The organism is Nonomuraea sp. B12E4, assembly GCF_039871825.1.
In the GTDB taxonomy this organism is placed as follows: domain Bacteria; phylum Actinomycetota; class Actinomycetes; order Streptosporangiales; family Streptosporangiaceae; genus Nonomuraea.
This window is the reverse complement of sequence record NZ_JBDPME010000005.1, coordinates 397,310-454,579: the sequence shown is the minus strand read 5'-3', so window position 1 is coordinate 454,579 and position 57,270 is coordinate 397,310. Positions and strand designations below refer to the sequence as shown.

Genomic DNA, 57,270 nt, shown 5'->3' with positions numbered 1-57,270 from the left:
CAGATCGCGGGCGCCGCCGGACTTGATCCCGGCGGCGACTCCAGCGGCTCGGAAACCGAGCGGGGCGGTGACACTCATGCGGCCTCCTTCGCCGGCCGCATGGATGCCGGGCACCCCTGCTCGTCGGTGTGTTCGGTACGTTCTCTCACGGAGCAACTCCTGTCACGGGGAGACCCAGCTCTTCCGGCAGGCCGAGGGCGAGGTTCACGCTCTGGATCGCACCTCCGGCCGTGCCCTTGGTGAGGTTGTCGATGGCGATGACGGCGACCACGCGGCCCGCGCGCTCGTCGAGCGTCACCTGGAGGGCGGCGGTGTTGGCGCCGCAGGTCATGGAGGTGGCCGGCCAGGTGCCCTCGGGCAGCAGCTTGACGAACGGCTCGTCCTTCACCGCCACCTCGTAGGCGGCCCGCAGCGACTCCTCGGTGAGGCCGGGTGTGGCGGGGGCGGTGCAGGTGGCGAGGATGCCGCGGCTCATCGGGGCCAGCATCGGGGTGAAGGACACGCGCACCGGGCCGCCCGCGACGGCCGACAGGCCCTGCTCCATCTCGGGAGTGTGGCGGTGCACCCCGCCCACGCCGTAGGCGCTGACGGAGCCCATGACCTCGCTGGCGAGCAGGCTGGGCTTGAGCGAGCGGCCGGCGCCGCTGGTGCCGCTGGCGGCCGTCACGACCACGTCGGGCCCGGCCAGGCCGGCGGCGAACGCGGGCGACAGGGCCAGCAGGACCGAGGTGGGGTAGCAGCCGGGGACCGCGATGCGGGTGGCCCGGCGCAGGATTTCGCGCTGGCCGGGCAGCTCGGGCAGGCCGTAGGGCCAGGTGCCGGCGTGCTCGCCGCCGTAGAACTCCTGCCAGGCGGCCGGGTCGGCGAGGCGGTGGTCGGCGCCGCAGTCGACCACGACGGTCTCCTCGCCGAGCTGGGCGGCGACCGCGGCCGAGTGGCCGTGCGGCAGCGCCAGGAAGACCACGTCGTGGCCGGCGAGCGTCTCGGCGGTGGTGTCCTCGATGCGGCGGTCGGCCAACTGCGGGAGATGTGGCTGGTGGGCGATGAGGGGACTGCCCGCGCTGGAGGCCGCGGTCAGCGCGCCGACCTCGAACTCGGGGTGAGCGAGCAGCAGGCGGAGCAACTCCCCGCCCGCGTAGCCGCTGGCTCCCGCGACTGCTGCCCTCATCCCGCGACTCCCTGCATAGTCATGCATGCACCCTCATGGTTTTGCTCCACGGACAAGATAATGCACGCCAGGGGATGCTTGTGCAAGCTGGGGGAGGGCGGTCTGACCACATCGTGAGATCCCTTCCCCCGCTTTCCCGAAGACGAACATGGCCGCCGTCCCCGGTCCTCCGGGGGGCGGCGGCCCTGTTGTCGTCAGCGTGTCGTCAGCGCAGGAAGGCGGCGGCCACGCCGGCGTCCACCGGGACGTGCAGGCCGGTGGTGAGGGGCAGGTCGGAGCCGGTGAGGGCGAAGACGGCGGCCGCCACGTGCTCGGGCAGGACCTCGCGCTTGAGCAGGGTGCGCTGGGCGTAGAACTCGCCGAGCTTGTCCTCCTCGACCCCGTAGACGGCCGCGCGGTTGGCGCCCCAGCCGGAGGCGAAGATGCCCGAGCCGCGTACGACGCCGTCGGGGTTGATGCCGTTCACCCGGATGCCGTGCCCGCCCAGCTCGGCCGCCAGCAGCCGGACCTGGTGCGCCTGGTCGGCCTTGGCCGCGCCGTAGGCGACGTTGTTCGGGCCGGCGAATACGGAGTTCTTCGAGGCGATGTAGACGATGTCGCCGCCCATGCCCTGGTCGATCAGGACCCGGGCGGTCTCCCGGGAGACCAGGAACGAGCCCCTGGCCATGACGTCGTGCTGCAGGTCCCAGTCGGCCAGGCTGGTCTCCAGCAGCGAGCGCGACAGCGACAGGCCGGCGTTGTTGACGACGAGGTCCACGCCGCCGAACGCCAGCACGCCCGCGCGCACGGCCGTGGCGACCTGCTCCTCCGACGTGACGTCCACCCCGACCGCCACGGCGACGTCGGACACCCGGTGGGCGGCCGCGCCGATCTCGGCCGTCACCTTCTCGGCGGCGGCGAGGTCACGGTCGGCGACGACGACGCACGCGCCCTCGGCGGCCAGGCGGCGGGCGGTGGCCGCGCCGATGCCCGAGCCCCCGCCGGTGACCAGCGCGATCCGCGTGGCCAGCGGCTTGGGCCTGGGCAGGCGGCGCAGCTTGGCCTCCTCCAGCTCCCAGTACTCGATCCGGAACTTCTCCGACTCGGGAATCGGGGCGTAGCTGGAGACGGACTCGGCGCCGCGCATGACGTTGATCGCGTTGACGTAGAACTCGCCGGCCACCCGGGCGGTCTGCTTGTCCTTGCCGAAGGAGAACATGCCGACGCCCGGCACCAGCACGATCGCCGGGTCGGCGCCGCGCATGGGCGGTGAGCCGGGGGTGGCGTGCCGCTCGTAGTAGGCGGTGTAGCCGGCCCGGTAGGCGGCGTGCAGCTCGCGCAGCCGCTCGACAGCCCGCTCCAGCGGCGTGTCCGGCGGCAGGTCCAGCACGAGCGGCGCGACCTTGGTGCGCAGGAAGTGGTCAGGACAGGACGTGCCCAGGGCCGCCAGCCGCGGGTGCTCGGCGCGGGAGACGAAGTCCAGCACCTCGGGGCTGTCGGTGTAGTGGCCGACCACGCGCACGTCGGTGGCGGCCAGGCCGCGGATGTGCGGCATCAGGGCCGCCGCCCGCTCGTGCCGCTCGGCCTCGGGAAGGGTCTGGTGGACGACGGCGCCGAACGGGTCGGGGCGGCCGTGCTCGTTCAGGTATGTCTCCGCGGTGCGGATGATCTCCAGCGAGCGGGCCTCGCACTCCTCCGAGGTGGCGCCCCAGGCGGTGATGCCGTGGCCGCCGAGGACGCAGCCGATGGCCTGCGGGTTGGCGTCCTTGATGGCCGCGATGTCCAGGCCGAGCTGGAAGCCGGGCCGCCGCCACGGCACCCACACCACCCGGTCGCCGAACACCCGCCTGGTCAGCTCCTCGCCGTCGGCGGCGGTGGCCAGGGCGATCCCGGCGTCGGGGTGCAGGTGGTCGACGTGGGCGGCCGTCACCAGGCCGTGCATGGCGGTGTCGATCGACGGCGCCGCCCCGCCCTTGCCGTGCAGGCAGTAGTCGAACGCGGCGACCATCTCGTCCTCGCGGTCCACGCCCGGGTAGACGTTCACCAGCGAGCTCAGCCGGTCGAGGCGGAGCACGGCGAGCCCCGCCTGCTTGAGCGTGCCGAGGTCGCCGCCGGAGCCCTTGACCCAGAGCAGCTCGACCTCCTCGCCGGTCACCGGGTCGGGCGCGGCGCCCTTGGCCGAGGTGTTGCCGCCCGCGTAGTTGGTGTTGCGCGGGTCCGCGCCCAGGCGGTGCGAGCGCTCCAGCAGTTGTTCGATGACGTTGGTCTTCTCGTTGGGCATGGTGGTCTAGGCTCCCCAGCCGGCCTGTGCGCCGCCGACGCGCTCGGCGGCGATCTTCTCGAAATATCCTGACTTGGCGTACGCGGCCATCGGGTCGGGCGCCAGCCCCGACTCCTCCCGCAGCTCCGCCAGCAGCGGCCGCACGTCGGTGTTGTAGGCGTCCATGAACACCCCGTTCGCGCCCAGCACGTCACCCTCGGCCTGCGCGGCGGCCAGCGCCTCCCGGTCCACCAGCAGGGCCTTGGCCGTGGCCTCCTGGACGTTCATCACCGAACGGATCTGGCCCGGGATCTTCGGCTCGATGTTGTGGCACTGGTCCAGCATGAACGCCACCCCGGTCGCCGGGTCCAGCCCGCCGCCGCGTACCACCTCGAACATGATCCGGAACAGCTGGAACGGATCCGCCGCCCCCACCATCAGGTCGTCGTCGGCGTAGAAGCGCGAGTTGAAGTCGAACCCGCCCAGCTTCCCCTCGCGCAGCAGGAACGCCACGATGAACTCGATGTTGGTGCCCGGCGCGTGATGCCCGGTGTCCACCACCACCTGCGCCTTCGGGCCGAGCTTGACGCAGTGCGCGTAGGCGGTCCCCCAGTCCGGCACGTCGGTGGCGTAGAAGGCGGGCTCGAACAGCTTGTACTCCAGCAGGAACCGCTGCCCCTCGCCCAGCCGGTCGTAGACCTCCGCGAGGGACTCGGCCAGGCGGTCCTGGCGGGCCCTGATGTCGTCCTGGCCCGGGTAGTTGATGCCGTCGGAGAACCACAGCTTGAGCGTGCCGGAGCCGGTGGCGTCCATGATGTCCACGCATTCCAGCAGGTGGTCGGTGGCCTTGCGGCGCACCCGCGCGGACGGGTGGGTCACGCTGCCCAGCATGTAGTCGTCGTCCTGGAACACGTTGGAGTTGATCGCCCCGATGCCCACCCCCAGCTCGCGGGCGTGCCGGGCCAGGTCGGCGTAGTCGTCCACCTTGTCCCACGGGATGTGCAGCGCCACCGTGGGCGCCACCCCGGTGTGGGCGTGCACCTGCGCGGCGTCGGCCAGCTTCTCGTACGGGTCGCGCGGCACCCCCCGCTGCGCGAACACCTTGAACCGGGTGCCGCTGTTGCCGTACGCCCACGAGGGCGTCTCGATGTGCTGCGCCCGCAGCACGGCCTTGATGTCAGTCATTACTCCCCGATCAATCCAAGTGGAACACTTCGTCCAGCGCGCGCATGCCCTCGTCGGGGCGCCCGTCGAGATCCTCGAAGAACGGCGCCATCTCCGCCTGCCAGCGGGCGTTGACCTCGGTCCCGGCCATGGCCTTCTTGGCCGCCTCGAAGTCGTCGGTCTCCAGGTAGCCCACGAGCAGGCCGTCGTCTCTGAGGAAGAGCGAGTAGTTGTGCCAGCCGGCGCGCGTGAGCGCCTCGCGCATCTCCGGCCAGACCTCCCGGTGGCGTTCGCGGTACTCCGCCAGCCGCTCTGGGCGGACTTTCAGCAGGAAGCAGACGCGTTGCACTGGCACCCCTTTCAAAACGTTTTAATCCTCCGCCTGGAAACTACGATTCCTGGTGCTCGCTGTCAATGCGCCGGTCGCCCTCGCTGCCGCGCCTCCGCCGCGCCGACGTGGTGACACGTTTTAATGGATCCGCCCGATCGGGACGATCCGCGCGTCGCCGGCCGGGACGGCGACGGTCGCGCCACCGGGCAGGGTCACCACGGCGTCCTGCGCCGTGTGGTTGATCGCGAACAGGAACGAGCGGCCGTCGGCGTGCGAGCGGCGCACGACCTCGACCCCGGGCGCGGTCCGGGCGACGGGCTCGACGCCCGCCTCGGCGCACACCGTGGCCAGGACCTCGGCCAGGGCCGCCGCGTCGAGCCGGGTGGTCAGGTAGTGCGCGGCTCCCCCGCCCCACTCGTTGCGGGTCCAGGCGGGCTCGCCCGTGGCGTACGTGTCCAGGACCTTCGCGCCGGTCGAGCGCGCCGCCTCGCTCCAGACGCCGGCCGTCGCCCCGGAGGCCAGCCGGATCGGCCCGGCCAGCGGGAAGAACTCCTCGACGCTCACCCCGAGCAGGTCCCGCCAGGCTCCGGGATAGCCGCCCAGCCGCACCCGGTCGTGCTCGTCCACGATCCCGCTGTACGGCCCGACGAGCGCGACCCCGCCCCGCCGTACGAACTCGGTCAGGTTGGCCGCCCCCGCGTCGCTCACCAGGTAGAGCTGGGGCACCAGCACCAGCCGATACCCGGTCAGGTCGCCCTCCGGGTGGGCCACGTCGCAGGTGATCCCGGCCCGCCAGAGCGCGGCGTGCCAGCGCTTGGCCTCCTCCACCGGGTCCAGCTCGGAGGTGGGCTGGGCGGGGTGGTCCTGGGCCCACACGCTGGAGTGGTCGAGCAGGACGGCCACGTCGGCCGTGACCGTGCTGCCCGCCACGCCGGCCAGCCCGGCCAGCTCGGCCCCGAGCGCCACGACCTCGCGCCAGATCTTGGTGTCCACCCCGGCGTGCGGCAGCATCGCCGAGTGCCACTTCTCGGCGCCCGCCCGCGAGGCCCGCCACTGGAAGAACATGATCCCGTCCGCGCCCCTGGCCAGGTGGGCCAGGGAGTTGCGGCGCAGCTCCCCGGGGGCCTTGGCGAGGTTGCGCGGCTGCCAGTTGACCGCGCTGGTGGAGTGCTCCATCAGCAGCCAGGGACGGCCGCCGTTCAGCGAGCGCGCGTAGTCGGCGGCGAAGGCCAGGTCGACGTGGGGCTCGGCGCGGGCGCCGAGCAGGTAGTGGTCGGTCGAGACCACGTCCGTCTCGGCGGCGAAGGCCCAGCAGTCCATGTCCCAGTGCGCGCCCGCCATCAGGTTGGTGGTCGCGGGCACGTCCGGGGTGAGCCCCTTGAGCAGGTCACGCTCGGCGACGTAGAGCTCGACCAGCGCGTCCGAGCTGAACCGGCGGTAGTCGAGCTGCTGGCCGGGGTTGGTGAAGCTGGGGGTGGCGCGGGGCGGCAGGATCTGCGCCCAGGCGCTGTAGTGCTGGGACCAGAAGGCGGTGCCCCAGGCGTCGTTGAGCGCGTCGAGCGAGGGGTAGTGCGAGCGGAGCCAGGCGCGGAAGGCCGCCGCCGAGGTGTCGCAGTAGCAGCGGGCGTTGTGGCAGCCGTACTCGTTGTGCACGTGCCACATGGCCAGCGCGGGGTGGTCGCGGTAGCGGGCGGCCACCTGCTCGGTGATGCGCAGCGCCTTCTCTCGGTAGATCGGCGAGCTGGGGCAGAAGCCCTGCCTGCTGCCGTGCTGCAGGCGCCGCCCGTCGGCGTCCACCGGCAGCGCCTCGGGGTAGGCGTCGCCGAACCAGGGCGGGGGTGCGGCGGTCGGGGTGGCCAGGTTGGCCCGGATCCCGTTCGCGGCCAGCAGGTCCAGCACGCGGTCGAACCAGCCGAACTCGAACACGCCCTCGACCGGCTCCAGCAGCGACCAGGAGAAGATGCCGACGCTGACCCTGTTGACGCCGGCCCCGCGCATCAGCGCGACGTCCTCGGCCCAGGTCTCCTCGGGCCACTGCTCGGGGTTCCAGTCCGCGCCGTAGGCGATCACATCGGGCATGAAGCCTGCCTTTCTGAATGACGGGTGGGGCGCTCACCGCTCGCGCACGGGGGATTAAAACGTTCCGCTAACGGGGCGCGCAAGAGCCGGTCGACGTGTGCTCGCACAGCCGGGATTCCGGCCGCCACCGGTAGCGCGACTGGCGTACTGTTCGTTAGTACGTTTTAATTGGGCTCCATGGCCATGGTCAGCATCAAGGACGTCGCCGCGCACGCGGGCGTGTCCCCGGGCACGGTATCCAACGTACTGAACCGGCCCGGCAAAGTCGCCCCCGCCACCCGGGAGCGGGTGGAGGCGGCGATCAACGAGCTGGGGTTCGTGCGCCACGGCTCGGCCTCGACGCTGCGCGCCGGGCACAGCAGGACGATCGGCCTGAGCGTGATCGACATCGGCAACCCGTTCTTCACCGAGGTCGCCGCCGGGGTCGAGGACGTGGCCAGCGAGCTGGGCTACGCGGTGATCCTGGGCAACTCGGCGGGCTCGCAGGACAAGGAGGACCGCAACCTGCGGGTGCTGGCCGAGCACCGGGTGCGCGGCGTGCTGATCACCCCCTCCGGCGAGGACACGGCCAGGCTGGACCGGCTGCGCGAGCACGGCATCAGCGTGGTGCTGGTCGACCATCCGGCACATCGGCCCGACCAGTGCGCGGTGGCCGTGGACGACGTCGCGGGCGGCCGCGCGGCGGTGGCGCACCTGCTGGCCAGGGGCGCGCGCAGCGTCGCCTACGTGACGGGCCCGCTGTCGATCAGGCAGTGCGTGGAGCGCCGGCAGGGCGCGGAGGACGCCATGCGGGCCGCCGGGCTCGATCCCGGGGAGCTGAAGGTGGCCGAGGCGACCACGATGACGGCCCGCGCGGGCGAGAAGGCGGGCGGCGACCTGATCGCGGGCGGCCTGCCCGAGGCCGTGTTCTGCGCCAACGACCTGCTCGCCCTGGGCGTGCTGCGGGCGCTGCTGCGGGCCGGGGTGCGGGTCCCCGAGGACGTGGCGCTGATGGGCTACGACGACATCGACTTCGCCGCCGCCTCCACCATCTCGCTGAGCTCGATGCGCCAGCCCACCTACCAGCTCGGCCGCATCGCCACGGAGTTGCTACTGGACGAGTGCGACAATCCGGAGACGCACGCCCACCAGCACATCATGTTCCAGCCCGAGCTCGTCGCCAGGGAGTCCACGCAATGAGCCGCCGCTTCGCCGCCGTCGACCTCGGCGCCTCCAGTGGCCGGGTGATGCTGGCCGACCTGTCCGACGGGCTGCGGCTGACCGAGGCGCACCGCTTCCCCAACGGCCCGGTACGCGTCGCCGGCCGCCTCCACTGGGACATCCTGGGCCTCTACCGGGAGATCCTGACCGGCCTGCGGCAGGCCGGACCGGTCTCCTCCATCGGCGTGGACTCGTGGGCGGTGGACTACGGGCTGCTCGACGAGTCGGGCGCGCTGCTGGGCAACCCGGTGCACTACCGCGACGACCGGACGCGCGGGGTGGCCGAGCAGGTGGCCGAGACCGTGGGCGCGGCCGCTCTGTACGAGGTGTCCGGGTTGCAGGTGCTGCCGTTCAACACGATCTACCAGTTGCTGGCCGACCGGCTCGACCAGGCGGCGACGATGCTGCTGATCCCCGACCTGATCGGCTACTGGCTCACCGGCGAGGCCGGCGCGGAGGTGACCAACGCCTCGACCACGGGGCTGCTCGACGTGCGCACCAGGTCCTGGGCGTCACCGCTGATCAAGCAGCTCGGCCTGCCCGCGCGTCTGTTCCCCGAGCTGCGGCAACCCGGCGACGCGGTGGGCGGGCTGCGGCGGGACGTGGCGGCGGAGATCGGCTGGTCGGCGCCCGTCCGGGCGGTGGCCTCGCACGACACCGCCTCGGCCGTGGCCGCGATACCGGCGGCCGGAGAGGCGTTCGCCTACATCTCGTGCGGCACCTGGTCGCTGGCCGGGGTGGAGCTGCCCGGCCCGGTCGTGACGCCGGAGAGCCGCGCCGCGAACTTCACCAACGAGGCCGGCATCGACGGCACCGTCCGCTACCTGCGCAACGTGATGGGCCTGTGGCTGCTGCAGGAGTGCCAGCGCGCCTGGCCGGGCTCCGACCTGGGCGAGCTATTGGCGGCCGCGGCGGCCGAGCCGGCGTTCGCGGCCGTGGTCAACCCGGACGAGCCGCTGTTCCTGCCGCCGGGCGACATGCCGGCCAGGATCGCGGCCGAGTGCCGCCGCACGGGGCAGCGCCCGCCGGAGTCCCCGGCCGCCTACGTGCGCTGCGCCCTGGAGAGCCTGGCGCTCGGCCACCGGCTGGCGGTGCGCCAGGCGATGGAGCTGTCGGGCCGCGAGGTGGAGGCCGTGCACCTGGTGGGCGGCGGGTCGCGCAACGAGCTGCTGTGCCGGTTCACCGCCGACGCCTGCGGCCTGCCGGTGGTGGCGGGGCCGGCCGAGGCGACCACATTCGGCAACGTGCTCGTGCAGGCGCGGGCGGCGGGGCTGGTCTCCGGGCTGGAGGAGATGCGCGCGCTGGTGGCCTCCTCGCAACCGCTGCGCCGCTACGAGCCGTCGGGCGACGAGCGTGCTTGGGAGGAGGCCGCAGCCCGCCTTTTCTGACCCCTTCTGACCTGCGCTTTCCTGTTTCTCCCCGTGCCACGCGGGGCAGGAAGGCGACCAGGGGTATCGGGGGGCGTCATGGATTTCGGATGGCCGCTGCTGCGGCAGCTTGCGGGCAAGGATCGGACGGGGCGGGCGGCCGCGGTGAAGTCGGCAAGGACCGGGGCGTTGACCGCCCGTACGGCCACGGCCGACCGCGTCGTCAAGTCGGTGTGCCCGTACTGCGCGGTGGGCTGCGGCCAGAACGTCTACGTACGCGACGAGCGCGTCATCCAGATCGAGGGCGACCCCGACTCCCCCATCAGCAGGGGACGGCTGTGCCCGAAGGGCGCGGCCACCCTGCAGCTCACCACCGACTCGGGCCGGCAGCGCAAGGCGCTCCACCGGCCGCCGGGCGCCGCCGACTGGCAGGAGATCGACCTGGCCACCGCCATGGACATGGTGGCCGACCGGATCATCGCGACCAGACGCGAGACCTGGCAGTGGGAGCACGACGGCAGGCGCGTGGCCAGGACCCTCGGCATCGCCAGCCTCGGCGGCGCCACGCTGGACAACGAGGAGAACTACCTCATCAAGAAGCTGCTGACGGCGCTGGGCGTGGTGCAGATCGAGAACCAGGCCCGCGTCTGCCACAGCTCGACCGTGGTGGGCCTCGGCACGTCGTTCGGCCGCGGCGGGGCCACCACGTTCATGCAGGACCTGCAGCACTCCGACTGCGTGATCATCCAGGGCTCGAACTTCGCCGAGGCGCACCCGGTGGGCTTCCAGTGGGTGATGGAGGCCAAGGCGCGCGGCGCGGTGATCATCCACGTGGATCCGCGCTACACCCGTACGAGCGCGCTGGCCGACCTGCACGTGCCCATCCGGGCCGGCTCCGACGTGGCCTTCCTCGGCGCGATCATCAACCACGTACTGGAGAACGACCTGTACTTCCACGAGTACGTGGTCGCCTACACCAACGCGGCCACCATCCTGCGCGAGGACTACCGCGACGCCGAGGACGGGGACGGCCTCTTCTCCGGCTTCGACCCCGAGAGCCGGACCTACGACGGGGACACCTGGCAGTACGAGGGCATGGAGGTGACCGCGGCCAGCGGCGAGCGCGACGCGGACTTCGAGCGGCGGGCGAGCCGGGTGCCGCCGGGCCGCAGCGAGATGTCCGGCGCCGCCGGCGTCCCGATGGACGGCACGCCCGAGCGGGACGAGACGCTGCGCCACCCGCGCTGCGTCATGCAGGTGCTGCGCCGCCACTTCGCCCGCTACACGCCGGAGATGACCGAGCGGGTGTGCGGGGTGCCGCGGGAGCTGTTCGACCAGGTGTGCCGGCATCTGACGGAGAACTCGGGGCCGGACAAGACCGCCGAGTTCGTCTACGCGGTGGGCTGGACGCAGCACAGCGACGGCTCGCAGTTCATCCGGACGGCGAGCATCCTGCAACTGCTGCTGGGCAACATCGGCCGGCCGGGCGGCGGCATCCAGGCGCTGCGCGGGCACGCCAGCATCCAGGGCTCCAGCGACGTGCCGACGCTGTTCAACCTGCTGCCGGGCTACATCCCGATGCCGCACGCGCACGAGCACCTGGGGCTGCGCGACTTCCTGCGGGCCGACACGGCGCACAAGGGCTACTGGGCCAACATGCCCGGCTACCTGGTGAGCCTGCTCAAGGCGTGGTGGGGCGAGGCCGCGCAGCCGGACAACGACTTCCGCTTCGGCTACCTGCCCCGGTTGACGGGGTCGCACAGCACGTACGACACGGTGCTGGCGCAGCTCGACGGCGTCTGCAAGGGCTACATCCTGCTCGGCGAGAACCCGGCGGTCGGCTCGGCCAACACCAAAATGCAGCGCCTGGGCATGGCCGAGCTCGACTGGCTGGTGGTACGCGACCTCAACCTGATCGAGAGCGCCACCTGGTGGCGGGACGGCCCGGAGATCGAGACCGGCGAGCTGAAGACGGCCGGGATCGGCACGGAGGTGTTCTTCCTCCCCGCGGCCTCGCACACCGAGAAGAGCGGCAGCTTCACCAACACCAACCGGCTGCTGCAGTGGCACCACCAGGCGGTCGAGCCGGCCGAGGACGCGCGCAGCGACCTGTGGTTCATGTACCACCTCGGGCGGATCATCCGGGAGAAGCTGGCCGGCTCGCGGGATCCGATGGACGCGCCGGTGCTCGACCTCACCTGGGACTACCCGGTGAGCGGCGAGACGGCCGAGCCCGACGCGGAGGCGGTGCTGGCCGAGATCAACGGCCGGGACGCCGAGGGCCGGCCGCTGTCGGGATACCACGAGCTCAAAGACGACGGCTCGACGACCTGCGGCTGCTGGATCTACTCCGGCGTGTACGCCGGCGGCGTCAACCAGGCGGCCCGCCGCAAGCCGCACACCGAGCAGGACTGGATCGCCGCCGAATGGGCCTGGGCGTGGCCCGCCAACCGGCGGGTGCTCTACAACCGGGCCTCGGCCAGGCCGGACGGCCGCCCCTGGAGCGAGCGCAAGAAGCTGGTGTGGTGGGACGCGGACGCGGGCCGGTGGACCGGCTTCGACGTGCCCGACTTCGAGCTCGGCAAGAGCCCCGACTACCGGCCGCCGCCCACCGCGCGGGGCGTGGAGGCGCTGTCGGGCATCGACCCGTTCATCATGCAGGCCGACGGGAAGGGCTGGCTGTTCGCGCCCGCCGGGGTGGTGGACGGGCCGCTGCCCACGCACTACGAGCCGCAGGACTCGCCGGTGGCCAACCCGCTCTACGGGCACCAGCGCAACCCGGCGCGCAAGCTCTATCCGCACGAGGCCAACCGCTATCATCCGAGCGGCTCGGAGCCGGGCGCGACGGTCTACCCGTACGTGGTGACGACCTACCGGCTGACCGAGCACTTCACGGCGGGCGGCATGAGCCGGCGCACGCCCTACCTGGCCGAGCTGCAGCCGGAGATGTTCTGCGAGGTGTCGCCGGAGCTGGCCGCCGAACGCGGGCTGGTGCACGGCGACTGGGCGACGATCATCACCGCGCGCAACGCCATCGAGGCCAGGGTGATGGTCACCGACCGGATCCCCTCCCTGCGGCTCGACGGCAGGGTGCTGCACCAGATCGGGCTGCCGTTCCACTTCGGGCCCAACGGCCTGGCCCGGGGCGACGCGGCCAACGAACTGTCGTCGATCTCGCTGGACCCCAACTCCCACATCCAGGAGGTCAAGGCCCTGTCGGCCGACATCCGGCCGGGACGGCGCCCGCGCGGCCCGGCCCTGCCCGAGCTCGTCAGGTCCTACCGGCAACGGGCCGGCGTGACCGGCGGCACCGGAACGGAGGTGTGAGTGATGGCCTTCGACCTGGACGAGAAGCTCGCCGACGGGCGCGTGGGGTTCTTCACCGACACCAGCATCTGCATCGGCTGCAAGGCGTGCGAGGTGGCCTGCAAGGAGTGGAACGCCGTCCCGGAGGACGGCCTGGCCTTCACCGGCATGTCCTACGACAACACCGTGGGCCTGGGCGCCGACACCTGGCGGCACGTCGCCTTCGTCGAGCAGCGCCGGCCGCTCGGCCACCAGGAGCCCGGGGTCGGCGACATGGACTTCCGCTGGCTGATGGCCTCCGACGTGTGCAAGCACTGCACGCGGGCCGCCTGCCTGGACGTGTGCCCGACGGGGTCGCTCTTCCGCACCGAGTTCGGCACGGTCGTGGTCCAGGAGGACGTGTGCAACGGCTGCGGCTACTGCGTGCCGGCCTGCCCGTTCGGGGTGATCGGCACGCGGGAGAGCACCGGCACGGCCGCCAAGTGCACGATGTGCTACGACCGTCTGGGCGCCGGCGAGGAGCCCGCCTGCGCCAAGACCTGCCCGACGGACTCCATCCAGTTCGGCGATCTGGCGGAGCTGCGCGAGCGCGCCGAGCGCCGCCTGGAGCAGGTGCGCGCGGCCGGGCTGGGCTCGGCCCGCCTGTACGGCCACGACAGCGGCGACGGCGTGGGCGGCACCGGCGCGTTCTTCCTGCTGCTGGACGAGCCCGAGGTGTACGGCCTGCCGCCCGACCCCGTGGTGACCACGCGGGACCTGCCGTCGATGTGGCGGCACGTCGGGCTCGCGGCGCTCGGCCTGCTGGCGGGCGTGGCGGCGACGGCATGGAGGACACGCCCCGCGGGCGGAAGGGGACGATCATGAGCCAGACCGACGTGCGGCTGGACGGCTCGGCCGGGGTGCGGACCGATCGGGAGGCGACACCCGGCTCCGCCGGACACCGGCGGGAGCGGCCCCCGGCGCCGCAGGCCGCACAAGACTCCTACTACGGGCGGCCGGTGCTGAACGAGCCGACCTGGCAGGCGGCCGACATCGCCGGCTACCTGTTCCTCGGCGGCCTGGCCGGGGCCTCCTCCACGCTGGCGGCCGCCGCCGAGCTCACCGGCAGGCCGCGGCTGGCCCGGGCGGCCAAGGTCGGCGCCCTGTGCGCGCTGGGCGGCTCGCTCTACGCGCTGATCCACGACCTGGGGCGGCCGGAGCGGTTCGGGAACATGCTGCGGGTGTTCAAGGTGACCTCGCCCATGAGCGTCGGCACCTGGATCCTCACCGCGTACGGGCCGCAGGCCGGGTGCGCGGCGGCGGCCGACGTGTCCGGGCTGTTCCCCCGGCTGGGCCGGGCCGCGACGCTCGGGGCGGGGCTGGCCGGTCCGGCCGTCGCCACCTACACCGCGGCGCTGATCTGCGACACGGCCGTGCCCACCTGGCACGAGGGGTTCCGGGAGATGCCGTTCCTGTTCGCCGGATCGGCCGTGACCGCCGCGGGCGGGCTCGGCCTGCTGGCCGCGCCGCTCACCGAGGCGGGGCCGGCGCGCCGGGCGGCGCTGCTGGGCGCGGCCGTCGAGTGCGTGGCCGCCACCCGGATGGAGCGGCGGCTGGGGCCGCTGGCCGAGCCACTCAAGCGCAGCAGGCTGCTGCGCGTGGGCGAGGCGCTGTCGCTGGTCGGCGCGCTGGCCGGGGTCACCGCCGGGTCGCGCAGCCGGATCGCGGCCGTGGCGGCGGGCGCGGCGCTGCTGGCGGGGTCGGCGTGCACCCGGTTCGGGATCTTCCGGGCCGGGATGGAGTCGGCGAACGACCCGAAGCACACGGTGCAGCCGCAGCGCAGGCGGCTGGCGAAGGCACAAGCGGAAGCTGAACTCACATGAGACGAAAAGTCCTCGAATATCTGCCCTTCATGAGCATCGTCCTCGTCATCGTCACCGCGTCCTGGCTGGCCGGCCGCGGCCTGCCCGAGTACCGCGCCCCCGGGACGCGCCGGGGCGGGCGAGTCAACGCGTGCGCGCGGCGCGGGGCCCGGGTCAGGAAGCCCCGGCGGGCCTGCTGCCCTTCATGAGGAGGGCCCGAAGGGATCACCCGGGAACGTTACGATCAGCAGATGACCGAAAAGACCGAAACCGCGCCCGGCTGGCTCGCACCGGAAGAACTGGAGTCGGTGCGCGGCCGGCTGCCGATCCTCTACATCGACGCCGTTCCGGTGCGGGTCGACGATACCGGCGTGGTCACCCACGTCGGGCTGCTGCTCCGCATCGCCGCGGACGGGACGGTCAGCCGGATGCTGGTCTCGGGCCGGGTGCTGCACCACGAACGGCTCCGCGACGCCCTGCTGCGCCATCTGGAGAAGGACCTCGGCCCGGTGGCGCTGCCGCACATCCCCCCCTCCCCGCAGCCGTTCACCGTCGCGGAGTATTTCCCCACGCACGGCGTCACCCCGTATCACGACCCGCGTCAGCACGCGGTCTCCCTGGCCTACGTCGTGCCGGTCGCCGGTGACTGCCGGCCCCGGCAGGACGCGCTGGACCTGGTGTGGTTCACCCCCGAGGAGGCGGCCTCGCCGCTGGTGCAGCAGGACATGGCCGGCGGGCAGGGGGTGCTGCTGAAGCAGGCGCTCGCCCACGTCGGCCGGCTGCCCTGAGGTCTCAGGGCCGGGGGCGCCGGCCCTGCCGTCAGGCGTCGAGGCGGCGGGAGCCGTGGGCCTTGCGGAAGGTCTGCGACCGGCCGGCCGCCAGGAAGTCGGCCCGGGCCGTGATCCGCTCCCCCGCGCGCACCGGGAAGCCGACCGCGACGGTCTCCCCCGGCTCCACCTGCGCCACGGTCTGCGACCGGGCCCGGCGGGAGCCGTCGAGGCCCAGCCGGACCTTGCGCCAGGGCACCTTCGACCCGTTGTAGAGGGTCACGACGACCTGGCCGCCGGTCAGCTTGGTGCGCAGCCCGTACGGGAGGCGCGGGTCGGGGCCGATCGACTCGTCGAGGGTGGCCATCAGCTCCGCGGCCAGGTCGGGGTGGGACGCGGCGAGGTCCTTCCGCTCGCCCGGGTCGTCGTCGAGGTCGTACAGCTCGACCCGGCCGTCCGGGCCTGCGCCGGAGATGTGCGGGGAGTACCTGACACCCTTCCAGCGGCCGCGCCTGATGGCCTGGGCCTTGTGGGGCCGGTTCCACACCAGGTGGTCGTGCTCGGGGGCGTCGCCGCCGGTGAGCGCGCGGCGGAAGGAGAGGCCGTCGAGGTTGGCCGGCACCGGCACGTCGGCCAGGTCCGCCAGGGTCGGCAGCAGGTCCCACGACGCGACCGGCTGGTTGACCACGCGCGGCTTGAGGGCGGGCGACCAGGCGACCAGCGGCACGCGGATGCCGCCCTCGTACACCTCGCGCTTGTCCCCGCGGAAGCCGCCGTTGGAGTTGAACAGCTCGGGCGTCACGCCCTTCTCCCGGTGCGGGCCGTTGTCGCTGGTGAACACCACGAGCGTGTTGTCGGCGATGCCGGCCTCGCGCAGCGTGCGCACGAGCGTGTCGACGTCGGAGTCCAGCCTGGCCACCTGGGCGGCGTGCCGGCGGTTGGCCAGGGTCCACGGTTTGTGCTGGTAGGGCCCCGCGTCGCCCGGGACCTGGCTCGGCGAGTGCGGCAGGATCGAGGAGAAGTAGAGCAGGAAGGGGTCGTCGTGATCGTCCTTGATGAACTCGATCGCCCGCTTGCGGAACAGGTCCGGCGCGTACGTCTTGCCGTCCAGCTGCACCTTGGAGCCGTTGTGCCACAGGTATTTGGGGAAATACTGGTGGGCGTGCTTGTGGGTGATGAAACCGAAGAACTCGTCGAAGCCCCGCTGGTTCGGGTGGGACACGTCGCCTGCCCGCTCGGGACCGAAGCCCCACTTGCCGATGCAGGCCGTGCGATAGCCGGACAACTGCAGTAACTCGGCGAAGGTGAGGTCGGCGCTGGTGAGCGCGTGCTGCTCGCCGCCCTCGGGGTTCTCCCGCACGGTGCCGTGGCCCGCGTGCAGGCCGGTGAGCAGCGCGCAGCGGGACGGCGCGCAGAGCGGGGCCCCCGAGTACGCGGTCGTGAACCGCACTCCCTCCGCCGCCACCCGGTCCAGGTTCGGCGTGCTGATCTGCCGCTGCCCCTGGAAACCGACCTCACCCCAGCCCAGGTCGTCCGCCAGGATGACGACGATGTTGGGCCGCGAGGGCAGCCCGGCGGCCCCCTTGGCCGTCTCCGCCTCCACTCCCTCAGCGGTCAGAGTGGGCAGGGCGAGGCCGGCCAGGGTTCCGGCGAAGAGAGTGCGACGCGTAGGCCCGTTGATCACGAAGTGCAACCTATCGGAGCCCCAGGCGAACGGCGGCCAAACGACGAGCGAACTTCGTCACAGCCTGATCGCGATTACAAGTAATCCCACTGGCGGCAGATCTCGTGCAGCTCGCCCGGGATCTCGTCGCGCGCGGGCAGCGGGCGGCCCGCCACCACCGTGCCGGCGCGGATCTTGTCCCGCCAGTCGCCGATGCCCTTGACGAAGTCGCCGTGGTCCTGCCTGCCGTAGTTCAGCATCGCCGGCTCCCACTCGATGCCCAGGAACAGGCACAGCCGGCGCAGCTCGGCCTCGGGGTCGGCGACCAGGGCCTCGTAGCGCAGGGTGTGGCCCTCCAGGCGGGTTCGGGCCTCCTCCAGATGGGTCATGTACGTCAGGGTGCGCGGCACCGCCGTCGTCATGGGCCGCTTCTCGGGGTCGGCCTCGTGCCAGGACTGCACGATGGACATCGGGTGGCGCAGCAGGAAGATGAAGCGCGCGTCCGGCCAGCACGTCGCGATGCGCCGCCAGGCGAACACGTTGCTCGGTGTCTTCTCCGCCATGATCGGCTTGCCGCTGCGGCTCAGCTCGCGGTGCAGCAGCCGGTCCCACATGAGGTGCTCGATGTCGCTGTGGGCGTGACCGAGCGCCTCCATGGCCTGCCGCAGCGGCTCGGTGCCGAGACCGACGGTCATCCGCCGGAAGTGCGTCTCGATGGGCGAATGCACCTTCGAGTGGCTGTTGAGCATGACGCGCAACAGCGTGGACCCGGACCGTACGGACGAGAGCAGGAAGACGGGCTCGCGCAGCAACCGGTCGTGGATCGGGTCGACGGGACCACGGATCGTGTCGCCGGGCAGCCGCTGCAGCTCCAGCGGCAGCTTGGGCGGCGGCTTGGGCGCGGGCTCCTGAGGCTCCTTCCGCAGCCGTCGTGTCAATGTGTATCCCGTCAGGCCCTCAAGTGTGGCGTTGGCCCGGTACCTCCAGCTCATGGCCATACAAGGTAGAGATGTCCAGTGAACCGCAGGTGAATGACACCTGTGAACCTGTTACCGACCTGCCGTTCAGGCCCTCCTGCGGACCACGCGGTCGTGCACCGCCGCGTCCCTGTCGCGCAACGCCGCCAGCGACGCGTCGTACGAGGCTTGCGCGACCCCGGTGAACAGGCAGTCCACCACCATGAGCTGCGCGATGCGGCTGCCCAGCGCGGCCGAGCGGAACCGGTTCTCGCGGGCGGCAGTGGTCAATGTCACGTCGGCGGCGGCCGCCAGCGGCGAGTCCCGGAAGTTCGTGACGGCCACGGTCGCGGCGCCCGACCTGCGGGCGATGGCCAGGAACTCGACCGTGTCCACGGTCGCCCCGGTGTGCGAGACGGCCACCGCCACGGCCGGCGCCTCCAGGTCCATCGCCCGCGCCGTGTCGGCGATGGACAGCGTCTCGTTCATGGCCACCTTGGAGACGATGCCGCCCAGGCTGTCGTGGCGGTCGATGTCGCCGGACACCTCCGGCAGGATCGAGGTGGCCAACTCGTCCCAGGTCACCGTCCTGGCCAGGTCGATCCGGAAATCCTTGTACTGGGAGGCCAGCTACTCCAGCAGGGTGACCGTGCGGCCCCATGCCTCGCCGGCGATGGCGCGGTTCAGTCCCGCCTTCTGCCTCACATTCCGGCCGGGTTGTTCGATCGTGCCCTTGGCAGAGCGGACCATGTTCGTGATCGTCAGATCCTCCACCACGACCACGCTGAAGGTGCCGGCGAGTTCGGTGGTGGTCTGGTGCTGCCAGTTGACGGCTCGGCACTTGGCTGTCGCGCGGAGCCTGGCCATCTGGTCGTAGGTGCGGGTCAGTCGATGAGAGGTCGGCTGCCCGGAGGGACGGGCGGCGCGCTGGCGGGCGGATTTCTTCTCCAGCCGGCGCAGGTGTTCACGCTCACCACCGGACAGCCAGGGGCCGTGTTCACGCACGGTCTCATCCGACAACGCCAAGGCGACGGTGATCCCCCGGTCGATCCCCACGGCCGGACCAGGATGAGCGCCCACCGGGGCGGCCATGGTCTCGGCCCGGAACACGATCTGCCAGCCGAAGGCGTCCTTGACCAGCCGGGCTCCGGTGATCCGCCCGGCCGGGCCGCCCTTGGTGACGCCGGGCAGGTCCCTGGTCCACCGGAACCGCACCCTGCCGACCTTGGGCAGGGTGACCGCACCCCACCGCCGGTTGACCCGCTTGATCTGCAGGTCGCGGGCCTGGGGCACATCGACGGCCGGCCGGGACCGGAACCGTGCCTTGAACGTCGGGCGTTGGGCGGGATGATCAGGGTTGAAGAAGTTCGCCCACGCCTGCCGGTAGGTCTTCAACACCGCCTGAGCCGCCTGGGCGGGCAGTTGGCCCATCCAGTCGATCTCACGACGAGCCGCCCGGATCGCCTCGTCGCACTCCTTCACCGTCGCGAACCGGCCCTGCCGGAAGGTGACGTACTCGTGCAGCAGGTTCCACAGCGCGCGGGCGGTGTGCGCCTGACGGTCCAGCACCGCCACCTGAGCTGCGCTCAACTCCAGGCGGGCCACATGCGCCCGGGCCTGCTTCACGGTTCCCGCCTTCGCCACACCCTGATCGTATCGTTTGGTTCATGTCACCGAGATGGAAACCGAACCCTGATGTACGCACGGGACGGCACGTCGTCCACCACCTCCACGCCCATTTGGTTTTCCTCACCAAGTATCGGCGGGGAGCTTTCACCGGCCCGATGCTGATCCGATGCGAACAGATCATGCGGGAGGTGTGCGCCGACTTCGAGGTCGAGCTTGGCGAGTTCAACGGCGCGGACGGCCACGTCCACCTGCTGGTCCACTATCCGCCCAAGGTCGCCTTGTCCAAGCTGGTCAACTCGCTGAAGGGGGTGTCGGCTCGGATGCTGCGCAAGGAGTTCGGCACCCACGTCCGCACGTATCTGCAGGCTGGTCATTTCTGGTCCGGCTCCTACTTCGCCGGGTCGGTCGGCGGGGCCCCGCCGACCGTGGTCGAGCAGTACATCGAGCAGCAGAACCGGCCGGCCTGATCCGGGGCGGGCCGGTTCGCCTGGCGGCGAATCGGCGGTTCTTGCCCTGCTACGCGAGACAGCCCGCTTCGCCACCGGCCGGAAGGCCGGAGCACTGCTGACGAAACCGGTAGAAGCGCACCAGGAGGTGGTGGAGGTCCGGCAGCGGGCGGCGAGCTGGGCGATGGAAAGGAAAATATTTACCCCAGTGGTAAGGTCTGCGTAATTTTATGACCGCCGTTCCGGAGGAGACCACATGCCCCGTGGCTGGTTCTCGGTGATCGGCGTCACCTCCGTGCTGGTGATCGCCCTCGCCGGCTGTTCCTCCTCCGGCTCCGGCACCGGCCCGAGCGCCGGCAGGACCCTCGTCGTCGGCGTGACCTCCGACCCGGACACGCTCTTCCCCTGGAAGGCCACCCAGTTCACGGCCGTGAACGTGCTGCAGAACCTGTACGGGACGCTGACCGAGTTCGACAAGGACCTCAACGTGGTGCCGGGGCTGGCCGAATCCTGGAAGGCCTCGGACGGCGGCCGGACGCTCACCCTCAAGCTGCGCCAGGGCGTCACGTTCAGCGACGGCAGCGGGTTCGACTCCGATGACGTGAAGTGGTCGCTCGACCAGATCATGAACCCGGACACGGCGGCCGTGGCGCGCGCCTCGCTGTCGTCGGTGAAGTCCGTCACGGCCCCCGACAAGTCCACCGTGGTGCTGGAGCTGACCGGCCCCGACGCCGCGCTGCCCGCCAACCTGGCCACGATCAACATGGCGATGCTGTCCACCGGCGACACCGAGGCCAAGCTGAGCACCAGGCCCAACGGCACGGGGCCGTTCACGCTGCGCAGCCGGGCGGCCAGCCAGTCGATCACCCTGGCCAGGAACGACAAGTGGTGGGGCGCGGACAAGCCGAAGGCCGGCGCGCTGGAGTTCCGCGTGATCCCCGACGAGTCGTCCATCGTGGCCGCCATGCAGTCGGGCAACGTGCAGCTCACGGTGCTCAACGACCCGCTGGTCGCGCGGACCGCGCAGGTCCCGGGGGTCACCGTGGCCAAGACGCCGCAGCTCAACTATCACGTGTTGCAGCTCAACGCCCGGCACGGCGATCTCAAGGACGTCAACGTGCGGCTGGCGATCCAGTGCGCGATCGACCGCAAGCAGGTGCTCGACACGGCCGCGCTCGGCGAGGGCGAGGTGGTCGGGCCGATCACCTCGCCGGCCTTCAAGTCCGACCCGGCCAGGCGCCCCTGCCCCGCCCGCGACCTCTCCAAGGCGGCCGAGTACCTTGGCAAGGCGGGCAAGTCGGGCGGGGTGACCCTCAAGACGATCGTCTCCCAGGGCGAGTACGCCACCTCGGTCAACGAGGCCCAGAACCTCAAGGCACAGCTCGCCGAAGCCAAGATCAACCTGGACCTGGAGGTGCTGGAGTCGGGCGCGTACGTGGACCGCTGGAACGCGGCCGACTTCGACGCCGCCGTCGCGCTGAACGGCGGGCGTCCCGACCCCGACGGCTCCTACGGCCGCTACTTCACCAGCCAGGGCAACTTCAACAAGGTCGCCGGATACAGCTCCCCCGAGCTGGACAAGCTGTTCGCCGACGGCAAGGCGACGACCGGCCAGGCCGCCCGCAAGGCGATCTACGACCAGGTGTCGGCCCGGTTGGAGGACGACGCCGTGTGGATCTGGCTGTTCTCCGGCTACACCTACACCGCCACCACGGCCGAGGTGCGGGGGTTCGTCCCGATGGCCAACGGGTCGCTGCAGTATCTGCGGGCGACGTCCGTCGGCTGATGCGCGGGATCGTAGGCAACCGCGTCGTCCGGCGCGTGGCGAGCACGCTGGGCACCCTGTTCGGGGTGGCCGTGCTGGTGTTCGTCATGCTCCGGGCGATCCCCGGCAACCAGATCACCGCTGGGCTCGGCACCGAGGCCGCCGGCCTCGCCCCCGCCCAGCTCCAGGCCCTGGAGCGCTACTACGGCCTGGACCAGCCGCTGATCACCCAGTTCTTCTCCTGGCTGGGCAACCTGTTCACCGGCAATCTCGGCTACTCGGCGCGCAACCAGCAGAGCGTGCTGGAGCTGACGCTGCACTCGCTGCCGGTGACGGCCGAGCTGGCGGTGCTCTCGATCGTGCTGGCGCTGGTCATCGGGGTTCCGCTCGGGACCCTGTCGGCCTCGCGGGCGGGCTCCCCGCGTGACGCCCTCGGCCAGCTGGTGAGCCTGGCGGGGCTGTCGATCCCGTCGTTCCTGCTGGCCACGACGTTGCTGTCGGTCTTCGCGGCGTCGTTCGGCTTCAACCCCAACGGCCGCGGCTTCGCCACGCTCGCCGAGGACCCGCTGCTCAACCTGCAGCAGATGGTGCTGCCCGCGCTCGTGCTGGGCTTCGGCATCGCGGCGCCGATCCTGCGCACCACCCGGGCGGCGGTGCTGGAGGTACGCTCGGAGGACTTCGTCCGCACCGCCCGCGCCAAGGGCGTGCCGGAGCGGCGGCTGCAGGTCAGGCACGTGCTCGGCAACGCGCTCGTGCCGATCGTGACCATGACCGGGCTGCAGTTCGGCTACCTGCTGGGCGGTGCGGTCGTGGTGGAACAGATCTTCTCCGTGCCGGGCATCGGCCGGCAGGTGCTGCTGGGCATCCAGCAGAAGGAGTACGCGGTCGTGCAGAGCACGGTGCTGGTGATCGCGCTGGCGTTCGTGCTGGTCAACCTGCTGACCGACGCGATCTACCGGCTGGTGGACCCGCGGGTGGGGGCCTCGTGACCGCGCTGGCGCGGCGCAGTCCGGCCGGGGTCGCGGGCGTCGTCGTGCTGGCGGTGCTGGCGGTCGTGGCGGTGCTGTCGTACCTGGGGCTGCTGCCCTACGATCCGGTGGCGCAGCACCCGCCCTCGCGCTTCCTCGGGCCGTCGGGGGCGCACCTGTTCGGGACCGACCAGTTCGGCCGCGACGTGTTCTCCCGGGTGGCCGCCGGGGTGGGCAACTCGGCGCTCGTCGCGGTGGTGGCGGTGGCGTTCGCGACCGTGGTGGGCACGCTGGGCGGGCTCGTGGCGGGTTTCTACCGGGGCGTCGCCGACAACGCGATCGGCGGGGTGACGAACGTGCTGTTCGCGTTCCCGCCGCTGCTGCTGGCGCTGTCGCTGGCGTCGGTGCTGGCCCGCGGCTGGTTCACGGTGGCCGTGGCCATCGCGATCGTCTACGTGCCGATCTTCATCCGGGTCACCCGCGGCCCCGTGCTGTCGCTGCGGGAGATCGAGTACGTGCGGGCGGCCGTCGCGACCGGCCAGAGCCGCTTCCAGATCATGGTCAGGCACGTGCTGCCGAACATCGCCTCCATCGTCGTCATCCAGGTCGCCCTGTCCCTGTCGTGGGCCGTGCTGACCGAGGCGTCGCTGAGCTTCCTGGGCCTGGGCACACCACCGCCCGCGCCGTCGCTCGGTTCGATGATCTTCGAGGCGCGCAGCCTGGTGTTCGTGGCCCCGTGGACGCTGATCGCGCCGGGGGCGGTGGTCGTGCTGCTCGTGGTGGGTCTGAACCTGCTCGGCGACGGCCTGCGCGACACCCTCGACCCGCGGAACCGAGGAAGACAGTGAGAGTTCTTGGCATGATCTCCGGCACGTCGCACGACGGGATCGACGTGGCCGTGGTGGACTTCGAGCGGGACGGGAGCGTGCTGCGGGGACAGGTCGGGCACACCGCGAGCACGCCGTATCCGGGCGGGTTGCGGGCCCGGCTGATCGCGGCGCTGCCGCCCGCGCCGACCACGCTGGCCGAGGTGTGCGTGCTCGACACGCTCATCGGGCAGAGCTTCGCCGCCGCGGCGGCGGAGGCCATCGAGCGGGGCGGCCCCGTCGACCTGATCGTGTCCCACGGGCAGACGGTGTTCCACTGGGTGGAGGGCGCGCACGCGCTGGGCACGCTGCAGATCGGGCAGCCCGCGTGGATCGCGGAGCGGACCGGGACGCCGGTGCTGTCGGACGTGCGGATCCGCGACATCACGGCGGGCGGGCACGGGGCGCCGCTGGTGTCGGTGCTGGACGGGCTGCTGCTCGGCGCGTACGAGGGCGGCGCGGGCGCGCTCAACCTGGGCGGCATCGCGAACATGACCGTGGTACGCGGCGGCTCTCTCTACGCCTACGACATCGGCCCGGCGAACGCGCTGATCGACGCCGTGGTGACCAGCCGGGTGCTGCACCCCCGCGGCTTCGACGAGGACGGCCGGATCGCGGCCGCGGGACAGGTGGACCCGCGGCTGCTGGAGGTGCTGCTGGACGAGCCGTACTACGGGCTGGCGGCGCCGAAGAGCACCGGTAAGGAGCTGTTCCACCTCGGCTACGTGACGGCGGCGCTGGCCGGCGCCGGGCACGAGGTGGGGGACGCCGACCTGGTGGCGACGCTGACCGAGCTGACCGTGCGCACGGTCTCCAGGGACGTGCTGGCCGCCGGGATCGACACGCTCGTCGTCTCTGGCGGCGGCTGCCGCAACCCGGTGATCATGGAGGGGCTGCGGGCGGCGCTGCCCGGCGTGCGCGTGGCGCCCTCCGACGACTTCGGCGCCCCCGCCGACGACAAGGAGGCCATCGCCTTCGCCCTGATCGGCTGGCTGAGCGCGCACGGCCTGCCGGGGACGGTGCCCGGCGGCACCGGCACCGGCGGCGCACGCGTCCTGGGCACGCTGACGCCGGGCGCCGGGCCGCTCGTCCTGCCCGAGCCGGTCGTCGAGCCCCCGCGCTCCCTGGTGCTGACCCGATGAGGCCGGCCCGTCCCCCCGCCCCCGCCCCCGCCCCGCCCGCGTCCCGGGCGGTGGGCGTGGACCGGCCGCCCGGTCTGGTCATGGCCGCCCGGGCGCCCTGGTTCGAGCTCACCGAGTGCACCGGCCACCGCACCGTGCGCCTGGTGGGCGGCGTGCTGGCGGGCGAGGCGCCCATGACCCTGGACACCCACCACGACCTCGCCTCGGTGACGAAGGTCATGGCCACCACGACGGCGCTCATCCGGCTGGTGTCCGACCGGCTGGTGGATCTGGACGCGCCGCTGAGCGCGTACCTGGCGCGGTCGTACGCGGCGATCACCGTACGGGACCTGCTGCTGCACCGGGGCGGGCTGTGGGAGTGGTGGCCGCTGTACGTCCAGCCGGTGCTGCCGCCCCCGCGCTACCGGCCAGGCCGCGCGCGGCACTACTCCGACCTCGGTTTCATCCTGCTCGGCCGGATCGTCGAGGCCGTCACCGGGCTCGGCCTGGACCGGGCCGTGGCCGAGCTGGTCACCGCGCCGCTCGGCCTGGACGCGACCGTCTACGCCGCCCCCGCCGGGCCCGACGTGGCCATGGGCGCCCTGGACGACCGGGTCGAGATGACCATGCTCGACACCGGGCGGCCCTACCCCGTCCCCTACCGCAGCTCCGACTTCGCCCGCTGGCGGCGCGGGCCGGTGCTCGGGCAGGTCGCCGACGGCAACGCCCATCACGCCCTCGGCGGCGTCTCCGGGCACGCCGGGCTGTTCTCGACGGTGCCCGACCTGCTGCGGTACGGCCTGGCGCTGTCCCGGTACGAGGAGCACGACCACCTGTGGCGGCCCGAGGTCGCCGAGGAGTTCTTCACCCCCGGTCCCGACCCGGAGCAGGCTCTCGGCTTCCGCATGTACGCCCTGCGGCTGGCGGGCGAGACCGTCACCGTGCTCGGCCACCCCGGCTACGTGGGCTGCGCGGTCGGGTTCGTGCCCGGCCGCGACGTGGCGCTGGCCCTGGCGAGCAACCGCCTGCTGGTGGACGGCACACCCACGCCCACCGAGGACCTCTGGCACGACCTGCTGGACGCCGCCGGACAACGATCGAGGACCGCATGACGCCGCTCCTGGAGATCCGCGACCTCTCCGTCGCCTTCCGCGTCCGCAAGCAGGACGTCCCCGCCGTCACGAACGTCTCCATGGAGATCCTGCCCGGCCAGACCGTCGCGGTCGTCGGCGAGTCGGGGTCGGGCAAGTCCACCACGGCGGCCGCGGTCAACCGGCTGCTGCCCGGCAACGGCCGGATCACCGGCGGCCAGGTGATCTTCGACGGGCGTGACCTGGCCACGGCGAGCCGGCGCGAGATGACCGCGATCCGCGGCGCGGGCATCGGCCTGGTCCCGCAGGACCCGATGTCGAACCTCAACCCGCTCATGCGCATCGGCGACCAGATCGCCGAGGCGCTCGAAGTGCACGGCGTCGCGGCCGGGAGGAGCGCGCGGGCGCGCGCGGTGGAGCTGCTGGAGCTGATGGGCCTGCCCGACGCGGCCCGGCGGGCCGGGCAGTACCCGCACGAGTTCTCCGGCGGCATGCGGCAGCGGGCGCTGATCGCCATGGGGCTGGCCTGCCGGCCGAAGCTGCTCATCGCCGACGAGCCGACCTCCGCGCTGGACGTGACCGTGCAGCGGCGCATCCTCGACCAGCTCGGCCGGCTCACCGCCGAGATGGGCACGGCGGTCCTCCTCATCACCCATGACCTGGCGCTGGCGGCGGAGCGGGCCGACGTGGTGGCCGTCATGTACCGGGGCGAGATCGTCGAGACGGGCCCGGCGGCCGGCATCCTGGGCGAGCCGGCGCACGAGTACACCCGGCGGCTGCTGCGGGCCGTGCCGAGTCTGTCGTCCGTACGGGTGCGGAAGCCGCCGGAGCCCGCCGGGGACCTGGCCGTGGCGGAGGACCTGAGCAGGGTCTTCCCGCTCAGGGGCGGCGGGCCGGAGATCACGGCCGTGGCCGGGGTCTCGTTCGGCATCCCGCGCGGCCGGACCGTGTCGATCGTGGGCGAGTCCGGCTCGGGCAAGTCGACGACCGCCAACCTGCTGCTCGGCCTGGACCGGCCCACCTCGGGCAGCATCCGCTTCGACGGGACGGAGCTGGCCGGGCTCGGCAGGCGGGAGCTGTTCGCCTTCCGCAGGCGGGTGCAGCCGGTGTTCCAGAACCCGTACGCGTCGCTGGACCCCCGCTACCCGGTCGGGAAGTCGATCGCCGAGCCGCTGCGCGTGCACCGCGTCGGCGGCCCGGCCGAGCGCGCGAAGGCCGTCGCCGAGCTGCTGGAGAAGGTGGCGCTGCCGGCGTCGATGGCCGAGCGGCTGCCGCACGAGCTGTCCGGCGGCCAGCGCCAGCGGGTGGCCATCGCCCGGGCGCTGGCGCTCTCGCCCGAGCTGGTCGTCCTCGACGAGGCCGTCTCCGCCCTCGACGTGCTGGTCCAGGCGCAGATCCTGGAGCTGCTGGCCGAGCTGCAGCGGGAGCTGGGGCTCAGCTACCTGTTCATCAGCCACGACCTGGCCGTGGTACGGATGATCTCGCACGCGGTGCACGTCATGCGGGACGGGCGGATCGTGGAGAGCGGCACCGCCGAGGAGATCTTCGACCACCCCGGCCACGACTACACCCGCGAGCTGCTCGCGGCCATCCCCGGTCACCGGTAGGAGCCGCCCCGGCGCCCTCGTCCCGCCGCCCCGCCCGGGTCCGGCGGGTGGCCTGATCCACTGGCGGCCAGGCGTCGGCCCGCTCCCGGGGAGTGGGCCTCCTGCGGCTGGGGGGCCTCCGCAGGAGGCCGCCCACGATCATTCGGTGGGCCGATGTGATGGTAAGGAATAGGCCGGAGGAGGGGGAGGCCCAATGACGTTCTGTGGTTCCTGTGGTGCCGTGTGTAGGTCAAGGGTGCCGGCTGATCCCAAAAGCTGATTTATCATCGGGTTTTCTAAGGAGTCTCTGATGCATGACGACCGTGACCTGGTGGAAGCCCGGCTGAGGCGGGTGCTGAACGAGCGGATCCGACCGGCCGTCTATCCCGAGTCGGTGCCACTGGACGTCGGAGTGTGGCACGCGCCGGGCGAGCCCGTACCGGTGGACGAAGGGCTGGCCGCGACGCCCGAGCCGGCCGCGGCGGGCCAGGTGTGGGGGGCGCCGTGGGGCACGAGCTGGTTCACGGTCACCGGCACGGTGCCGCGGGAGTGGGCCGGCAGGACCGTGGAGGCCCTGCTCGACCTGGGCTTCGACCAGAACATGCCGGGCTTCCAGTGCGAGGGCCTGGTCTACCTCCCCGACGGCACGCCGGTGAAGGGCCTCCACCCCCGCAACCAGTGGGTCCGCGTGGCCGCCCCCGCCGCCGGCGGCGAGCGGGTCGAGCTGCGCGTCGAGGCCGCCGCCAACCCGATCATCTTCGGCCCCGTCCCGTTCCAGCCGACGCCGCTGGGCGACAGGGCGACGGCGGGCGACGAGCCGCAGTACCGGATCGCCCGGATGGACCTGGCCGTCTTCGACAAGACGGTCTGGGAGCTGGTGATGGACCTGGAGGTGGTGGGTGAGCTCATGCACGAGCTGCCGGTGGACGGCGCCCGCCGCTGGGAGCTGCTGCGGTCGGTGAGCCGGGCGCTGGACGCGGTGGACCTGCAGGACGTCAACGCGACGGCAGCGGCCGCCCGCGCCGAGCTGGCCGCGGTGCTCGCGGCCCCGGCGGTGCCCTCGGCGCACCGGATCAGCGCGGTCGGGCACGCGCACATCGACTCGGCCTGGCTGTGGCCGCTGCGCGAGACCGTACGCAAGGTGGCCCGCACCGCCGCCAACATGACCGCGCTGCTGGAGGACGAGCCGGACTTCGTGTTCGCCATGTCGCAGGCGCAGCAGTGGGCGTGGATCAAGGAGCACCGGCCCGAGGTGTGGGCGAAGGTGACCAAGGCGGTGGCCACCGGCCGGTTCGTCCCGGCGGGCGGCATGTGGGTGGAGTCCGACACGAACATGCCCGGTTCCGAGGCGATGGCCCGGCAGTTCGTGCACGGCAAGCGGTTCTTCATCGACGAGTTCGGCATCGACAACGACGAGGTGTGGCTGCCGGACACGTTCGGGTTCGCGGCCGGGCTGCCGCAGATCATCCGGGCGGCGGGGTCGAAACGGCTGCTCACGCAGAAGATCTCGTGGAGCCAGACCAACACGTTCCCGCACCACACGTTCCTGTGGGAGGGCATCGACGGGTCGCGGGTCTTCACGCACTTCCCGCCGGTGGACACCTACAACTGCTCGATGACCGGGCGCGAGCTGGCGCACGCGGCGCGCAACTTCAGGGAGAAGGGCGTGGCGCGGCACTCGCTGGCCCCCACGGGGCTGGGCGACGGGGGCGGCGGCACGACACGCGAGATGGTGGCCAAGGCCGCCCGGGTGCGCGACCTGGAGGGTTCGGCCGCCGTCACCTGGGAGACGCCCGCCGCCTTCTTCGCCAAGGCCGAGGCTGAGCACCCGAACCCGCCGGTCTGGGTGGGTGAGCTCTACCTGGAGCTGCACCGCGCCACTCTCACCAGCCAGGCCAGGACCAAGCAGGGCAACCGCCGCAGCGAGTCCCTGCTGCGCGAAGCCGAGCTCTGGGCCGCGACGGCCGCCGTGCGGACGGGCTCGGCCTACCCGTACGCGGGCCTGGACCGGATCTGGAAGACGATGCTATTGCACCAGTTCCACGACATCCTGCCCGGCTCGTCGATCGCGTGGGTGCACCAGGAGGCCGCGAAGACGTACGCGGCGGTGGCGGAGGAGCTGACCGCCATCATCGAGGCCGCCCAGCGCGCGCTGGCCGGGGAGGGCACCGGAACCCTGGTCTTCAACGCGGCCCCGCACACCCGGCACGGGGTCGCGGCCGGAGCCGCCGCCCCCGCCTCGGCCGAACCGGCGGCCGCGGCGCGCCCCCGCGCCGAGGGCGGCTACGTGCTGGACAACGGGGTGCTCAGGGTGGAGATCGACACCCGCGGCCTGGTGGTGTCGGCCTGCGACCTGGCCGCCGGCCGCGAGGCGGTCGCCCCCGGCCGGGCCGCCAACCTGCTGCAGCTCCACCCCGACCTGCCCAACAAGTGGGACGCCTGGGACGTGGACGAGTTCTACCGCGCCACGGCCACCGACCTGACCGAGGCCGACGAGGTGAGCCTGGACGGCGGCTCGGTCCGGGTCACCCGCTCGTTCGGGTCGTCGCGGGTGCGGCAACTGCTCACCCTGTCCGGCCGGCGGCTCGACATCGAGACCGAGGTCGACTGGCACGAGACGGAGAAGTTCCTCAAGCTGGCCTTCCCGCTGGACGTGCACGCCGACCGGTACGCCTCCGAGAGCCAGTACGGCCACGTCTTCCGCGCCACCCACACCAACACCAGCTGGGAGGCGGCCAAGTTCGAGGCGTGCAACCACCGCTTCGTGCACGTCGGGGAGCCCGGCTGGGGCGTCGCCCTGGTCAACGACTCGACCTACGGCCACGACGTCACCCGGGACGTCGGCGGGTCCGGCACGACCACGGTCGTGCGCGTCTCGCTGCTGCGCGCCCCGCGCTTCCCCGACCCGGAGACCGACCAGGGCAGGCACCGCTTCCGGCACGCGCTGGTGCCGGGCGCGGAGATCGGCGACGCGGTCCGCGAGGGTTACTTCGTCAACCTGCCCGAACGCCGCGTGCCCGGCGACACGCCGGTGGCGCCGCTGGTCTCGGTGGACGACGACGCGGTCGTGGTGACGGCGGTCAAACTGGCCGACGACGAGAGCGGCGACGTGATCGTACGCTTCCACGAGGCCGGGGGCGGCCGGACCCGGGCGACGCTCACGCCAGGCTTCCCGGTCGCCGAGGTCGTCGCCACGGACCTGCTGGAACGCCCGATCGAGGAGCCCCGGCGGCACGAGGGCCCGATCCCCGTGACGCTGCGGCCGTTCCAGCTCGTCACGCTCCGGATGAAGCGCGCCTAGACACTGAGGAGGGTGTCCAGCCGGGGCGCGTAGGTGGCGTGGAACACCAGCGAGGCCGCGCCGATGGCGGCGGCGTCGGCCGCGATCGGCGAGGTCCGCACCCGCACGACGTGCAGCCGCCTGGCCAGCGACCTGCCCGACACGGCCCGCGCGATCACCTCGCGGTAGATCTCGCCCACCTCCCTGAGCGCGGGCCCGCCGAGCACGAGCAGGTCGATGTCCAGCATGTTCACCACGCTCACGGCGGCGACGGCCAGCCGCCCCGCCACCCGCTCGATCACCTTCCGCGCCGCCGGCTCGCCCTCGGCGGCCCGCGCGCAGATCGCGGCATGCGTGAGCTTCCCGCCCATGGCCGCCTCGATGGCGCTCGGGCAGCACACGGCCTCCACGCATCCCCGGTTGCCGCAGTAGCACTCGGGCCCGTCGGGTTCGTGCTCATGCAGCAGGCTCTTGATCGGCACCTGGTCCCATCCCGGCAGCCGCGGCGGCGAGACCATCACGCCCTGCCCGTCCAGCGGCCCGGGACAGGCCAGGCCGACCCCCAGCACCTTCCCGTCCGGCACCTCCGCCTCCCGCAGGATCCGCCGCGCGGACCTGGCCATCTGCCGGATCACCGCCTCCGGGCCGGCCCCCGGCCGCACCGGCAGGCGCAGCCGGGTGACCGGCCGCCCCGCCAGATCGGCCAGTACGCAGGAGATCTCCTGGGGATCGAAGTGCACCCCGACGGCGAACCCGGCCCGCGCGTCCACCCGCAGGATCGTGCGCCGCTTGCCACCGCTGGACGGCGCCGACCCGTCCTCGACGACCAGCCCCTCCCCGAGCAGCCGCCGCACGATGACGGAGACGGTCTGCGCGGTCAGCCGGGTCCGGGCGGCGATCTGGACCCGGCTGATCCCGTCGGAGGCCTGGATCGCCTCCAGCACGACGGCCCGGTTGTAGCCGGCGACCCTGGGCAGGTTGGTGCCGAGCTGCATGTGAGCCATGTCACCACAGAGTGTTGACTTAGTAAATCAACCAGATTTACGTTCTCGGCAACCCGATGGAAACAGGGGAGGCCGTGATGATACGTAGGCTGGCCGGTTCGCTCCTGCTGCTGACGGCCGTCGCAGGCTGCGGCGCCGACGCCACGCAGGAGTCCTCCGGCGGCAAGGAACTCGAGGTCCTCTACAGGGTCGAACCGACGTGGCCGCATCTGGAGAAGATGCTCACGGCCGCCGAGAAGCAGTATGAGAGCACCCACCCGGGCATCACCGTCAAGCTCACCCCCGTCCAGGGCCACCCCGAGGCGTACTACACGAAGCTCGCCCTGCTGAACCGCTCCCCGGACTCCGCCCCCGACATCTACTACCACGACACCTTCCAGGTCAACGCGGACGTGGCGGCCGGCAAGCTGGCCCCGCTCGACGACTACCTGGCCGCCTGGCCCGACTGGGGCACCCAGTTCCCCGACTCGGTCAAGCAGGCCGCCCGGGGCGGGGACGGCAAGACGTACGGCATCCCGATCAGCACGGACACGCGCGGCCTCTGGTACCACAAGGACGTCTTCGCCAAGGCCGGCCTGCCGGTCCCCTGGGAGCCCAAGACCTGGAACGACGTCCTCACCGCCGCCCGTACCATCAAGCAGAGGCTGCCGGACGTGGTCCCGTTCAGCATGTACTCCACGAAGGCGCACGGCGAGGCGGCGACCATGCAGGGCTTCGAGATGCTCCTGTACGGCACGCCCGGTGGCACCCTCTACGACGACGCCCAGCGGAAATGGGTGGCCGGCGGCCGGGGCTTCACCGACGCGCTGTCCTTCGTCAACACCATCTACCGGGAGGAGCTCGGCCCGAAGCAGGCCGACGCGCACAACCTCAGGCTCTATGACAAGACGGCGTTCGAGTGGTTCCCCGCCGCCAGGCTCGGCATCTCCCTGGACGGCGCGTGGGCGTCCGCCGCCTGGCGGCCGACCGGCTCCAAGCCGTGGCCCAAGTGGCAGGACAAGATCGGCTGGGCGGCCATGCCCACGCAGAACGGCCAGGAGCCGGGCGCGGTCAGCATGTCGGGCGGCTGGGTCATCGCGATGAGCGCCTACTCCCCGTTCAAGAAGGAGGCGTTCGACTTCATCACGGTGGCCACCAACAAGGAGAGCTCCATGGCGTACTCGGTGGGCACCGGCGACCTGACCCCGCGCAAGGACGTGGCCGCCGATCCCGCCTACAGCGCCGACAACCCCAGCATCAAGTTCTTCACCGACCTGGCCGCGGTGACCCACTACCGCCCGGCCTACGAGGCCTACCCGAAGGTGTCGGCCCAGATCCAGGAGGCGATGGAGGCGGTCACCACGGGCGCGCGTACGCCCGAGGAGGCCACGGCCGCCTACGTCAAGGCGCTGCCCGCGGCCGTCGGCGGCGCCGACAAGGTCCTGTCCAGGTGACGATCACCACCGCGCCCTCGCCCCCGCCCGTGACGAGCCCGCCCGCGCGCGGCCCGTCACGGCGCGGCCCGGCGCGCCGCCTCCTCCCGCTGGTGCCCGCGCTCGTCCTGCTGGCGCTGTTCCTGGCGGGTCCCGTGCTGTGGTCGGTGTACGTGGCCTTCACCAACGAGACCCTGACCGGCTCGGCCTCGGTGCACTCGCGGTTCGTGGGCCCGGCCAACTTCGTCAAGCTCTTCGGCGACCCGAACTTCCTCAACTCCTTCCTGCTCACGTTCGTCTTCGTGATCGGCTCGGCCGTCATCGGCCAGAACACGCTGGGCCTGCTCATCGCCCTGCTGCAGCGCGGCCGGACCCGGGTGACCCGCAGCGTCGTCAACGGCGTGGTCATCGCCGCCTGGGTGATGCCCGAGATCGTGGCGGCGGCCTGCTGGTTCTCCTTCCTCGCCGAGGACGGCACGCTCAACACGGTGCTCGGCCTCTCCCAGGAGTGGCTCTACACGGCGCCCATGGTCGCGGTGATCCTGGCCAACATCTGGCGCGGCACGGCCTTCTCGATGCTGGTGTATTCGGCCGCCCTGTCGGAGGTCCCCACCGACCTGGTGGAGGCCGCGGCCGTGGACGGCGCGGGCCCCTTCCGCCGGCTGCTGCACGTCACCCTGCCGCTGATCCGCAGATCCATCATGGCCAACCTGATGCTGATCACCCTGCAGACGCTGGCCGCCTTCGGCCTCATCTATGCGCTGACCGGCGGCGGCCCGGGAACGGCCAGCCAGACCACCCCCCTCTACATGTACGAGCAGGCGTTCCGCTACTTCGAGATCGGCTACGGCTCGGCCATCGCCCTGGTCATGCTGCTGATCGGTGCCCTGTTCTCCCTGATCTACCTGCGCCTGATCAAAGTGGAGGACGCATGACGAGACCGGCCGCCCGGACCGCGGCGTCGCTGGCGCTGCTGCTCATCGCGCTGGCCTTCGCGGGCCCGTTCCTCTGGATCCTGATCGCCTCGGTCCAGCCGGCGGCCACCCTGGCGGCCACGATCACACCGGCCTTCTCGCTGGACAACTTCAAGGCGGTCCTGACCTGGGAGACCACCATCCTCCCGCTGATCAACTCGGTCGTCATCTCCGGCGCCACGGCGGTCCTGACGGTCCTGGTGGCGGGCCTGGCCGCCTATCCCCTCTCGCGTTACCAGCTCCGCTTCCGCCGCCCCTTCATGCTGACCCTGCTGTTCACCACCGGCCTGCCGGTGACGGCGATCCTGGTCCCGGTCTACGCGATGTTCTTCCGCTTCAACCTGTACGGCTCGGTGCCGGCGATGGTGCTCTTCCTGACGGCGAGCTCCCTGCCGTTCTCCATCTGGATGATGAAGAACTTCATGGACGGCGTGCCGGTGAACCTGGAGGAGGCCGCCTGGGTCGACGGGGCAGGCTGGTTGCGCTCCCTGACCTCGGTGGTGGGCCCGCTGATGGCGCCGGGGACAGCGGTCGTGGCGATCTTCGTGTTCGTCGGCCAGTGGGGCAACTTCTTCGCGCCGTTCGTGCTGCTGGACACCCCGGAGAAGCAACCGGCCGCGGTCACGATCTACACCTTCTTCTCCCAGTACGGCCAGGTCGCCTACGGCGAGCTGGCCGCCTTCTCCATCCTCTACACGGCCCCGGCCGTGGTCCTCTACGTGGCGGTCAGCAAGTATCTGGCCGGCTCCTTCAACTTCGCCGGCTCCGTGAAAGGCTGACGCGACTAGCGGATCTTGGACAGGTCGATCAGGTAGCGGTCGTCGCCGATCCGGTAGCTGAGGAGCCGGCCGGCCCGCTCCATGAACGGCAGGAAGGCGACGATGCCCTCCGGCGTGCGGCCCAAGGAGCCCGACTTGCCGCTGACCAGGTCATACAGGCCGACGCCCGCTGGTGCCCCCGTACCGTACGTCGCGACGTAGAAACGGTCCCGCGCCGGTGTTCCCACCAGGGTCAAGCTTCCGCCCACCCACTTCTGTCCTGAGCCGTCCCGCTGCCGCAGGAAGCTCTCGCCGTCCGAGGTCTGGCCCAGGCAGTGGGTCACGCCGCATTCGCGCATGTGCTCGCCGGGGCGGACGACGGCCGTCCTGGTCTCGCCGGTCTCCACGTTGCGAATCCGCTCGAACCGCGGCCCGGCAGGGGGCTCACCGGTCTCCGCCTTGCGGATCCGCTCGAACCCACGGCCCGGTGGGAGCTCGCCCCACTTCCCGGCGTCACCACCGTCGAGCGACACGGCCCAAAGGTGCGCGACCGAGTTCCTCGTCGCGGTCCACCAGACGACGTGCCCGCCGCCCGTCGTTGTCTCACCTCCGAGAGGAGCCGGATGCGAAAACCGTTGCATGCGGGACACAGGCGAGATCCCGGCGCCCCCTGACCGGGCACTCCGTCAGCTCTGGCCGTACAGACGGGTGATCGTCTCCGCCTGCCTGGCCCGGAACCACGCCCGGTCCCGTGGCCCGGCCGACAACCCGTCCGGGTGCTCCACGTCGTGCCGGGCGTACTCCTCGGCCCACAGGCCGGTCTTGACCCGGCTCAGCAGGTTGCCCATCCCGGGCCGCCGCCGCAGCCGGCGCAGCGCCGCCACGTCGAGCTCCGCCGCGGCCACCAGCGACTCGCCCGCGCCCGCCTGGGCCAGCACCCGCCCCTGGGCGTCGATCACCTCGGAACCCCCGTTGGTGGAGTCGCCGGGGATGGCGATCCCGGCCAGGCCGCCGCTGTTGGCCGACACCACGTAGGCCAGGTTCTCCACGGCCCGGGCCCGGCGGGCGATCGCCTTCGGCGTCAGCACCGGCGAGGAGGCCTCGGAGGTAGGGTGGCAGAACACCTCGGCGCCGCGCAGCGCCAGGGCGCGCGCCAGCTCGGGCATCAGGATCTCCTCCGAGGCGACCACCGCCAGGTTGCCGATCTCGGTACGCGCCACCGGCAGCACCCCGTCGATCCCGTAGATCTCCAGGTAACGCTCCCACACGTCATACGGGGTGGGCGTGAACATCGAGTGCAACCGCCGGTAACGCAACACCGCCTCCCCGCCCGGGGAGAAGATCACCGACGCCTGGAAGTACAGCTCAGGGAAGTGCTCGTCGCGCTCGTACGCGTTCACGCACAGGAACACCCCGTGCCGGACGGCGACCCCGGCCAGTTCACGGTATTCGGGACCGTCCGGATCGAGCGCCACCCCCGCCCGCCACTCGGCGAACCCCTCTCGCATCGGGAACCCGGTCAGGACGTATTCCGGCAGCACCACCAGCCGCAGGCCGGGCCCGAGCCACGCCTTCGACCCCCCGACCCGCTCATCGATCCGCTCGACGGCCGTCATGATCGCGCCCCGCGGATCCGCGACCCCGTTGACCGCCCTGGTCTCCAGTTGCAGCGCCAGAGCAGTGAAGTCAGGCAAGCCGGACATTCAGCCGACTCTCCTCTCGTCGATCAGCGTTCGCCGTACGCACTCGCCGTCCTTGATCCACTGCCAGACCCGGCTGCGCGACCTGCCGTCCTCGCTCAGCACGATCATCTCGTAGAGCCGCAGGTCCTGCCCCTTGTAACGCCAGGTCAGGTAGATGGTGCCGGCGTCCAGCTCGCGGAACTCGCCCTCCAGCCGCTCGGTGTCGAACCGGCACCGCCCGTCGCCGAGATAGGTGCCGGGGAACTCGTGCACCTCGGTCCGCCCGTCGTCCCAGGTGTAGCGGTTGGTCTGGTGATAGGTGGTGTCGTCCACGATCGCGCAGGTCATCCGGACGCGGTGGCGGTCGAGCAGGGTCCCGTCACGCCCGAGATGGCGGTATTCGCCCTCCCACTCGCCCTCGTGGCGCGCCAGCAGCGGCATGTCGGCACGAAGTCCCATCCGCCCGCTCCTTCGTCCGGCGTACCTGATGATCCAACCTACAACGGCGCCGAACGGGGCGGCAGAAACCGGTGGCTTACCACAAGTAATTGAAAGGCGTACGTTTGACGCATGGCTGCGACCCCAGACACGGTGCACTGGCGCGGCGTGCACCACCTCGCCCTCGTGACCGCGGACATGGACGCCACCGTGCGCTTCTGGCACGGGGTCCTCGACGCCCGTCTCGTCACCACCCTCGCCGTCCCGGCGTTCAGGCACTACTTCTTCGAAGTGGCGCCCGGCAACACCATCGCCTTCTTCGAGTACGCCGACCAGCCGCTCGACACCTTCGCCAAGCCGGCCGGCGTCCCGTACGCCAGGGCGGCCCAGTTCGACCACCTCTCCCTGCACCTGCCGGACGAGGACGCGCTCATCAGGCTGCGCGACCGGCTCAAGGCGCACGGCTGCGAGGTCACCGACGTGGTCGACCACGGCTTCCTGCGCTCGATCTACTTCAGCGACCCCAACGGCATCGCCCTGGAGGCCTCCTGGTGGACCGTCGACCCGACGGGCCGCCCGGTGGACTACACCGACGAGCGCCTGTTCGCCGACCCCGACCCGGTGCCCGCCGTACGCGAGCTCCGCGACGACGGCCACCTCCACCACACGGTCGCCACCCGTCTTGTGGACGGCATCATCGAAGACCTCGAACGAGAGGGCATCACCCTGAAACCTTGACCAGGCCAACCCCATGGGCCGGACCGGCCACCCTCAGTTGGCGCCGTCTACGAGGCCCAGATAACGACCAGGACACCAGCCACGACAAGCCCCGCGGCGGCCACCGAGGAAAGCGAACTACGCTGCGTGCGACGCGGTTTGCCCGGCCTCATGTGCTTGCTCACGCTCTCGATCACCGATCGCGAGCACGGCCCAGGCGACGGCGATGAATACCAGCGGCATTAGAGCCGCAAACGTGACATTCATGATGCGCCCGATCATGCCGAAGGCGACAGGGCAACGGCAAGTAGCGCACCCTGACGTCAGCGGCTGTCGTACTCGGCTCCCGGTGAGGAGGATCCCCTGGGGACGGGCCGCCCCAGGGGATTCCGGTCCGAGCCTCTACGCGCAGGTGTATCCGGGCGGGGTCTGCGTGTTCCCGTTCGGCCTGCTCGCCTGGAAGCCGAAGCTGGTGCTGCCGCTGGGCGCCAGGTTGCCGTTGTAGTTGGCGTTCCGGGCGGTGACGGTCTGCCCGCTGACGGTCACGACGGCGTTCCACGAACCGGTCACCGTGTGCCCCGCGGGCAGCGTGAACGTGACGGTCCAGCCGCTCTTGGCGGAGGTGCCGGTGTTGGTGACGGTCACGGGCTGCACGACGTACCCGCTGCTCCACTGGGTCTGTACGGTGCCCACGGCCGTGCAGCCGCCACCTGGACCGGGGCCGCCACCGGTCGTGGTGGTGAAGGTGGTCGCCGGGGAGTTGCCGGACAGGTTCCCGGCGCCGTCACGCGCCCGCACGTACACCTGGTACTGCGTGTTGGCGCTCAGCCCGGTCAGGGAGATCGAGTTGGTGCTGGACTGGCCGAGCAGCGGGTCGGTGGTGCCCTGCTCGCGGTAGACGTTGTACCCAGCCAGCCCGCTGCCGCCGCTGTCGGTCGAGGCGGACCAGGTGAGGCTGGCCGAACTGCCGGTGACGTTGCTCGCGCTCGGCGTGCCCGGGGTGGTCGGCGGCGTGGTGTCGGTGCTGGTGCCGCCGGCCAGCGCGTCATGCACGGCGGTGTAGGACGGCTTCTGCTCGTAGTTCTCGTTGTAGATCAGCGCGGCGCCCTCGCCGGGGAAGGTGTCGCCCACCCAGGAGTATCTGTCGGTGAAGCCCCAGATGGTGATGCCGGCGCAGGCGGTGACGGCCAGGCAGGCGTTCACGACGTTGCGGTAGTAGGTGGCCTGGGTGGTGTCCTTGGTGGCGTCGCGCGGCATCTGCATGCGCACGTCCAGCTCGGTGATGCGCACCTGGACGCCCAGGTCGGCGAAGCGCTGCAGGTTCTGCTGCACCTGGCCGGGGAAGCCGTACTGGATGGCGAGGTGTCCCTGGATGCCCACGCAGTCCACCGGCACGCCCTGCTGGCGCAGCGAGGAGACCAGGTTGTACATCGCGGTGCTCTTGGCGTTGATGCCCTCGACGTTGTAGTCGTTGATACACAGGCGCGCGTTGGAGTCGGCCGCCCGCGCGGCGCGGAAGGCGTCGGCGATGTAGCTCGAACCCAGGGTGTTGTACCAGAAGGACGTGCGCATGTTCCCGTTGTCGTCGAAGACCTCGTTGACGACGTCCCAGGACACCACGGCGGCGTTGTCGGCGTAGCGGCCGACGACCTGGCTGATGTGGTTCTGCATCGCCGTGCGCATGGCGGTGGCGCCCAGGCCCTGCACCCAGCCCGGCGTCTGGCTGTGCCAGACCAGCGTGTGGCCGTGGACCTGCTGGTTGTTCTGGGTGGCGAAGTTGACGATGGCGTCGGCGCCGGAGAACGTGAACTGGCCCTGGCTGGGCTCGGTGGACTCCCACTTCATCGCGTTCTCGGCCGTGACCTGGTTGAACTCCTGCCCCGCTATCGTGCGGTACTGGGTTTCGTTGGAGAGTGGGCCGGTGGCGAGCGCCGTACCGATGAACTTGCCCCGGCTGGCCGCGTGCGTGCGCAGCGGCCCGGACGCTTCAGCCGAGGTGGCGGGCACGAGGAAGGCTACGAGCATCCCCAGCAGCGTGAGGACTCTGAGGAGCGAGGACGAACGCACGGACATCTACCTCCGGAGGCAGGCACTCGATCCGAAAGTTTCGATCCCGGCTGGTGTCAAGGACCGTATCGCCGACGTTATTGATCGGTATGTGCACGGTCAATGCCAGCCCTCTCCCAGCCCCAAAGCAGCAGTTGATAGCCAGAAACTATCGGTCTGAAAATGAAACTTTCACATCCCTTGATCAGCTCCGGCCGCTCCGCAACATTGGTAACCGGCCATTCCGGAAAGGAGGCGAGCCGATCGGTGGACAGGGCGAACAACCAGGGTAGACCTCCCTACATATGGCCATTTGTCCTGCTCTAGCGCGACGTACCGGCCGGTCGGTATCGTGATTCATCCGGAATGATCCTCTACAGCGGGAGTTCTGCGTATGTCCCTGTCGCACGCCCAGGCCCAGGCCCAGCTCACCGGACCAGGCCAGCTGTTCGAGATGGAGGAGATCGGCGACACCGGGGTACGCACGTGGAAACACGCTCCCGCCCACTTCCGCGCCCTGCTGGAGATGAGCAGGTTCCACGGCGAGCAGGTCTTCCTCGTGTACGAGGACGAGCACGTCACGTTCGAGGACCACTTCCGCCGCGCCGCCACCCTCGCCAACCGCCTCGTCGAGGACTACGGGGTACGCAAGGGCGACCGGGTGGCCGTGGCCATGCGCAACTACCCGGACTGGGTCGTCTCGTTCTCGGCCGCGCTCGCCGCGGGGGCCATCGCCGTACCGCTGAACGCCTGGTGGACGGAGGCCGAGCTGGCCTATGCCGTGCGCGACTCCGGCGCCAAGGTGCTGATCGCCGACGGAGAGCGCGCCGCCCGGCTGGCCCCGACGGGCGTGCCGCTGATCGTCACCCGGGGTGAGGTGCCCGCGGGCGCCCGCCACTACGACGAGGTCATGGGCGAGGTCACCGCCGACGTGAGACTCCCCGAGGTCGAGCTGTCCCCCGAGGACCCGGCCACGATCTTCTACACCTCCGGCACGACCGGCCACCCCAAGGGCGCCCTGGGCAGCCACCGCAACCTCGGGCAGTCGCCCATGACCGTCTCCTACGGGTTCGTGCGGGCGCTCGCCATGGCGGGCAAGGACCTCTCGGCCGCGACCGGGACCCGCCGGATCACACTGCTGACCGTGCCGCTGTTCCACGTCACGGGCTGCTTCTCGGCCCTGACCACCACGATGTTCACCGGCGGCGGCCTGGTGCTCATGTACAAGTGGGACCCCGAGCAGGCACTGCGCCTCATCGAGCGGGAGAGGGTCACGGCGATGATCGGCGTGCCCACGAACGCCTGGCAGCTCATGTCCCACCCCGACTTCGGCAAGTACGACCTGTCGTCCCTGTCCACCCTCGGCTACGGCGGCGCCCCCGCCCCGCCCAAGCTCCTGGAGCGCATCACCACGAACCTGCCCGACCGCGCCCCCTCCAACGGCTACGGCATGACCGAGACGACCGCCCTGGCCATCGGCAACGGCGGCGCCGACTACCAGGCCAGGCCCGACAGCATCGGCCGCCCGACGGCCGTGGTGGACGTGCGGGTGGTCGACCCGGCGGGCACCGAACTGCCCCCCGGCGAGGTGGGCGAGCTGGTCGTACGCGGCCCGAACGTCATCATGGGCTACTGGAACAAGCCGGAGGCGACGGCACAGACGTTCGTGGACGGCTGGCTGCACACCGGCGACCTGGCCAAGATCGACGACGAGGGTTTCGTCTACATCGTGGACCGGGCCAAGGACATGGTGATCAGGGGCGGCGAGAACGTCTACTGTGCCGAGGTGGAGGCGGCCCTGTTCGAGCATCCGGCGGTGGACGACGCCGCGGTGATCGGCGTACCGCATGACGAGCTGGGCGAGGAGGTCGGCGCCGTCGTCCGCCTGGCGCCCGGGCAGTCGGCGACGGCCGCGGAGTTGCGGGCGTTCCTGGTGGACCGGATCGCCAAGTTCAAGGTCCCGGTGCACGTGTGGTTCCGCGAGGGGGAGCTGCCCCGCAACCCCGGCGGCAAGATCCTCAAGACCCGCCTCCGCCGCGAGATCCTGGGCGGCTGACCCCCTCCCCAAGCCCGCCCCGCCCCCGAGCACGTGCTCGCACGCCACCCCACCCGAGCACGTGCTCGCACGCCACCCCCGCCACACACACCGGAGGCGGCCGCCACCACCTGACCGACCGACTGTGCCCACCGTCACACCAGGGACATCTCCCCTGGTAGAACCCCTTGTCGCGGCACTCACGCGCCGCTCCTTTATCTGACGCGTAATCGCGGCCCCTACGCCGCGGCTGACATCTTTCACATGTCAGCACGAACCGCGTCACCGAAAGGGGCCCGACGTGACCGCCCTCCCGATCATCACCGACCGCACGAAGTCGCTGCGTCTCGTGCTGGCCACGGATGCCGTCGTCACCGCCGCCAACGGGCTGGTGTACCTCGCCCTGGCCACCCCCGTGAGCGAGCTGCTGGGCCCCGGTGCGGGACCGCTGCGCGCGATCGGCGCCGGCCTCCTGGTGTACGGCGCCGCGGTGGGCCTGCTCGCCCGCCGCCGCCCGATCCCGCCGTCCCTCACCTGGGCGATCATCGCGCTGAACATCCTCTGGCCGCTGGCCGGCCTCATCACGCTGGTCACCGGCGCCCTGGACCTCACCACGGCCGGCACCCTCTGGACCATCGTCCAGGCCCTGGTGGTGGCCGCCTTCGCCGAGCTCCAGTTCATCGCCCTCCGCAAGACCCGAACCCGCTGACACAACCGAAGGAGATAGATCATGACCATCATCGACCGCTACATCGCCGCCTGGAACGAGACCGACCCCGAGGCCCGGGCGAAGGCGGTGGCCGAGGTGTGGACGGAGGACTGCACGTACACCGACCCCCTGGCCGACGTGACCGGGCACGCCGCGATGGCCGCGGTGATCGAGGGTGCCCAGGGCATGTTCCCGGGCCTGGTCTTCACGCCGGGCGAGGTGTACGAGGCCCACCACCACATCGCCCGTTTCACCTGGCACCTGGGCCCGGCGGGCGGGGAGCCGGTCGCCGTCGGCTTCGACGTGGTGGAGCTGGCCGAGGACGGCCGCATCCGCAGGGTCCTGGGCTTCCTGGACAAGGCCCCGGCCGCCGCCTGACCCCCTCGCCCCCACCACCCTCAGGCCCCCGCGTCCCACGGGGGCCTGAGGTCATCCCGGCACCCCATCCCCGCACCCGACCCGGCACCCATCCCGGCACCCATCCCGGCGGCTCATCGCGGCAAAATGGTTTGCCCACCCCATCGCCACCACGGGAAAATCGGGTTCCGTGCCCGGCCAACTGAAGCGGCTCGTCCGCCAGCTCTCCATCGACGTCAGCCCCCTGAGGGACTCACGCGACTACCGCCTGCTCTTCACCTCGGGTGTCATCACCATGTTCGGCACCATGATCACCATGGTCGCGGTGCCGTACCAGATGAAGCAGTTGACCGGCTCCTACCTGGCGGTCGGCCTGGTGAGCCTGGCGGAGTTCCTGCCGATGGTGGTGTGCGGCCTGTGGGGTGGCGCGATCGCGGACGCGCTGGACCGCCGGAAGATCATCGTCTTCAGCGAGCTGGGCCTGCTGGCGACCTCGACGGCCCTCATGGTCAACGCACTCCTCCCCGACCCCCAGATCTGGGTCCTGTACGTGCTGGGCGCGATCGCCACCGGCATCACCTGCCTGCAACGCCCGAGCCTGGAGGCCGTGTTCCAGCAGGTGGTCAGGCACGACCAGCAGGCCGCGGCGGCCGTGCTGTCCAGCATGCGGTGGAACTTCGGCGCCATCGTGGCCCCGGCCCTGGGCGGTCTGCTGGTGAGCACGTACGGCCCGGCGCCGGCCTACGGCCTCGACTCACTGAGTTTCGTGCTGTCCCTCGTGCTGCTGTGGCGGATCCGCTCGCTCCCGACCGCCGAGGACGCCGCACCGGCGTCGCTGAAGTCCCTGATGGAGGGCATGCGCTATGCCGTGGGCCGCCGCGACCTGATGGGCACGTACCTGGTGGACATCGCGGCGATGGTGTTCGCGGTGTCGACGGCGTTGTTCCCGTTCCTGGCCGACGAGCTGCACGCGCCCCAGGCCCTGGGGCTGCTCTATTCGGCCGCCGCCGTGGGCGCCTTGATCGCCTCGGTCACCGGCGGCTGGACGACCCGCGTACGGCGCCACGGCCTCGGCGTGGTCATCGCCGCCACGGCGTGGGGCACGGCGATGGCATTGACCGCCCTGGCCCCCAACGTCTGGCTCCTCTTCGCCGGCCTGGCACTGGCCGGAGCCGCCGACATGATCAGCGGCATCTTCCGCATGACCATGTGGAACCAGACGATCCCCCAGGAGCTGCGCGGCCGCCTGGCCGGCATCGAGCTCCTCTCCTACGCCAGCGGCCCGATGCTCGGCGACACCCGCGCCGGCCTGATGGCCAACTTCGGCGGCACCCGCTTCGCCCTCGGCGCGGGCGGCCTGCTCTGCGTCGCCGCCGTCCTGTCCCTGAGCGCCGCCCTCCCGAAATTCCGCGAGTACGACGCCGGCACCAGCGAACACGCCCTGGCGGAGCAGGCCCGCAGGGAAGCAGCCGCCCAGCGGACCCCCGCCTGACCAGCCCGGTCCTCGCCGCGGCGAACATCCGCAACGCCTCGGCATCGGAGTAAACGCTGGTCACATGGTCGGCGACGAAGCCCCGACGTCCTCGCAGGAGCCCCGCCGCACCGGGCCGTTGTCCGCAACCGACGAACACCACCGCGTATGCGCCCGTTCACCTGGCGTGAGCGGACTAGATTGGTAGCGTTGATGCGTGACGGCCGAAGCGGTGATCCCGACGATGACGACTCCTTCGCTGCCCGACTGGGTCTTCCCGCCACCGGGGGGCTTCGTCGCCGAGGACCTCGATCACATTCCGGATTTGCCCGCGCACACAGAGTTGATCGATGGAAGCTTGGTCTTCGTGAGCCCCCAGCGACACTTCCACCAGACGGTCATCTTCCGCCTGCACGTCCAGCTCGAAGACCTCGTGCCGCCAGGCCACGAAGTGCTCCAGGAGATGAGCGTCAAGCTCGGACAACAGCAGCGTCCGGAGCCCGACCTCATCATCGTGGGCCCCAAGGCGGTCATCGGCCAGGAAATCACCTGTTTCCGAGCCGAAGACATCGTGCTCGCTGTCGAAGTGGTCTCACCCGACTCCGCGGTGCGCGATAGGGAGCGCAAGCCTGTCCTCTACGCGAAGGCGGGGATCCCTCATTACTGGCGGATCGAGGAGATCGACGGCAAGCCCGCCGTCTTCGTCTACGAAATCGATCCCGCCACCATGTCCTACGTGCTCAACGGCGTCCATCACGACAGATTGAAGCTCGTGGTCCCCTTTGACATCGACATCGACCTGACCACGCTCTACAGGTCCCGGACCCGCTGAGGGGCCGACACGGCACCCGCCGTACCGGCCCCCAAGCGCCTCAGGCGCTCCGCAACTGCGCCCCCACCCGGTCGGCGGCCATCGCCACCGCCGCGTCCCGGGCCTCGGTCGTCTCCTCGACCGTCAACGTACGGTCCGGAGCCCGGAATCGCATCGTGTAAGCGAGGGACTTGTTCCCCTCACCCACCTGCGCCCCCACGTAGACGTCGAACAGCCGGATCGACTCCAGCAACGCCCCGGCCCCGTCCCGCAGCGCGGCCTCGACATCGGCCACCGGCGTGAAGTCGGGCACGATCAGCGCGACATCCTGCGTGGCCACCGGGTAGGCCGACACAGCGACGGTCTCCACCGGCCCTGGCATCCGGGACTCCAGCCGCGACAGCTCCAGTTCCATGGCGGACGTACGCGCCGGCAGCCCGTAGGCCTCCAGAACCCGCGGATGCAGCTCACCGGCATGCCCCACCAGCGTGTCACCCACGTAGAGCGCCGCGCACCGGCCCGGGTGCCACGGCTCGTGCTGGTCGGCGCTGATCGACAGCTCGACCCCCGCCTCGGCCGCCACCAGCCGCGCGGCCTGCACCGCGTCGGCCCATGAGGCCTGACGCCCGCCGCCCCACCAGCCGGACCGCTCGAACTCCCCGGTCAGCACCACCGCGACCCGCAGCGGCTGGTCGGGCAGCGCCGCCTCGATGGAGGCGAGCTCCTCGGAGGTCGGCCGGCGCTCGACGCCGAGCACCGGCGCCACCTCGGCGGCGTCCTCGCGCGGCCGGTAGACCGCCCCGGTCTCGTAGAGGGCCACGTCGGTGAAGCCGCGCCCGACGTTGCGCACGAGGGTCTTGAGCAGCCCCGGCAGCAGCGTCGTCCGCATCAGCGGCTCGTCCTCGGACAGCGGGTTGGCCAGCCGCACGGCGTGCCGTCGCGCGTCCTCGGCGGGCAGGAGCAGCCGGTCGAGGTCGTCGGCGCTGACGAACGGGTAGCTGAGCACCTCGACGTAGCCGCCCTCGGCCAGCGCCCGGCCGACCCGGCGGCGCAGCCGCTGCCCCTCGGTGAGACCCGCCCCGGCGGGCGCCGCGGGCAGCACCGACGGCAGGCTCTCGTAGCCCTCCAGCCGGATGACCTCTTCGGCCAGGTCGTTCGGGTCGGTGAGGTCGGGCCGCCACGACGGCGGCGTCACCGTGATCATGTCGTCGCCCTTGACGGCCAGCATGGCCGCCAGCGCGCCGCCGGTCACGACCCCGGTCGGGTCGACGCCGCCCGAGCGCACCGCCGGGTCGTCGCCGTCGGTCACGACGCAGCCGACCTGCTCCAGCCTCGCGACCACGGTCGCCTTGGCGTAGGTGACACCGGCCACCGCGGAGGGGTGGCCGGCCGGGAGGGCGATGCGCGCGGGCGTGACGTCCACCTGGGCGTGCGTGACGCCGGGCTGCACGGTGGCGCCGCCCAGCTCGGCCAGCAGGCGCACGGCCCGCCACGAGGCGACGAGCGGCAGCTCCCGGTCCACGCCCCGCTCGAACCGCTTGGACGCCTCCGACACCAGCCCGTGCCGGCGCGACTCGCGCGAGATGCCGGTCGCCGAGAAGTGGGCGGCCTCGATGACGATGTCGGTCGAGACGTCGGAGATCTCGGTCTCCAGCCCGCCCATCGTGCCCGCCATCGAGATCGGCCCCGACTGGTCGGTGATGAGGATGTCGTCGGGGTCGAGGTCGCGCACCACGTGGTCGAGCGTCTCCAGCCGCTCGCCGGCCGCCGCCCGGCGGACGACGATCTCGCCGGTCAGCTTGTCCCGGTCGAACGCGTGCAGCGGCTGCCCCAGCTCCAGCATCAGATAGTTGGTGACGTCGACGGCCAGCGAGACCGGGCGCATGCCCGCCCGCATGAGGCGCAGGCGCATCCAGAACGGGCTGGGCACGGCCGGGTCGAACCCGCGGACCTCGCGCAGCACGAACCGGTCGCACGCCGTGGGGTCGGCGATCGAGGCGGGCCACGACGCGCCGGTCTCCTCGGGCGGCTCCACGTCGGCCGGGTCGCGGAACTCCACCCCGAACGCCGTCGCGGCCTCCCTGGCCACGCCCCTGATCGACAGCGCGTAGCCGATGTCGGGCGTGATCTCCAGCTCGATCACGTCGTCGCGCAGGCCGAGCAGCTCGACCACGTCGCCGCCGATGGGGCTGTCCGCGGGCAGCACCATGATGCCCTTGTGGTCGTCGCCCAGCCCGAGCTCGCGCTCGGAGCAGATCATGCCCTCGGACATGCGCCCGTACGTCTTGCGCGCCCCCACCTCGAACCCGCCGGGCAGCACGCCGCCGGGCAGCACGACGGGCACCCGGTCGCCGACGGCGAAGTTCACGGCACCGCAGACGATCTCGCGCGGCGTCGCCTCGCCCACCTCGACCTTGCAGTGCCTGATCGGCTTCTTGAACCCGGTCAGCTCCTCGATCTCGAGCACCTCGCCGACGACGACGTTCTTGACGTCGTGGCCGTGGGAGGTGATCGACTCCAGCTTGAGCCCGGCCGCGGTGAGCTTGTCGGCCACCTCGTGGGCCGTGACCGCCGGAAGATCGACATGCTCCCGCAGCCAGGAGAGCGGGACCCTCATCAGATCTCCATTCCGAACGGGAGCGTGAACCGCACGTCTCCCTCGACCATGTCACGCATGTCCTCGGCGTTGTGCCGGAACATCAGCGTCCGCTCGATGCCCATCCCGAACGCGAACCCGGAGTAGCGCGCCGGGTCCACCCCGCACGCGACCAGCACCCGCGGGTTGACCATGCCGCAGCCGCCCCACTCGATCCAGCCCTCCGACTTGCAGGTGCGGCAGGGCGGGTTGCCGGGCACCGCCGAGGCCCCGCGGCAGACGAAGCACTTGAGGTCCATCTCGGCGGACGGCTCGGTGAACGGGAAGTAGTTGGGCCGGAACCGGGTCGTGATCCCCTTGCCGAACATCACCTCCGCGAACCGGTCGAGCGTGCCCTTGAGGTGGGCCATCGTCAGCCCCTCGTCCACGGCCAGCCCCTCGGTCTGGTGGAAGACGGGGGTGTGGGTGGCATCGAGCTCGTCGGTGCGGAACGTCTTGCCCGGCGAGATCACGTAGACCGGCAGCTCGCGCTGCAGCAGCGCGCGGATCTGCACGGGCGAGGTCTGCGTACGCAGCACCATGCCCGATTCGGTGGACTCGACGAAGAACGTGTCGTGGTCGGACCGGGCCGGGTGGTCCTTGGCGATGTTGAGCGCGTCGAAGTTGAACCATTCGCCTTCGAGCTCCGGCCCCTCGGCCACTTCGTAGCCCATGGCGATGAACGCGTCGGCGATGCGCTCCTGCAGCGTGGTCAGCGGGTGGCGGGCGCCGCGGGGCCACCGGTCCCATGGCAGGGTGACGTCGACGGTCTCCTCGACGAGCACCCGGGCGTCACGCTCGGCCTCCAGCTCGGCCTGCCGGGCGGCCAGGGCCTCGCTGATCGCTTTGCGCGCGCCACCGACACGCTTGCCCGCCTCGGCGCGGGCGGCCGGCGGCAGCGCGCCGATCTCGCGGTTGGCCAGGGCGATGGGCGAGCGGTCGCCCGCGTGCGCCAGCCTGGCCTGCTTGAGTGCGTCGAGGCTGTCGGCCGCCTTGATCGCCGCCAGGGCGTCGGCCTCCATGCGGGACACCTCGTCGGCATGCAACGGTGTCACCTCGACGGGGTCGTAGTCAGACAAGAGTGAGCTCCGTATCCAGGGCTTGAGCGGAAAAGAGTCTAGTGGGCCCGCCCACCGGGCCCGACTCGATCGCTACGGGGTGGCGAAGTCGGGCGTGCCGGTGGGCACGGTAAATCGAAACTCCGCCCCGCCCTCGGGGGCCCGCTGCACGGTGATCGTCCCGCCGTGCGCCTCGACCAGACCCTTCACGATGAACAGGCCGAGCCCGGTGCCGCCGCGCCTGCGGCTGTTGCCACCCCGCCAGAACTGCCTGAAGACACGCGGAGCCAGCTCGGGCTCGATGCCCTCGCCTTCGTCGCGCACCGACACGGCAACTCCCCATCCGACGGACTCGATCTCAATTGTCACGGTGCCGCGGCCGTGACGCACCGCGTTTTCCACCAGATTACCCAGAATCTGGTCGATCTTGTCCTGGTCAAGCCACATTTCGGGGAGGTCGTCGACGGAGAGCAGCCGGAAGCGCTCCTCGGCCTCGCCGGCCGCCACCCGGCCGGCGACGAGCCTGCGTGCCCTGGCGGGGATGTCCACGACCTGGCGGCGCACCTCCAGCCGCCCGGACTCGATCCGCGAGACGTCGAGCAGCTCGGTGATGAGCCTGGTGACCCGGTCGGCGTCGTTGTTGACGGTCTCCAGCATGACGCGCTTCTGCTCGTCGGTGAAACGCGTCCACTTGGCCAGCAGCGTGGCCGTGAACCCCTTGACGCTGGTCAGCGGCGAGCGCAGCTCGTGGGCCACGGTGGAGACCAGGTCGGCGCGGCTGCGCTCCAGCCGGGCGCGCGCGCCGCCGTCGCGCATGCTGATCGCCACCCGCTCGACCTCGCCGGCGCGCTCGGGCTCGCGCACCAGCCGGGCCGCGACGTAGAGCTCCTGGCCGCCCGGCAGGTGCAGCGGCCGCTCCGGCACCCGGCTGCGGGTGCACAGGCCACCCTCGGGGTCCAGCGCCTTCCACCAGTCGCGCCCGTCGTGGTCGCGAAAGGGGAAGACGTCGTTCATGTGCCTGCCGACCGCGCGCTCCACGGGGACGCCGGTGAGCCTGGCGGCGGCCCGGTTGACCGCGAGCACGCAACCGAATCTGTCGGTCACGATGAGGCCGTCGGGCAACTCGTCAATGCCGATCGTGCACACGGCGGCCACCACCCGCCCGTCGGTGTCTGCGCCGTGCACGAACTCGCCTCCTCCGCGTACACCGCCGACAATAGCGGGTTTTCCAGCCGCCTAGGGCACTCGCTGAGCCCTGGCGGAGGAGTAAAGGCACACCGCCGCGGCCGTGGCCAGGTTCAGGCTTTCGGCCTGTCCGTAGATGGGCACTCTGACCACATCGTCCGCCTCCGCCAATATCTCCTCCGGCAGTCCCCAGGCTTCGTTCCCGAAGATCCACGCGGTGGGTCCCGACAGATCGACGTCGTCGAGCGTGTGCTTGCCCGCGCCGTCGGCCGCCAGCACGCGCAGGCCGCGCTCCTTGAGTTGACGCACGGCGGCGCTCACCGGTGCACCGATGACGACGGGCAGATGAAACAGGCTGCCTACGCTGGCGCGTACGCACTTTCCGTTGTACGGGTCGACGGAGGCGTCGGTGAAGACCACGGCGTCGGCGCCGGCCGCGTCGGCCGCCCGCATGACGGTCCCGGCGTTGCCGGGGTCGCGCACGTGGGCCAGCAGCGCGACCAGCCGAGGCTCCCCGTCCAGGGCCTGCTCCAGCGGGACGTGCACGAGCCGGCACACGGCCAGCAGCCCCTGCGGGGTGACGGTCTGGGACAGCTCGGCCATGACCTCGCCGCTGGCCCGGTGCACGGGGACGCCCTGGAGCGTGGCCTCGGTGATCAGCTCCGCGTGCCGCAGCTCGGCCTCGGCCGTGCAGAACAGCTCCAGCGTCACGCCGCCGAGCTTGAGCGCCTCACGTACCGCCTGCGGCCCCTCGGCCAGGAATCTGCGGTCCTGGTCCCGGAAGGCCCGCTTGGTGAGCCGCCTGGCCGCCTTCACCCGCGGCGACTTCACGTTGGTCAGCTCGGACCCGGCCATCGTCTTCCCCCATGTGTACGTTTCAGCCCCGCGTGCCTTACATATGGCAAAGGGCCCACCGTCATCGGTGGGCCCCTCGGTCAGGCGTCGCTTCAGCTCGCGGCCGGAGCGTTCACGTTCGCCGGCAGGGCCTTCTTGGCCGCCTCGACGAGCGTGGCGAAGGTCTGGCTGTCGTTGACCGCGAGGTCAGCCAGGATCTTGCGGTCGACCTCGATGTTGGCCAGGCGCAGACCCTGGATCAACCGGTTGTAGGTCATGCCGTTCTGGCGGGCGGCGGCGTTGATCCGCTGAATCCACAGCCGGCGGAACGCACCCTTACGGTCCTTGCGGTCCCGGTAGGCGTACGTCATCGAGTGGAGCATCTGCTCCTTGGCCTTGCGGTAGAGACGTGACCGCTGGCCACGGTAACCGCTCGCCCTCTCGAGGACGACCTTGCGCTTCTTCTTGGCGTTGAGCGCCCGCTTCACGCGTGCCATGTTTCTTCTCCCCGGGGGTTCGCGCTACTTGGCGAGCAGCTTCTTGATCTTCTTGGAATCGGCGTCGGAAAGGACGACCTCGTTCTTGAGACGGCGCGTCAGCGTGGACGACTTCCACTCGTTGTAGTGCGCGCGGTTGGCACGGCGACGCTTGATCTTGCCGGTGCCGGTAAGCCGGAACCGCTTCTTCGCACCGCTGTGCGTCTTCATCTTCGGCATGTCGCCGTCTCTCCTCGTTTCGGTCGTGCCACTGGCCGGGCCGGTGCTGGCCGGCCCGGTAGCGGCGTCTTCGTCTGCCGGTGGCTGAATCGGGGCGCCGTGTAAGGCTAACCCCAACCGCGGGTCATCCTTCCTGTGGGGAAGTGTCCTCGCTGCCACGCTGCGCCTTGGCTGCGGCCTTTTCGGCCTTGGCCTCGGCTTTCTTCTTGTGCGGACCGATCACCATGATCATGTTACGGCCGTCCTGCTTGGCGTGGGACTCCACGAAGCCGAGCTCCTGGACGTCGTCCGCCAGCCGCTGCAGCAGCCGGAAACCCAGCTCCGGCCGGGACTGCTCACGTCCGCGGAACATGATCGTGACTTTGACCTTGTCTCCCGCCTTGAGGAACCGCACCACGTGACCCTTCTTGGTCTCGTAGTCGTGCGGGTCGATCTTCGGCCGGAGCTTGATCTCCTTGATGATCGTGTGCGCCTGATTCTTGCGCGCCTCGCGCGCCTTCATCGCGGACTCGTACTTGAACTTGCCGTAGTCCATGAGCTTGCACACGGGCGGTCGAGCCGTGGCCGCGACCTCGACGAGGTCGAGGTCGGCCTCCTGGGCGAGCTTCAGCGCGTCATGTATGGAGACGATGCCTACCTGCTCGCCGTTCGGGCCCACGAGGCGAACCTCGGGAACTCGGATACGCTCGTTGATGCGGGGCTCAGTGCTGATGGGGCCTCCTAGGTTTGCGATCCCTACGTGCTCGTCGTGCCGGAGCTCATCGCGCGAACGCGAAAAGCCCCGCACGTCGCGCATGCGGGGCCACTGAGCTCGTCGGCTTCGTGACCTCGAGCTCCCCGGAGTGATCCGGCGTGATCCTGGACCCGGCCACCGCTCCGGTGACTCAGGTGGGAGGGAGACCTCCGCTTGCGCGTCCAGCAAGGCATGCCGGACCGATCAGGGAGCTACATTACCACAACGGCGAGGCTTCCTCGAATCATCCCACCCAGCGCAACCAAGCGCGATAGTCTTCTGTCCAGACTAGACAGAAAAGGGGCCCAATGACTGCAACCCACATAGAAGCGACCAAATGGCAGCTACAGGAGGCCAAACAGCGCTTCAGCGAAGTCGTCAGGAAGGCCCACGACGAGGGGCCCCAGATCGTCACCAGGCACGGAAGGGATGTGGCGGTGATCCTCGACATGGAGGAATACCGCCAACTCAAGAGGAGAAACCAGCCCGACTTCAAGGAATTCCTGCTCAGCTCCCCCGACTGGCCGGACGACCTGGAGATCCCGCGCGCCAATGACCTTCCTCGAGAAGTGGACCTCGACTGGTGAGCGTCGGCTACGTCCTCGACACGAACATCATTTCGGAGGTACGCAAACCGCACGGCAACCTCGACGTCAAAAGCTGGGTGGGCTCCTCGCTGGGACCGACGCTCTTCCTCAGCGTCATCTCCATCGGCGAGATCCGCTGGGGCATCGAGCAACGCAGGCGCAGCGATCCCAAACAGGCGTTGGTCCTCGAACGCTGGCTGGCCCGCCTCTACAACTCCTTCCGGGACCGGATCATCCCGATCACCGCCGACATCGTGGAGGAATGGGGCCGCCTCCGAAGTGAACGCTCCCGTGGAACCTCGGACATGCTGATCGCCGCCACAGCCAAGGTGCACGGCTGGAGTGTGGTCACCCGCAACGTGAAGGACTTCGCGGACACGGGCGTGACCGTGATCAACCCGTTCGACTGGCCGAGCGCCTGAGGAGTTCCGCTTCACCGGCCGCGCGCATCGCCTCCACGGGCACGTCCGTGCGGCCGGTCATCAGCTCCACCTGGCGCACCGCCTGGTGGACCAGCATCGCGAACCCGCCGACCACCGTGCCGCCCGCCGCCCGCACGGCCGCCGCCGCGCCGGTCGGCCAGGGTGAGTAGACCACGTCGAAGAGCGCCGGCACCCCCGCCAGCCGCGCCGCGAAGGCGTCGGCGGCCCCGCCGGGCAGTGTGGACACCACCAGATCCACCCCCGTCATGGCGTCCGGCTTGTCCATCGTCCCGACCGCCAGTGCCACGCCCAGCCGCTCGGCCACCCGCACCGTCTCCCCAGCCCGCGCCGGATCGCGCACCAGCAGCGTGGCGGAGAACAGCCCGAGGTTGCGCAGCGCCGCCAGGGCGGAAGCGGCCGTGGCCCCTCCGCCCAGCACGGTCGCCGAGCGCGGCGCGGGCACCCCGGCCTCGGCCAGCGCCTGCTCGATGCCGTAGACGTCGGTGTTGTGGCCGTGTCGCAGCCCGTCGCGGAACACCACGGTGTTGGCCCCGCCCACCTCCACGGCCAGGTCGGACACCGTGTCGAGCAGGGGCAGCACGGCCCGCTTGAGCGGCATCGTCAGCGACAGCCCCGCCCAGGCGTCCCCATCCGACGGGTCCTGTCCCGCCGCCGGGCCGGCCTGCCCGGCGTCACCCGTGATCTGGCCGCGCACGGGCGTCAGCTCCCGCAGCAGCCCCGGCAGCCGTGCCTCGTCGCACTCGAACGCCTCGTAGGTCCACCCGCCGAGCCCCATCGCCTGGTAGGCGGCCCGGTGCAGGCAGGGCGAGAGCGAATGGCCGATGGGCGACCCCATCACCGCAGCCCGCATCCACACTCCTCGCGAAATCCGACCACGACGACCCTATCGCCCTCGCCCGCTCGGGCGACCCCTGGAGCGCGGCGGGACGTCCCGCCGCGACTCCGTCAGCCGCCGTTCCGCTTGTACTCGGCGAGCAGCGCCACGCGCTCGGCATCCGTCACGGCGAACTTGGTGACATTGCTCTTGGGGTCGGTGGCGACGAACCAGAGCCAGTTGCCCTTCGCCGGGTTCAATGCCGCCTCGATGGCGTGGTCGCCGGGGTTCGAGATCGGGCCGGGCGGCAGGCCGTGGTACATGTACGTGTTGTACTTGCTCTTGGTCTTCGTCTCCGCGAAGGTGGCGGCGGTGTCGTACTTGTTCAGCGCGTACATGACCGTGCTGTCCATCTCCAGCTTCATCTGCGGCTCACGCTCCAGCCGGTTGTAGATGACGCGGGCGATCTTCGGCATGTCCTCCTGCCGACCGGCCTCGGCCTGCACGATGCTGGCGATGATCATGATGTCGTGCGGCGTGTGGCCGAGCGCTTTGGCGCTGCCTTCGAGGTCCATCTGCTCGGCCGTCTTCTTGTAGCGTTCGACCATCGCCGCCAGCATCTGCGTCGGCGTGGTCTTCGGCTGGAACTCGTACGTGGCCGGGAAGGCGTACCCCTCCAGCCTGCCCTTGGCGTAGGACGGCAGGTCGAGCTCGTCGACGGCCTCGGCCGCGGCCTTGAACTCGTCCTCCGGCTTGCCGGTCTTCTCGGCCAGCGTGGTCAAGGTGTCGGACAGCCGCAGGCCCTCCTTGATCGTCACCCTCTCGAGCAGCCGGTTGCTCGGAACCAGCAGCTCCACCGCGCTCGCGGCCGACATCTGCTTGCGCAGCTTGTACGAGCCGGGCTGCAGCGACCCGCTCCTGTTCGCGTTGCCGATCGCGTTGGTGAACGCCCTGGCGCTGGCCACGACCCCCTGCCGCTCCAGCTCCTGCGCCACGTCGGAGGCGTTCTGGCCGTCCTTGATCTCCACGACGACCTCGCCCTTGCCCTTACCGGCGAAGTCGTCGGGCACGAGCGCGTCGCTGACCCACATGTAGCCGAAGTAGCCGCCCCCGCCGATGATGCCCGCCAGGACGACGAAGGCGAGCAGGGGCGCCATGAAACCACCCCGATTGCGGCGCCTTCGCCTCCTGCGGCCGCGTTTGCCGGAACCACGGGTACGACGCCCGGGACGACCCTCGTCGTCCTCCGCGCCGAGCAAGGTGTTCAGATCGAGATCGTTCATAGGTGCGCTGGCCAATCTCCCGGTTCGGCCCGCCGGGCGTCAAGCGAAACCGCCCAACCGGCTGAGGTCACCGAGCGAAACTGGGGGATCCGCCGGACATGCTCCCACGACCAGCGGAGATCACTCTGGGTAGCCATGCTAAGGGACGGAAAGAGGGCGCATGCCCCTTTTTGGGGCTTTTGCGCAGGGCCGGGGGTGGTCCCGTCGAACATCATCTCGTCCCGAGGTTCTTGTTCAACTCTTCCCGGTATCTCACGAACTCGCTCTCTTTGTTGGTGAATTTGGTGATTCTATGCGCCGGATCCGTCGTCACAAACCAGTGCCAATCACCGTCGGCCGGGTTCAGGGCCGCCATCAGCGCCTTCTCCCCCGGATTGGCGATGGGCCCAGGTGGCAGTCCCTTGTGACGGTAGGTGTTGTACGGAGAGTCGACCTTGGTGTCCTTCTCGGTCACTCTCAGCGTCCGGCGGTTCTGCGCGTACAGCACGGTGCTGTCGATCTCCAGCGGGGTGCCCTTCTCCAAACGGTTGTAGATCACCCTGGAGATCTTGGGATAGTCCTCGTCGGTCCCGCCCTCGGCCTGGATCATGCTGGCCACCGTGACGACCTCCAGCGGGGTCAGCCTCAGATGGGCGGCCTGCTCCTTCAGATCCACGTGCCGCGCCGCGGTGGCGAAGCGCTCTGTCATCGCCGCCAGCACGTCCACGGCCGTGTCGCCGGGCTCGACCTCGTACGTCGCCGGGAACAGGAACCCTTCGAGCCCCGGCGCGTACTCCGGCAGCCCGATGAGGGCCTTGTCGACGCTCTGCAGCTCCTTGAGCGGCAGCCCGGTCTGCTGGGCGAGGCGGGCCAGCACCTCGCTGGTACGCATGCCCTCGGGCAGTGTCACCCGCCGTACGATCTTGGACGAGGGCGAGAGCAGCAGGTCGAGCGCCGCCCCGGCGGACATGCCCTTGCGCAGCCGGTAGTGACCCGGCCGCAGCCTGCCGGTCACCGCGCGCTCCTCGCTCGCGTTCACGAACGACTGGACGCTCGCCACGACCCCCGCCTCGGCCAGCCTGGAGCCGATCGCCTCGGCGCTGGACCCGGGCGTGATGCGCACGGTCACGGAACCGCTCCCGGGCCCCTCGAAGTCATCGGGACTCAGGTACGGCTTGAGCACCACGATCGCCCCCGCACCCAGGACCACCACGGCGACGACCAGCCCGGCGGTCAGCATGCCCGCCTTACGTATCGCCCGCTGCCGCTGCCCGGAATGTGGCACGATCTCGGCCGCTCCCTCGGCCTCGTCTCCGGGCCCGGGCTCGGCACCGGCCGCTGCCGCACGCCCAGACCCGTCCTCGGGCTCGTATGCGGGCTCGGGCCCGTCCTCGGGCCCGCTTCCACGCTCGGCCCTGTCCTCGGGCCCGCGTCCGGGCTCGGACCCGTCCTCAGGCCCGCGTCCAGACTCCGGCGCACGCTCAGACCCGTGGGTCTCCCGCCTGTCCCCGGGCTCAGCCCCAGCCCCAGCCCCAGCCTCGGAGCCAGCCTCGGAGCCAGCCTCGGAGCCAGGCTGAGGCCCGGCCCCGGCCGCGGAATCCGTCCCGGGCTCGGAGCCGGCCCCGGACCGGAACCCGGCCGCACCCCCGGACCCGGCCTCGGGACGCTCACCGCGCGGCGCCTGCGCGCCTTCGCCGGCCTGGTCCTCCGAGCTGAACGGGATCACGTCCCCGGTGTCCTCGTCCTCCGGCGTGCC

Annotated in this window: 51 protein-coding genes (1 of these 51 running past the window's edge); 26 read left to right on the top strand and 25 right to left on the bottom strand. The window is 71.1% G+C overall.

Features of this window, described 5'->3' with window-relative positions; translation table 11 throughout:
• The 6 genes from argJ to ABGB18_RS15755 form a co-directional block, all read right to left on the bottom strand.
• Positions 1-78, bottom strand: partial view of a bifunctional glutamate N-acetyltransferase/amino-acid acetyltransferase ArgJ gene (gene argJ / locus ABGB18_RS15780; RefSeq protein ID WP_347696224.1) — the beginning only. Its footprint begins 1,074 nt before the window's first position; only the first 78 of its 1,152 coding nucleotides appear in the window; it begins with the start codon at positions 76-78; the stop codon falls past the left edge of the window.
• Between the two features lie 67 nt (positions 79-145).
• Complete coding sequence (gene argC / locus ABGB18_RS15775; protein WP_347696223.1) at positions 146-1,168, bottom strand: N-acetyl-gamma-glutamyl-phosphate reductase; 1,023 nt, start codon at positions 1,166-1,168, stop codon at positions 146-148.
• Positions 1,169-1,373: 205 nt separating this feature from the next.
• On the bottom strand, positions 1,374-3,428 hold the full coding sequence (locus ABGB18_RS15770) for a bifunctional aldolase/short-chain dehydrogenase (RefSeq protein WP_347696222.1): 2,055 nt from the start codon (positions 3,426-3,428) through the stop codon (positions 1,374-1,376).
• Positions 3,429-3,434: 6 nt separating this feature from the next.
• Positions 3,435-4,592: an L-rhamnose isomerase gene (gene rhaI, locus ABGB18_RS15765; protein ID WP_347696221.1), complete on the bottom strand. Its 1,158-nt coding sequence runs from the start codon at positions 4,590-4,592 to the stop codon at positions 3,435-3,437.
• A 10-nt stretch (positions 4,593-4,602) separates the two neighbouring features.
• Positions 4,603-4,920 (bottom strand): L-rhamnose mutarotase, encoded by a 318-nt coding sequence (locus tag ABGB18_RS15760; RefSeq protein WP_347696220.1) that lies wholly within the window; start codon positions 4,918-4,920, stop codon positions 4,603-4,605.
• A 120-nt stretch (positions 4,921-5,040) separates the two neighbouring features.
• Complete coding sequence (locus tag ABGB18_RS15755) at positions 5,041-6,981, bottom strand: beta-galactosidase (RefSeq protein ID WP_347696219.1); 1,941 nt, start codon at positions 6,979-6,981, stop codon at positions 5,041-5,043.
• Between the two features lie 177 nt (positions 6,982-7,158).
• Between ABGB18_RS15755 and ABGB18_RS15750 the strand changes: the two genes are divergently transcribed.
• From ABGB18_RS15750 to ABGB18_RS15720, 7 genes are all read left to right on the top strand, one after another.
• Positions 7,159-8,160, top strand: a complete 1,002-nt coding sequence (locus tag ABGB18_RS15750; protein ID WP_347696218.1) for a substrate-binding domain-containing protein — start codon at positions 7,159-7,161, stop codon at positions 8,158-8,160.
• Positions 8,157-9,569 carry a rhamnulokinase family protein gene (locus tag ABGB18_RS15745; protein ID WP_347696217.1) on the top strand — a complete coding sequence of 471 codons (1,413 nt, stop codon included), beginning with the start codon at positions 8,157-8,159 and terminating at the stop codon, positions 9,567-9,569. Before ABGB18_RS15750 ends, ABGB18_RS15745 begins: the two co-directional genes overlap by 4 nt.
• Positions 9,570-9,647: 78 nt before the next feature.
• The gene (fdh, locus tag ABGB18_RS15740) at positions 9,648-12,875 is read left to right on the top strand and encodes a formate dehydrogenase (RefSeq protein ID WP_347696216.1); all 3,228 of its coding nucleotides are present in this window, start codon (positions 9,648-9,650) and stop codon (positions 12,873-12,875) included.
• A gap of 3 nt (positions 12,876-12,878) precedes the next feature.
• Positions 12,879-13,718, top strand: coding sequence for a 4Fe-4S dicluster domain-containing protein (locus ABGB18_RS15735; protein WP_347696215.1), 840 nt, complete (start codon positions 12,879-12,881; stop codon positions 13,716-13,718).
• The gene (gene nrfD, locus ABGB18_RS15730) at positions 13,715-14,716 is read left to right on the top strand and encodes an NrfD/PsrC family molybdoenzyme membrane anchor subunit (RefSeq protein WP_347696214.1); all 1,002 of its coding nucleotides are present in this window, start codon (positions 13,715-13,717) and stop codon (positions 14,714-14,716) included. The genes ABGB18_RS15735 and nrfD overlap by 4 nt, the downstream gene beginning before the upstream one ends.
• The gene (locus ABGB18_RS15725) at positions 14,713-14,904 is read left to right on the top strand and encodes a hypothetical protein (protein WP_347696213.1); all 192 of its coding nucleotides are present in this window, start codon (positions 14,713-14,715) and stop codon (positions 14,902-14,904) included. The genes nrfD and ABGB18_RS15725 overlap by 4 nt, the downstream gene beginning before the upstream one ends.
• A 42-nt stretch (positions 14,905-14,946) precedes the next feature.
• Positions 14,947-15,483, top strand: coding sequence for an NUDIX hydrolase family protein (locus ABGB18_RS15720; RefSeq protein WP_347696212.1), 537 nt, complete (start codon positions 14,947-14,949; stop codon positions 15,481-15,483).
• Between the two features lie 31 nt (positions 15,484-15,514).
• On the opposite strand, the gene ABGB18_RS15715 is transcribed toward ABGB18_RS15720, so the two are convergent.
• The 4 genes from ABGB18_RS15715 to ABGB18_RS15700 form a co-directional block, all read right to left on the bottom strand.
• The gene (locus ABGB18_RS15715) at positions 15,515-17,146 is read right to left on the bottom strand and encodes an arylsulfatase (RefSeq protein WP_347696211.1); all 1,632 of its coding nucleotides are present in this window, start codon (positions 17,144-17,146) and stop codon (positions 15,515-15,517) included.
• A 74-nt stretch (positions 17,147-17,220) separates the two neighbouring features.
• Positions 17,221-18,117, bottom strand: coding sequence for a sulfotransferase (locus ABGB18_RS15710; RefSeq protein ID WP_347696210.1), 897 nt, complete (start codon positions 18,115-18,117; stop codon positions 17,221-17,223).
• Between the two features lie 72 nt (positions 18,118-18,189).
• Complete coding sequence (locus ABGB18_RS15705) at positions 18,190-18,570, bottom strand: SIS domain-containing protein (protein WP_347696245.1); 381 nt, start codon at positions 18,568-18,570, stop codon at positions 18,190-18,192.
• A 141-nt stretch (positions 18,571-18,711) separates the two neighbouring features.
• Positions 18,712-19,725 carry a transposase gene (locus tag ABGB18_RS15700; protein ID WP_347696209.1) on the bottom strand — a complete coding sequence of 338 codons (1,014 nt, stop codon included), beginning with the start codon at positions 19,723-19,725 and terminating at the stop codon, positions 18,712-18,714.
• Between the two features lie 23 nt (positions 19,726-19,748).
• Between ABGB18_RS15700 and tnpA the strand changes: the two genes are divergently transcribed.
• From tnpA to ABGB18_RS15660, 8 genes are all read left to right on the top strand, one after another.
• A complete protein-coding gene (tnpA, locus tag ABGB18_RS15695) occupies positions 19,749-20,177 on the top strand; it encodes an IS200/IS605 family transposase (protein WP_347696208.1) in 429 nt (142 codons plus the stop codon).
• A 235-nt stretch (positions 20,178-20,412) separates the two neighbouring features.
• The gene (locus ABGB18_RS15690; protein WP_347696207.1) at positions 20,413-21,942 is read left to right on the top strand and encodes an ABC transporter substrate-binding protein; all 1,530 of its coding nucleotides are present in this window, start codon (positions 20,413-20,415) and stop codon (positions 21,940-21,942) included.
• Positions 21,942-22,910, top strand: coding sequence for an ABC transporter permease (locus ABGB18_RS15685; protein WP_347696206.1), 969 nt, complete (start codon positions 21,942-21,944; stop codon positions 22,908-22,910). The genes ABGB18_RS15690 and ABGB18_RS15685 overlap by 1 nt, the downstream gene beginning before the upstream one ends.
• Complete coding sequence (locus tag ABGB18_RS15680) at positions 22,907-23,737, top strand: ABC transporter permease (protein WP_347696205.1); 831 nt, start codon at positions 22,907-22,909, stop codon at positions 23,735-23,737. The genes ABGB18_RS15685 and ABGB18_RS15680 overlap by 4 nt, the downstream gene beginning before the upstream one ends.
• An 11-nt stretch (positions 23,738-23,748) precedes the next feature.
• Positions 23,749-24,897, top strand: coding sequence for an anhydro-N-acetylmuramic acid kinase (locus tag ABGB18_RS15675; RefSeq protein ID WP_347696204.1), 1,149 nt, complete (start codon positions 23,749-23,751; stop codon positions 24,895-24,897).
• Positions 24,894-25,988, top strand: a complete 1,095-nt coding sequence (locus ABGB18_RS15670) for a serine hydrolase domain-containing protein (RefSeq protein ID WP_347696203.1) — start codon at positions 24,894-24,896, stop codon at positions 25,986-25,988. Before ABGB18_RS15675 ends, ABGB18_RS15670 begins: the two co-directional genes overlap by 4 nt.
• Positions 25,985-27,574 (top strand): ABC transporter ATP-binding protein, encoded by a 1,590-nt coding sequence (locus ABGB18_RS15665; protein WP_347696202.1) that lies wholly within the window; start codon positions 25,985-25,987, stop codon positions 27,572-27,574. The genes ABGB18_RS15670 and ABGB18_RS15665 overlap by 4 nt, the downstream gene beginning before the upstream one ends.
• Before the next feature lie 289 nt (positions 27,575-27,863).
• On the top strand, positions 27,864-30,854 hold the full coding sequence (locus ABGB18_RS15660) for a glycoside hydrolase family 38 C-terminal domain-containing protein (RefSeq protein ID WP_347696201.1): 2,991 nt from the start codon (positions 27,864-27,866) through the stop codon (positions 30,852-30,854).
• Here the strand turns inward: ABGB18_RS15660 and ABGB18_RS15655 are convergent.
• Positions 30,851-31,837: an ROK family transcriptional regulator gene (locus ABGB18_RS15655; RefSeq protein WP_347696200.1), complete on the bottom strand. Its 987-nt coding sequence runs from the start codon at positions 31,835-31,837 to the stop codon at positions 30,851-30,853. The two genes, ABGB18_RS15660 and ABGB18_RS15655, sit on opposite strands and share 4 nt — an antisense overlap.
• Positions 31,838-31,914: 77 nt before the next feature.
• Here ABGB18_RS15655 and ABGB18_RS15650 point away from each other — a divergent pair, with 77 nt between their 5' ends.
• From ABGB18_RS15650 to ABGB18_RS15640, 3 genes are read left to right on the top strand one after another with little or no spacing between them, the layout of a single operon-like run.
• Entirely contained in the window at positions 31,915-33,270 is a 1,356-nt protein-coding gene (locus tag ABGB18_RS15650; RefSeq protein WP_347696199.1) for an extracellular solute-binding protein, read from the top strand.
• A complete protein-coding gene (locus ABGB18_RS15645; RefSeq protein ID WP_347696198.1) occupies positions 33,267-34,184 on the top strand; it encodes a sugar ABC transporter permease in 918 nt (305 codons plus the stop codon). Before ABGB18_RS15650 ends, ABGB18_RS15645 begins: the two co-directional genes overlap by 4 nt.
• Positions 34,181-35,002 carry a carbohydrate ABC transporter permease gene (locus tag ABGB18_RS15640; RefSeq protein ID WP_347696197.1) on the top strand — a complete coding sequence of 274 codons (822 nt, stop codon included), beginning with the start codon at positions 34,181-34,183 and terminating at the stop codon, positions 35,000-35,002. Before ABGB18_RS15645 ends, ABGB18_RS15640 begins: the two co-directional genes overlap by 4 nt.
• 5 nt (positions 35,003-35,007) lie before the next feature.
• On the opposite strand, the gene ABGB18_RS15635 is transcribed toward ABGB18_RS15640, so the two are convergent.
• The 3 genes from ABGB18_RS15635 to ABGB18_RS15625 form a co-directional block, all read right to left on the bottom strand.
• Complete coding sequence (locus ABGB18_RS15635; protein WP_347696196.1) at positions 35,008-35,514, bottom strand: hypothetical protein; 507 nt, start codon at positions 35,512-35,514, stop codon at positions 35,008-35,010.
• A 153-nt stretch (positions 35,515-35,667) separates the two neighbouring features.
• Complete coding sequence (locus ABGB18_RS15630; protein WP_347696195.1) at positions 35,668-36,684, bottom strand: nitrilase-related carbon-nitrogen hydrolase; 1,017 nt, start codon at positions 36,682-36,684, stop codon at positions 35,668-35,670.
• Positions 36,685-37,122, bottom strand: a complete 438-nt coding sequence (locus tag ABGB18_RS15625) for a DUF3598 family protein (protein WP_347696194.1) — start codon at positions 37,120-37,122, stop codon at positions 36,685-36,687.
• A 111-nt stretch (positions 37,123-37,233) separates the two neighbouring features.
• Between ABGB18_RS15625 and ABGB18_RS15620 the strand changes: the two genes are divergently transcribed.
• A complete protein-coding gene (locus tag ABGB18_RS15620) occupies positions 37,234-37,839 on the top strand; it encodes a VOC family protein (RefSeq protein WP_347696193.1) in 606 nt (201 codons plus the stop codon).
• A gap of 381 nt (positions 37,840-38,220) precedes the next feature.
• On the opposite strand, the gene ABGB18_RS15615 is transcribed toward ABGB18_RS15620, so the two are convergent.
• Entirely contained in the window at positions 38,221-39,891 is a 1,671-nt protein-coding gene (locus ABGB18_RS15615) for an endo-1,4-beta-xylanase (RefSeq protein WP_347696192.1), read from the bottom strand.
• A 367-nt stretch (positions 39,892-40,258) separates the two neighbouring features.
• Between ABGB18_RS15615 and ABGB18_RS15610 the strand changes: the two genes are divergently transcribed.
• From ABGB18_RS15610 to ABGB18_RS15590, 5 genes are all read left to right on the top strand, one after another.
• Positions 40,259-41,920: a class I adenylate-forming enzyme family protein gene (locus tag ABGB18_RS15610; RefSeq protein ID WP_347696191.1), complete on the top strand. Its 1,662-nt coding sequence runs from the start codon at positions 40,259-40,261 to the stop codon at positions 41,918-41,920.
• 280 nt (positions 41,921-42,200) lie between these two features.
• Positions 42,201-42,608, top strand: a complete 408-nt coding sequence (locus ABGB18_RS15605) for a hypothetical protein (RefSeq protein ID WP_347696190.1) — start codon at positions 42,201-42,203, stop codon at positions 42,606-42,608.
• Positions 42,609-42,629: 21 nt separating this feature from the next.
• On the top strand, positions 42,630-42,986 hold the full coding sequence (locus tag ABGB18_RS15600; RefSeq protein ID WP_347696189.1) for a nuclear transport factor 2 family protein: 357 nt from the start codon (positions 42,630-42,632) through the stop codon (positions 42,984-42,986).
• Between the two features lie 169 nt (positions 42,987-43,155).
• On the top strand, positions 43,156-44,457 hold the full coding sequence (locus ABGB18_RS15595; protein ID WP_347696188.1) for an MFS transporter: 1,302 nt from the start codon (positions 43,156-43,158) through the stop codon (positions 44,455-44,457).
• 196 nt (positions 44,458-44,653) lie between these two features.
• Complete coding sequence (locus ABGB18_RS15590; RefSeq protein ID WP_347696187.1) at positions 44,654-45,268, top strand: Uma2 family endonuclease; 615 nt, start codon at positions 44,654-44,656, stop codon at positions 45,266-45,268.
• A 40-nt stretch (positions 45,269-45,308) separates the two neighbouring features.
• On the opposite strand, the gene ABGB18_RS15585 is transcribed toward ABGB18_RS15590, so the two are convergent.
• The 7 genes from ABGB18_RS15585 to infC all read right to left on the bottom strand — a co-directional run bounded on the left by ABGB18_RS15585 (position 45,309) and on the right by infC (position 52,387).
• The gene (locus ABGB18_RS15585; RefSeq protein WP_347696186.1) at positions 45,309-47,864 is read right to left on the bottom strand and encodes a phenylalanine--tRNA ligase subunit beta; all 2,556 of its coding nucleotides are present in this window, start codon (positions 47,862-47,864) and stop codon (positions 45,309-45,311) included.
• Positions 47,864-48,904, bottom strand: a complete 1,041-nt coding sequence (pheS, locus tag ABGB18_RS15580; protein ID WP_347696244.1) for a phenylalanine--tRNA ligase subunit alpha — start codon at positions 48,902-48,904, stop codon at positions 47,864-47,866. Before pheS ends, ABGB18_RS15585 begins: the two co-directional genes overlap by 1 nt.
• Positions 48,905-49,033: 129 nt before the next feature.
• Entirely contained in the window at positions 49,034-50,125 is a 1,092-nt protein-coding gene (locus ABGB18_RS15575; protein WP_347696185.1) for an ATP-binding protein, read from the bottom strand.
• A gap of 51 nt (positions 50,126-50,176) precedes the next feature.
• Positions 50,177-50,980: an RNA methyltransferase gene (locus ABGB18_RS15570; protein WP_347696184.1), complete on the bottom strand. Its 804-nt coding sequence runs from the start codon at positions 50,978-50,980 to the stop codon at positions 50,177-50,179.
• A 92-nt stretch (positions 50,981-51,072) separates the two neighbouring features.
• Complete coding sequence (gene rplT, locus ABGB18_RS15565) at positions 51,073-51,456, bottom strand: 50S ribosomal protein L20 (protein WP_219538506.1); 384 nt, start codon at positions 51,454-51,456, stop codon at positions 51,073-51,075.
• A 24-nt stretch (positions 51,457-51,480) separates the two neighbouring features.
• A complete protein-coding gene (rpmI, locus tag ABGB18_RS15560) occupies positions 51,481-51,675 on the bottom strand; it encodes a 50S ribosomal protein L35 (protein ID WP_043622108.1) in 195 nt (64 codons plus the stop codon).
• Between the two features lie 124 nt (positions 51,676-51,799).
• Positions 51,800-52,387 (bottom strand): translation initiation factor IF-3, encoded by a 588-nt coding sequence (gene infC / locus ABGB18_RS15555; protein WP_090945400.1) that lies wholly within the window; start codon positions 52,385-52,387, stop codon positions 51,800-51,802.
• 329 nt (positions 52,388-52,716) lie between these two features.
• Here infC and ABGB18_RS15550 point away from each other — a divergent pair, with 329 nt between their 5' ends.
• Positions 52,717-52,995: a type II toxin-antitoxin system Phd/YefM family antitoxin gene (locus ABGB18_RS15550; RefSeq protein ID WP_347696183.1), complete on the top strand. Its 279-nt coding sequence runs from the start codon at positions 52,717-52,719 to the stop codon at positions 52,993-52,995.
• Positions 52,992-53,417: a type II toxin-antitoxin system VapC family toxin gene (locus ABGB18_RS15545; protein ID WP_347696182.1), complete on the top strand. Its 426-nt coding sequence runs from the start codon at positions 52,992-52,994 to the stop codon at positions 53,415-53,417. The genes ABGB18_RS15550 and ABGB18_RS15545 overlap by 4 nt, the downstream gene beginning before the upstream one ends.
• Here ABGB18_RS15545 and ABGB18_RS15540 read toward each other — a convergent pair.
• The 3 genes from ABGB18_RS15540 to mltG (ABGB18_RS15530) form a co-directional block, all read right to left on the bottom strand.
• Complete coding sequence (locus ABGB18_RS15540) at positions 53,389-54,288, bottom strand: shikimate dehydrogenase (RefSeq protein ID WP_347696181.1); 900 nt, start codon at positions 54,286-54,288, stop codon at positions 53,389-53,391. The two genes, ABGB18_RS15545 and ABGB18_RS15540, sit on opposite strands and share 29 nt — an antisense overlap.
• Positions 54,289-54,383: 95 nt before the next feature.
• On the bottom strand, positions 54,384-55,409 hold the full coding sequence (mltG, locus tag ABGB18_RS15535; protein WP_347696180.1) for an endolytic transglycosylase MltG: 1,026 nt from the start codon (positions 55,407-55,409) through the stop codon (positions 54,384-54,386).
• 337 nt (positions 55,410-55,746) lie between these two features.
• Positions 55,747-56,799 (bottom strand): endolytic transglycosylase MltG, encoded by a 1,053-nt coding sequence (mltG, locus tag ABGB18_RS15530; protein WP_347696179.1) that lies wholly within the window; start codon positions 56,797-56,799, stop codon positions 55,747-55,749.
• Between the last annotated feature and the right edge of the window lie 471 nt (positions 56,800-57,270).

Coding starts and splice junctions, on each gene's coding strand:
- ABGB18_RS15675 (WP_347696204.1), top strand. CDS start 23,749: ATGATCTCCGGCACGTCGCACGACGGGATCGACGTGGCCGTGGTGGAC.
- nrfD (WP_347696214.1), top strand. CDS start 13,715: ATGAGCCAGACCGACGTGCGGCTGGACGGCTCGGCCGGGGTGCGGACC.
- fdh (WP_347696216.1), top strand. CDS start 9,648: ATGGATTTCGGATGGCCGCTGCTGCGGCAGCTTGCGGGCAAGGATCGG.
- tnpA (WP_347696208.1), top strand. CDS start 19,749: ATGTCACCGAGATGGAAACCGAACCCTGATGTACGCACGGGACGGCAC.
- ABGB18_RS15650 (WP_347696199.1), top strand. CDS start 31,915: ATGATACGTAGGCTGGCCGGTTCGCTCCTGCTGCTGACGGCCGTCGCA.
- ABGB18_RS15550 (WP_347696183.1), top strand. CDS start 52,717: ATGACTGCAACCCACATAGAAGCGACCAAATGGCAGCTACAGGAGGCC.
- ABGB18_RS15655 (WP_347696200.1), bottom strand. CDS start 31,837: ATGGCTCACATGCAGCTCGGCACCAACCTGCCCAGGGTCGCCGGCTAC.
- ABGB18_RS15665 (WP_347696202.1), top strand. CDS start 25,985: ATGACGCCGCTCCTGGAGATCCGCGACCTCTCCGTCGCCTTCCGCGTC.
- ABGB18_RS15585 (WP_347696186.1), bottom strand. CDS start 47,864: ATGAGGGTCCCGCTCTCCTGGCTGCGGGAGCATGTCGATCTTCCGGCG.
- ABGB18_RS15725 (WP_347696213.1), top strand. CDS start 14,713: ATGAGACGAAAAGTCCTCGAATATCTGCCCTTCATGAGCATCGTCCTC.
- argC (WP_347696223.1), bottom strand. CDS start 1,168: ATGAGGGCAGCAGTCGCGGGAGCCAGCGGCTACGCGGGCGGGGAGTTG.
- rplT (WP_219538506.1), bottom strand. CDS start 51,456: ATGGCACGCGTGAAGCGGGCGCTCAACGCCAAGAAGAAGCGCAAGGTC.
- ABGB18_RS15640 (WP_347696197.1), top strand. CDS start 34,181: ATGACGAGACCGGCCGCCCGGACCGCGGCGTCGCTGGCGCTGCTGCTC.
- ABGB18_RS15600 (WP_347696189.1), top strand. CDS start 42,630: ATGACCATCATCGACCGCTACATCGCCGCCTGGAACGAGACCGACCCC.
- ABGB18_RS15735 (WP_347696215.1), top strand. CDS start 12,879: ATGGCCTTCGACCTGGACGAGAAGCTCGCCGACGGGCGCGTGGGGTTC.
- pheS (WP_347696244.1), bottom strand. CDS start 48,904: ATGGAGGCCGACGCCCTGGCGGCGATCAAGGCGGCCGACAGCCTCGAC.
- ABGB18_RS15750 (WP_347696218.1), top strand. CDS start 7,159: ATGGCCATGGTCAGCATCAAGGACGTCGCCGCGCACGCGGGCGTGTCC.
- mltG (WP_347696180.1), bottom strand. CDS start 55,409: ATGGCGCCCCTGCTCGCCTTCGTCGTCCTGGCGGGCATCATCGGCGGG.
- ABGB18_RS15755 (WP_347696219.1), bottom strand. CDS start 6,981: ATGCCCGATGTGATCGCCTACGGCGCGGACTGGAACCCCGAGCAGTGG.
- ABGB18_RS15770 (WP_347696222.1), bottom strand. CDS start 3,428: ATGCCCAACGAGAAGACCAACGTCATCGAACAACTGCTGGAGCGCTCG.
- rpmI (WP_043622108.1), bottom strand. CDS start 51,675: ATGCCGAAGATGAAGACGCACAGCGGTGCGAAGAAGCGGTTCCGGCTT.
- ABGB18_RS15610 (WP_347696191.1), top strand. CDS start 40,259: ATGTCCCTGTCGCACGCCCAGGCCCAGGCCCAGCTCACCGGACCAGGC.
- ABGB18_RS15625 (WP_347696194.1), bottom strand. CDS start 37,122: ATGGGACTTCGTGCCGACATGCCGCTGCTGGCGCGCCACGAGGGCGAG.
- ABGB18_RS15540 (WP_347696181.1), bottom strand. CDS start 54,288: ATGCGGGCTGCGGTGATGGGGTCGCCCATCGGCCATTCGCTCTCGCCC.
- ABGB18_RS15630 (WP_347696195.1), bottom strand. CDS start 36,684: ATGTCCGGCTTGCCTGACTTCACTGCTCTGGCGCTGCAACTGGAGACC.
- ABGB18_RS15745 (WP_347696217.1), top strand. CDS start 8,157: ATGAGCCGCCGCTTCGCCGCCGTCGACCTCGGCGCCTCCAGTGGCCGG.
- ABGB18_RS15685 (WP_347696206.1), top strand. CDS start 21,942: ATGCGCGGGATCGTAGGCAACCGCGTCGTCCGGCGCGTGGCGAGCACG.
- ABGB18_RS15620 (WP_347696193.1), top strand. CDS start 37,234: ATGGCTGCGACCCCAGACACGGTGCACTGGCGCGGCGTGCACCACCTC.
- ABGB18_RS15615 (WP_347696192.1), bottom strand. CDS start 39,891: ATGTCCGTGCGTTCGTCCTCGCTCCTCAGAGTCCTCACGCTGCTGGGG.
- ABGB18_RS15660 (WP_347696201.1), top strand. CDS start 27,864: ATGCATGACGACCGTGACCTGGTGGAAGCCCGGCTGAGGCGGGTGCTG.
- ABGB18_RS15710 (WP_347696210.1), bottom strand. CDS start 18,117: ATGAGCTGGAGGTACCGGGCCAACGCCACACTTGAGGGCCTGACGGGA.
- ABGB18_RS15690 (WP_347696207.1), top strand. CDS start 20,413: ATGCCCCGTGGCTGGTTCTCGGTGATCGGCGTCACCTCCGTGCTGGTG.
- ABGB18_RS15570 (WP_347696184.1), bottom strand. CDS start 50,980: ATGGCCGGGTCCGAGCTGACCAACGTGAAGTCGCCGCGGGTGAAGGCG.
- ABGB18_RS15720 (WP_347696212.1), top strand. CDS start 14,947: ATGACCGAAAAGACCGAAACCGCGCCCGGCTGGCTCGCACCGGAAGAA.
- rhaI (WP_347696221.1), bottom strand. CDS start 4,592: ATGACTGACATCAAGGCCGTGCTGCGGGCGCAGCACATCGAGACGCCC.
- ABGB18_RS15670 (WP_347696203.1), top strand. CDS start 24,894: ATGAGGCCGGCCCGTCCCCCCGCCCCCGCCCCCGCCCCGCCCGCGTCC.
- ABGB18_RS15705 (WP_347696245.1), bottom strand. CDS start 18,570: ATGAACGAGACGCTGTCCATCGCCGACACGGCGCGGGCGATGGACCTG.